Source organism: Moorena sp. SIO3I6 (assembly GCF_010672095.1).
Genome location: NZ_JAAHHU010000031.1, coordinates 1 through 56,717, shown reverse-complemented (window position 1 = coordinate 56,717; position 56,717 = coordinate 1). Strand labels below are relative to the sequence as shown.

Annotated in this window: 62 protein-coding genes, 1 other RNA gene and 1 pseudogene (1 of these 64 running past the window's edge); 25 read left to right on the top strand and 39 right to left on the bottom strand. The window is 43.6% G+C overall.

Going from position 1 to position 56,717, the window contains the following annotated elements:
• From F6K49_RS11770 to F6K49_RS11760, 3 genes are all read left to right on the top strand, one after another.
• Window positions 1-18: the 3' portion of a DUF3368 domain-containing protein gene (locus tag F6K49_RS11770; RefSeq protein WP_364303473.1), read on the top strand. 135 nt of this gene lie to the left of the window's left edge; only the last 18 of its 153 coding nucleotides appear in the window; its start codon lies beyond the left edge, outside the window; the stop codon is at window positions 16-18.
• A gap of 128 nt (window positions 19-146) precedes the next feature.
• Window positions 147-566, top strand: coding sequence for a DUF29 family protein (locus F6K49_RS11765; protein ID WP_293025406.1), 420 nt, complete (start codon window positions 147-149; stop codon window positions 564-566).
• Between the two features lie 47 nt (window positions 567-613).
• Complete coding sequence (locus tag F6K49_RS11760) at window positions 614-805, top strand: hypothetical protein (RefSeq protein WP_293025392.1); 192 nt, start codon at window positions 614-616, stop codon at window positions 803-805.
• On the opposite strand, the gene F6K49_RS11755 is transcribed toward F6K49_RS11760, so the two are convergent.
• Window positions 724-2,319 (bottom strand): NAD(P)H-hydrate dehydratase, encoded by a 1,596-nt coding sequence (locus F6K49_RS11755; protein ID WP_293096767.1) that lies wholly within the window; start codon window positions 2,317-2,319, stop codon window positions 724-726. The genes F6K49_RS11760 and F6K49_RS11755 overlap by 82 nt on opposite strands.
• A gap of 138 nt (window positions 2,320-2,457) precedes the next feature.
• Between F6K49_RS11755 and F6K49_RS11750 the strand changes: the two genes are divergently transcribed.
• Window positions 2,458-2,619: a hypothetical protein gene (locus F6K49_RS11750; RefSeq protein WP_293080998.1), complete on the top strand. Its 162-nt coding sequence runs from the start codon at window positions 2,458-2,460 to the stop codon at window positions 2,617-2,619.
• Between the two features lie 4 nt (window positions 2,620-2,623).
• Here the strand turns inward: F6K49_RS11750 and F6K49_RS11745 are convergent, their stop codons facing one another.
• Window positions 2,624-3,193: a hypothetical protein gene (locus tag F6K49_RS11745; protein ID WP_293081001.1), complete on the bottom strand. Its 570-nt coding sequence runs from the start codon at window positions 3,191-3,193 to the stop codon at window positions 2,624-2,626.
• Between the two features lie 25 nt (window positions 3,194-3,218).
• Between F6K49_RS11745 and F6K49_RS11740 the strand changes: the two genes are divergently transcribed.
• The 3 genes from F6K49_RS11740 (at window position 3,219) to F6K49_RS11730 (ending at window position 5,190) form a co-directional block, all read left to right on the top strand.
• Complete coding sequence (locus tag F6K49_RS11740; protein WP_293081003.1) at window positions 3,219-3,569, top strand: hypothetical protein; 351 nt, start codon at window positions 3,219-3,221, stop codon at window positions 3,567-3,569.
• 50 nt (window positions 3,570-3,619) lie between these two features.
• Window positions 3,620-4,882 carry an ABC transporter substrate-binding protein gene (locus tag F6K49_RS11735; protein ID WP_293096737.1) on the top strand — a complete coding sequence of 421 codons (1,263 nt, stop codon included), beginning with the start codon at window positions 3,620-3,622 and terminating at the stop codon, window positions 4,880-4,882.
• Window positions 4,883-4,950: 68 nt separating this feature from the next.
• Window positions 4,951-5,190: a hypothetical protein gene (locus tag F6K49_RS11730; RefSeq protein WP_293069820.1), complete on the top strand. Its 240-nt coding sequence runs from the start codon at window positions 4,951-4,953 to the stop codon at window positions 5,188-5,190.
• On the opposite strand, the gene psbV2 is transcribed toward F6K49_RS11730, so the two are convergent.
• The 9 genes from psbV2 to leuB all read right to left on the bottom strand — a co-directional run bounded on the left by psbV2 (window position 5,182) and on the right by leuB (window position 11,416).
• The gene (gene psbV2 / locus F6K49_RS11725; RefSeq protein WP_293025397.1) at window positions 5,182-5,766 is read right to left on the bottom strand and encodes a photosystem II cytochrome PsbV2; all 585 of its coding nucleotides are present in this window, start codon (window positions 5,764-5,766) and stop codon (window positions 5,182-5,184) included. The genes F6K49_RS11730 and psbV2 overlap by 9 nt on opposite strands.
• Window positions 5,767-5,986: 220 nt before the next feature.
• Window positions 5,987-6,475, bottom strand: coding sequence for a photosystem II cytochrome c-550 (gene psbV, locus F6K49_RS11720; RefSeq protein ID WP_293025398.1), 489 nt, complete (start codon window positions 6,473-6,475; stop codon window positions 5,987-5,989).
• A 147-nt stretch (window positions 6,476-6,622) separates the two neighbouring features.
• Window positions 6,623-6,805, bottom strand: coding sequence for a translation initiation factor IF-2 (locus F6K49_RS11715; RefSeq protein WP_070395846.1), 183 nt, complete (start codon window positions 6,803-6,805; stop codon window positions 6,623-6,625).
• Between the two features lie 155 nt (window positions 6,806-6,960).
• A complete protein-coding gene (locus tag F6K49_RS11710; RefSeq protein WP_293069818.1) occupies window positions 6,961-7,209 on the bottom strand; it encodes a hypothetical protein in 249 nt (82 codons plus the stop codon).
• Window positions 7,210-7,221: 12 nt separating this feature from the next.
• Window positions 7,222-8,154 carry an acetyl-CoA carboxylase, carboxyltransferase subunit beta gene (gene accD / locus F6K49_RS11705; RefSeq protein WP_293025400.1) on the bottom strand — a complete coding sequence of 311 codons (933 nt, stop codon included), beginning with the start codon at window positions 8,152-8,154 and terminating at the stop codon, window positions 7,222-7,224.
• A gap of 53 nt (window positions 8,155-8,207) precedes the next feature.
• A complete protein-coding gene (locus F6K49_RS11700) occupies window positions 8,208-8,429 on the bottom strand; it encodes a hypothetical protein (RefSeq protein ID WP_293025401.1) in 222 nt (73 codons plus the stop codon).
• A 551-nt stretch (window positions 8,430-8,980) separates the two neighbouring features.
• Entirely contained in the window at window positions 8,981-9,814 is an 834-nt protein-coding gene (locus F6K49_RS11695) for an A24 family peptidase (RefSeq protein WP_293069847.1), read from the bottom strand.
• Window positions 9,815-9,889: 75 nt separating this feature from the next.
• A complete protein-coding gene (locus F6K49_RS11690) occupies window positions 9,890-10,153 on the bottom strand; it encodes a hypothetical protein (protein ID WP_364303462.1) in 264 nt (87 codons plus the stop codon).
• Between the two features lie 174 nt (window positions 10,154-10,327).
• Window positions 10,328-11,416, bottom strand: a complete 1,089-nt coding sequence (gene leuB / locus F6K49_RS11685) for a 3-isopropylmalate dehydrogenase (protein ID WP_293081018.1) — start codon at window positions 11,414-11,416, stop codon at window positions 10,328-10,330.
• 497 nt (window positions 11,417-11,913) lie between these two features.
• On the opposite strand from leuB, the gene F6K49_RS11680 reads away from it, so the two are divergent.
• The 5 genes from F6K49_RS11680 to ffs all read left to right on the top strand — a co-directional run bounded on the left by F6K49_RS11680 (window position 11,914) and on the right by ffs (window position 18,623).
• The gene (locus F6K49_RS11680) at window positions 11,914-12,864 is read left to right on the top strand and encodes an ABC transporter ATP-binding protein (protein WP_293081021.1); all 951 of its coding nucleotides are present in this window, start codon (window positions 11,914-11,916) and stop codon (window positions 12,862-12,864) included.
• Between the two features lie 52 nt (window positions 12,865-12,916).
• Window positions 12,917-14,551, top strand: a complete 1,635-nt coding sequence (locus F6K49_RS11675) for an ABC transporter permease (RefSeq protein ID WP_293081024.1) — start codon at window positions 12,917-12,919, stop codon at window positions 14,549-14,551.
• Between the two features lie 723 nt (window positions 14,552-15,274).
• Complete coding sequence (gene ilvB / locus F6K49_RS11670; protein ID WP_293096731.1) at window positions 15,275-17,134, top strand: biosynthetic-type acetolactate synthase large subunit; 1,860 nt, start codon at window positions 15,275-15,277, stop codon at window positions 17,132-17,134.
• Window positions 17,135-18,018: 884 nt separating this feature from the next.
• A complete protein-coding gene (locus F6K49_RS11665; RefSeq protein WP_075903342.1) occupies window positions 18,019-18,471 on the top strand; it encodes a hypothetical protein in 453 nt (150 codons plus the stop codon).
• 55 nt (window positions 18,472-18,526) lie between these two features.
• An RNA gene (ffs, locus tag F6K49_RS11660) (signal recognition particle sRNA small type) lies at window positions 18,527-18,623 on the top strand.
• A 231-nt stretch (window positions 18,624-18,854) separates the two neighbouring features.
• Here the strand turns inward: ffs and F6K49_RS11655 are convergent.
• Window positions 18,855-19,526, bottom strand: coding sequence for a hypothetical protein (locus tag F6K49_RS11655; RefSeq protein WP_198954190.1), 672 nt, complete (start codon window positions 19,524-19,526; stop codon window positions 18,855-18,857).
• Window positions 19,527-19,736: 210 nt separating this feature from the next.
• Here F6K49_RS11655 and F6K49_RS11650 point away from each other — a divergent pair, with 210 nt between their 5' ends.
• Window positions 19,737-19,865, top strand: a complete 129-nt coding sequence (locus tag F6K49_RS11650) for a hypothetical protein (RefSeq protein WP_293046609.1) — start codon at window positions 19,737-19,739, stop codon at window positions 19,863-19,865.
• A 314-nt stretch (window positions 19,866-20,179) separates the two neighbouring features.
• Window positions 20,180-21,421, top strand: coding sequence for a transposase (locus F6K49_RS11645; RefSeq protein WP_293019297.1), 1,242 nt, complete (start codon window positions 20,180-20,182; stop codon window positions 21,419-21,421).
• On the opposite strand, the gene F6K49_RS11640 is transcribed toward F6K49_RS11645, so the two are convergent.
• Together F6K49_RS11640 and F6K49_RS11635 are read right to left on the bottom strand one after the other, a co-directional pair.
• Window positions 21,403-21,765 (bottom strand): hypothetical protein, encoded by a 363-nt coding sequence (locus tag F6K49_RS11640; protein WP_293019295.1) that lies wholly within the window; start codon window positions 21,763-21,765, stop codon window positions 21,403-21,405. The genes F6K49_RS11645 and F6K49_RS11640 overlap by 19 nt on opposite strands.
• A 115-nt stretch (window positions 21,766-21,880) precedes the next feature.
• Window positions 21,881-23,362, bottom strand: coding sequence for a protein kinase (locus tag F6K49_RS11635; RefSeq protein ID WP_293019293.1), 1,482 nt, complete (start codon window positions 23,360-23,362; stop codon window positions 21,881-21,883).
• A gap of 298 nt (window positions 23,363-23,660) precedes the next feature.
• On the opposite strand from F6K49_RS11635, the gene F6K49_RS11630 reads away from it, so the two are divergent.
• Complete coding sequence (locus F6K49_RS11630) at window positions 23,661-24,536, top strand: shikimate dehydrogenase (RefSeq protein WP_293019307.1); 876 nt, start codon at window positions 23,661-23,663, stop codon at window positions 24,534-24,536.
• On the opposite strand, the gene F6K49_RS11625 is transcribed toward F6K49_RS11630, so the two are convergent.
• From F6K49_RS11625 to F6K49_RS11610, 4 genes and pseudogenes are all read right to left on the bottom strand, one after another.
• Window positions 24,537-26,075: a class I SAM-dependent methyltransferase gene (locus F6K49_RS11625; RefSeq protein ID WP_293096728.1), complete on the bottom strand. Its 1,539-nt coding sequence runs from the start codon at window positions 26,073-26,075 to the stop codon at window positions 24,537-24,539.
• A gap of 436 nt (window positions 26,076-26,511) precedes the next feature.
• Window positions 26,512-28,590, bottom strand: coding sequence for an S-layer family protein (locus F6K49_RS11620; RefSeq protein WP_293019289.1), 2,079 nt, complete (start codon window positions 28,588-28,590; stop codon window positions 26,512-26,514).
• An 87-nt stretch (window positions 28,591-28,677) separates the two neighbouring features.
• Window positions 28,678-29,739, bottom strand: a pseudogene (locus F6K49_RS11615) (ISKra4 family transposase).
• 40 nt (window positions 29,740-29,779) lie between these two features.
• Window positions 29,780-31,741: a filamentous hemagglutinin N-terminal domain-containing protein gene (locus F6K49_RS11610; protein WP_293019287.1), complete on the bottom strand. Its 1,962-nt coding sequence runs from the start codon at window positions 31,739-31,741 to the stop codon at window positions 29,780-29,782.
• A gap of 569 nt (window positions 31,742-32,310) precedes the next feature.
• Here F6K49_RS11610 and aroC point away from each other — a divergent pair.
• Together aroC and F6K49_RS11600 are read left to right on the top strand one after the other, a co-directional pair.
• On the top strand, window positions 32,311-33,405 hold the full coding sequence (aroC, locus tag F6K49_RS11605) for a chorismate synthase (RefSeq protein WP_293019285.1): 1,095 nt from the start codon (window positions 32,311-32,313) through the stop codon (window positions 33,403-33,405).
• Between the two features lie 7 nt (window positions 33,406-33,412).
• Window positions 33,413-34,264: an MBL fold metallo-hydrolase gene (locus tag F6K49_RS11600; RefSeq protein ID WP_293096725.1), complete on the top strand. Its 852-nt coding sequence runs from the start codon at window positions 33,413-33,415 to the stop codon at window positions 34,262-34,264.
• Here the strand turns inward: F6K49_RS11600 and F6K49_RS11595 are convergent.
• The 6 genes from F6K49_RS11595 to F6K49_RS11570 form a co-directional block, all read right to left on the bottom strand.
• Window positions 34,251-34,397 carry a hypothetical protein gene (locus tag F6K49_RS11595; RefSeq protein ID WP_293069794.1) on the bottom strand — a complete coding sequence of 49 codons (147 nt, stop codon included), beginning with the start codon at window positions 34,395-34,397 and terminating at the stop codon, window positions 34,251-34,253. The two genes, F6K49_RS11600 and F6K49_RS11595, sit on opposite strands and share 14 nt — an antisense overlap.
• Before the next feature lie 104 nt (window positions 34,398-34,501).
• Entirely contained in the window at window positions 34,502-34,819 is a 318-nt protein-coding gene (locus F6K49_RS11590) for a hypothetical protein (RefSeq protein WP_293019280.1), read from the bottom strand.
• Between the two features lie 138 nt (window positions 34,820-34,957).
• On the bottom strand, window positions 34,958-35,914 hold the full coding sequence (locus F6K49_RS11585) for a DMT family transporter (RefSeq protein ID WP_293019279.1): 957 nt from the start codon (window positions 35,912-35,914) through the stop codon (window positions 34,958-34,960).
• Window positions 35,915-36,360: 446 nt separating this feature from the next.
• Window positions 36,361-37,044: a DUF3865 domain-containing protein gene (locus F6K49_RS11580; protein ID WP_293096721.1), complete on the bottom strand. Its 684-nt coding sequence runs from the start codon at window positions 37,042-37,044 to the stop codon at window positions 36,361-36,363.
• 185 nt (window positions 37,045-37,229) lie between these two features.
• Entirely contained in the window at window positions 37,230-38,186 is a 957-nt protein-coding gene (locus F6K49_RS11575) for a phosphodiester glycosidase family protein (RefSeq protein ID WP_293019277.1), read from the bottom strand.
• 264 nt (window positions 38,187-38,450) lie between these two features.
• Window positions 38,451-39,371 (bottom strand): phosphodiester glycosidase family protein, encoded by a 921-nt coding sequence (locus tag F6K49_RS11570; protein ID WP_293096718.1) that lies wholly within the window; start codon window positions 39,369-39,371, stop codon window positions 38,451-38,453.
• 146 nt (window positions 39,372-39,517) lie between these two features.
• On the opposite strand from F6K49_RS11570, the gene F6K49_RS11565 reads away from it, so the two are divergent.
• The gene (locus tag F6K49_RS11565; RefSeq protein WP_293019306.1) at window positions 39,518-41,623 is read left to right on the top strand and encodes a TIGR00300 family protein; all 2,106 of its coding nucleotides are present in this window, start codon (window positions 39,518-39,520) and stop codon (window positions 41,621-41,623) included.
• Window positions 41,624-41,721: 98 nt separating this feature from the next.
• Here the strand turns inward: F6K49_RS11565 and F6K49_RS11560 are convergent, their stop codons facing one another.
• Window positions 41,722-41,958: a hypothetical protein gene (locus F6K49_RS11560; RefSeq protein WP_293019275.1), complete on the bottom strand. Its 237-nt coding sequence runs from the start codon at window positions 41,956-41,958 to the stop codon at window positions 41,722-41,724.
• A 517-nt stretch (window positions 41,959-42,475) separates the two neighbouring features.
• Window positions 42,476-42,679, bottom strand: coding sequence for an NblA/ycf18 family protein (locus F6K49_RS11555; protein ID WP_075903326.1), 204 nt, complete (start codon window positions 42,677-42,679; stop codon window positions 42,476-42,478).
• 552 nt (window positions 42,680-43,231) lie between these two features.
• Here F6K49_RS11555 and F6K49_RS11550 point away from each other — a divergent pair.
• Window positions 43,232-43,417, top strand: coding sequence for a DUF433 domain-containing protein (locus tag F6K49_RS11550; protein ID WP_293019273.1), 186 nt, complete (start codon window positions 43,232-43,234; stop codon window positions 43,415-43,417).
• A gap of 278 nt (window positions 43,418-43,695) precedes the next feature.
• On the opposite strand, the gene F6K49_RS11545 is transcribed toward F6K49_RS11550, so the two are convergent.
• Together F6K49_RS11545 and F6K49_RS11540 are read right to left on the bottom strand one after the other, a co-directional pair.
• Complete coding sequence (locus tag F6K49_RS11545; protein ID WP_293019272.1) at window positions 43,696-44,454, bottom strand: methyltransferase domain-containing protein; 759 nt, start codon at window positions 44,452-44,454, stop codon at window positions 43,696-43,698.
• 394 nt (window positions 44,455-44,848) lie between these two features.
• A complete protein-coding gene (locus tag F6K49_RS11540; protein ID WP_293019271.1) occupies window positions 44,849-46,624 on the bottom strand; it encodes an N-acetylmuramoyl-L-alanine amidase in 1,776 nt (591 codons plus the stop codon).
• A gap of 229 nt (window positions 46,625-46,853) precedes the next feature.
• Here F6K49_RS11540 and F6K49_RS11535 point away from each other — a divergent pair, with 229 nt between their 5' ends.
• The 3 genes from F6K49_RS11535 (at window position 46,854) to F6K49_RS11530 (ending at window position 49,005) form a co-directional block, all read left to right on the top strand.
• Window positions 46,854-47,000: a hypothetical protein gene (locus F6K49_RS11535; RefSeq protein ID WP_293019270.1), complete on the top strand. Its 147-nt coding sequence runs from the start codon at window positions 46,854-46,856 to the stop codon at window positions 46,998-47,000.
• 81 nt (window positions 47,001-47,081) lie between these two features.
• Window positions 47,082-47,216, top strand: a complete 135-nt coding sequence (locus tag F6K49_RS53320; protein ID WP_364305972.1) for a sodium-dependent bicarbonate transport family permease — start codon at window positions 47,082-47,084, stop codon at window positions 47,214-47,216.
• 46 nt (window positions 47,217-47,262) lie between these two features.
• Window positions 47,263-49,005: a SulP family inorganic anion transporter gene (locus F6K49_RS11530; RefSeq protein WP_293019269.1), complete on the top strand. Its 1,743-nt coding sequence runs from the start codon at window positions 47,263-47,265 to the stop codon at window positions 49,003-49,005.
• A 148-nt stretch (window positions 49,006-49,153) separates the two neighbouring features.
• Here the strand turns inward: F6K49_RS11530 and F6K49_RS11525 are convergent, their stop codons facing one another.
• Both F6K49_RS11525 and F6K49_RS11520 read right to left on the bottom strand, forming a co-directional pair.
• Window positions 49,154-49,699 (bottom strand): pyridoxamine 5'-phosphate oxidase family protein, encoded by a 546-nt coding sequence (locus F6K49_RS11525; protein WP_293019268.1) that lies wholly within the window; start codon window positions 49,697-49,699, stop codon window positions 49,154-49,156.
• A gap of 24 nt (window positions 49,700-49,723) precedes the next feature.
• Window positions 49,724-49,870: a hypothetical protein gene (locus F6K49_RS11520; protein ID WP_293019267.1), complete on the bottom strand. Its 147-nt coding sequence runs from the start codon at window positions 49,868-49,870 to the stop codon at window positions 49,724-49,726.
• 351 nt (window positions 49,871-50,221) lie between these two features.
• On the opposite strand from F6K49_RS11520, the gene F6K49_RS11515 reads away from it, so the two are divergent.
• Window positions 50,222-51,445, top strand: a complete 1,224-nt coding sequence (locus F6K49_RS11515; RefSeq protein ID WP_293019266.1) for a chromate transporter — start codon at window positions 50,222-50,224, stop codon at window positions 51,443-51,445.
• On the opposite strand, the gene F6K49_RS11510 is transcribed toward F6K49_RS11515, so the two are convergent.
• The 8 genes from F6K49_RS11510 to F6K49_RS11475 form a co-directional block, all read right to left on the bottom strand.
• Window positions 51,419-51,616, bottom strand: coding sequence for a hypothetical protein (locus F6K49_RS11510; protein WP_293019265.1), 198 nt, complete (start codon window positions 51,614-51,616; stop codon window positions 51,419-51,421). The genes F6K49_RS11515 and F6K49_RS11510 overlap by 27 nt on opposite strands.
• An 89-nt stretch (window positions 51,617-51,705) precedes the next feature.
• On the bottom strand, window positions 51,706-52,314 hold the full coding sequence (locus F6K49_RS11505) for a hypothetical protein (protein WP_293019263.1): 609 nt from the start codon (window positions 52,312-52,314) through the stop codon (window positions 51,706-51,708).
• Window positions 52,315-52,368: 54 nt separating this feature from the next.
• Window positions 52,369-52,833, bottom strand: coding sequence for a DUF4365 domain-containing protein (locus F6K49_RS11500; protein ID WP_293019261.1), 465 nt, complete (start codon window positions 52,831-52,833; stop codon window positions 52,369-52,371).
• On the bottom strand, window positions 52,833-53,330 hold the full coding sequence (locus F6K49_RS11495; protein ID WP_293019259.1) for a DUF4365 domain-containing protein: 498 nt from the start codon (window positions 53,328-53,330) through the stop codon (window positions 52,833-52,835). The genes F6K49_RS11500 and F6K49_RS11495 overlap by 1 nt, the downstream gene beginning before the upstream one ends.
• Window positions 53,331-53,573: 243 nt before the next feature.
• Entirely contained in the window at window positions 53,574-53,705 is a 132-nt protein-coding gene (locus F6K49_RS11490) for a hypothetical protein (protein WP_293019258.1), read from the bottom strand.
• A complete protein-coding gene (locus tag F6K49_RS11485; protein WP_293019256.1) occupies window positions 53,698-53,841 on the bottom strand; it encodes a hypothetical protein in 144 nt (47 codons plus the stop codon). Before F6K49_RS11485 ends, F6K49_RS11490 begins: the two co-directional genes overlap by 8 nt.
• Window positions 53,842-54,067: 226 nt before the next feature.
• Entirely contained in the window at window positions 54,068-54,241 is a 174-nt protein-coding gene (locus F6K49_RS11480) for a hypothetical protein (RefSeq protein WP_293019254.1), read from the bottom strand.
• A 37-nt stretch (window positions 54,242-54,278) separates the two neighbouring features.
• Window positions 54,279-54,695 (bottom strand): helix-turn-helix domain-containing protein, encoded by a 417-nt coding sequence (locus tag F6K49_RS11475; protein WP_293019253.1) that lies wholly within the window; start codon window positions 54,693-54,695, stop codon window positions 54,279-54,281.
• 467 nt (window positions 54,696-55,162) lie between these two features.
• On the opposite strand from F6K49_RS11475, the gene F6K49_RS11470 reads away from it, so the two are divergent.
• Window positions 55,163-55,582, top strand: a complete 420-nt coding sequence (locus tag F6K49_RS11470; RefSeq protein ID WP_293019251.1) for a DUF29 domain-containing protein — start codon at window positions 55,163-55,165, stop codon at window positions 55,580-55,582.
• A gap of 142 nt (window positions 55,583-55,724) precedes the next feature.
• Window positions 55,725-55,922, top strand: a complete 198-nt coding sequence (locus F6K49_RS11465; RefSeq protein WP_293019249.1) for a hypothetical protein — start codon at window positions 55,725-55,727, stop codon at window positions 55,920-55,922.
• Here the strand turns inward: F6K49_RS11465 and F6K49_RS11460 are convergent.
• A complete protein-coding gene (locus F6K49_RS11460) occupies window positions 55,865-56,488 on the bottom strand; it encodes a glutathione S-transferase family protein (RefSeq protein ID WP_293019248.1) in 624 nt (207 codons plus the stop codon). The two genes, F6K49_RS11465 and F6K49_RS11460, sit on opposite strands and share 58 nt — an antisense overlap.
• Between the last annotated feature and the right edge of the window lie 229 nt (window positions 56,489-56,717).

Genomic DNA, 56,717 nt, shown 5'->3' with positions numbered 1-56,717 from the left:
GAAGTGCTCGAAGAATAGCTGCTTAATTAAAAAAGTCGGCTCTTATAGAGTAGTTATGATAAATTAATAGCTATAATTTTTTCATAGTACCGACTCCCGATTCCCGACTCCCGATTCCCGATTCCCTAATGCCATCAACCCAGAATATGGAAGAATTAACCTTATTACGTCAACTCATTGAAGAAAGAAACTATCATAAAGCCTTAGAAATTGTTGATGAACTAGAAGAAATGTCAAGGGAGGATAAACTAAATAAAATTTATAGCTATGCAGTCATATTATTATTACATTTAATCAAACAAGAAGTAGAAAAACGCACTACCCGCTCTTGGGAATTTTCTATTTATAATGCCAGCAAAAATATTAAACGAGTGAACAAACGGCGAAAATCAGGGGGATATTATGCCAATCAAGAGGAATTATTAGAAATTTTAACCGATGCCTTTGAGACAGCCCTCAAAAAAGCAGCATTAGAAGCCTTAGAAGGCAGATATACAGATAGTGAACTCAAAGAAAAGATTGACGAAGATAAAATTAAAGAGAAAGCTCTAGGTTTAATTTGTTAACAAGAGGGAGTAGGGAGTAGGGAGCAGGGAGCAGGGAGTGTGGGGAGATGGGGAGATGGGGAGATGGGGAGATGGGGAGTCAGATTAGTTTTCCCTCTTGCCTCTTGCCTCTTGCCTCTTGCCTCTTGCCTGTTCCCTATTCCCTGTTCCCTATTCCCTACTCCCTATTCCCTCTCACCACTGTCATCAAAAACTCCGCCAAGGTTACCCCATCGACCCCCAACTCACTCCGCTCCTGAGCCGCTAAAATTCCTGCTTGGGCATGCCACCAGGCTGCCGTTGCCACTATTGCCTCCAAAGGATGCTCAGACAGAACTGGCTGAGCCAATAAGCCTCCCACTAATCCCGTGAGGACATCGCCACTCCCCCCTCGGGCTAGAGCTGGTGTACTTTCAGGAATCAGCCAAACCGAGCCCATAGGATTTGCGATCGCACTCCTGGCTCCTTTTAACAACACCACAGACCGACTCAGTTGGGATGCCTTCCGCACCGCCTTGACTCGATCCGGTAACAGTTCTGCCGAATCAGGAAATAAACGTCGGAACTCTCCAACATGAGGCGTTAACACGGTCTGGCCTAGACGCTTCAACAAAGTGGGAATAGTGATCAGTTCCGCCAGGATATTTAAACTATCCGCATCCAAAACCATTGGGCATTGGGCAGCTAAAACCCCTTGCACTATATCCTTAGCATCCTTTGTTAAACCAGGACCACATGCGATCGCATTATAAGTCTGATTTGAAGCCTGATAGCTACCAGAGGGTTGGTGTAACTTCTCTAAGACTAACTCAGGCAAAAATGCAATAGCACCCGCCGTCGTTTCTGGGCAACCAATTACCACTGCTTCTGGCAAGTGACTCACCACTAGCAATTTGATAGACTCCGGTACTGCCATTGAAAGCATCCCCACCCCACTAGCACGAGCCCCTAATCCCGCCAGAATTGCTGCCCCTGAATACTGTCTAGAGCCACAAATCAGCAACAGATGACCCTGTTGGTACTTATGAGTTACCTTAGGGCGAGGTAAGGGTAAAAAATGTTTCGCAACAGTTTTTGTCACTCTGAGCAAATCTGGTGGTTCACCTAAAATTGACCAAATATCCTTGAGGGGAATACCAAAATCAATTAACTCAGCTTCACCAATATAATCCAACCCTTGGTCTTGGAGAAACCCCAACTTCCACAACCCTAAGCACAATGTCCGGGTAGCCCGAACCGCGATGCCCAAAACTTCCCCAGTATCAGTATGTAATCCCGAAGGTAAATCAATACTCACCACCGGTTGTGACCATTGATTCAACAGCTCAACCGCCTCAGCGATACTACCAGAAAGCGATCGCGTCAGTCCAAATCCGAACAAACCATCAATAATCAGGTCACACTCATACAGCGGTTCAATCTCGTCATAAAAAGGAATCCCCAAGCTAAGCGCATACCGAGCATGGTAGTCAGTCAATTCCTTCAGTTTCGACAAAGGACGGTAAATGTGGATCTCATACCCCTGTAAATGAAGTTCACGAGCAACAACTAACCCATCACCCCCATTATGACCAGGACCAACTAACACACCCACTCGCCTCTTCTCAGCACAGGGATAAAGACTTTGAATAGAGCGAGTAATCAATCCTGCCACCTTTTCCATCAAAGCTGCTACAGGCATCCCCGCCTCAAAGATGCGCCCTTCAATCTCACGCATCTGCTCAGCAGTTACCACCACTTGCTCAATTACTTCTCGCCGATTCTGAGACTCCATCAATTCTTAATTATTAAGTGTCCGACAAAAGTAAAATTAACTCTTGAAATAGGGAACAGGGAACAGGGAACAGGGAACAGGGAAAACAGAGAGGTACTTTTAGGAATTTTACACAAGTCAATACAGCGAGATTTATTCTTGTCCAGCTACTTAACTGTTAATTTTTTCACCTTAACCCTTCAACCGCGTCACCTTAACCCTTCAACCTTCAAGCAACTCACCTTCAAGCAACTCACCTTCAAGCAACTCACCTTCAACCCACTAACCTTCAACCTTCAACCCACTAACCTTCAACCCTGAGCTCCTACCGACCAAAATACACCCGTGCATCCCAACCAGCAGAGCGCAAACGATTACTCCAACGTTCTGCATCACCCCGCTTTTTAAACGGACCAACAGCAACATGTTTACCTCTTGGGGCATCTCGTTGGCTGACTAAATCCTGGGCAATCCCAATTTTAACCAATTCCGTGACCATCTCTGGTAACCTCTGAGCATTTCCAGGAATAGCCACAAAATAGCTCCTACCCCTGGATTCTCCTGAATCCCCTGGATTAGAACCAGAACTGACAGCACCACGGTTCGCCAAATCTAATCCTGTTTCTGGATACACCAAACGGGAGCCATAGGTGATTGAGCCATCAGATGAGAAAGTTGCTATGTTGCTCATATTTGTAGCACCATTATCAAATACTTGTTGTGCAATTGTTGTGATGCGGGCTGGAATTCCCAAAGCTTCCAAAGCCTGGAGACGAGACTGAGCATTGTAGCGATCCATAAATGTACCTGCTTGAATCACCCCCTCTCCCTCGCGCACAAACGCTTGTGCTTCAATTGCTTGTACTTGGGATAACAACCAATCACTATCACCCACCACATCAACCCGATAGAGATTAGCGATGGGTATTGATCTATTAGTTCTTGATGGATTAGTTATTGATCTATTAGTGTCGTTGACGTTTAACTCAGGTGGTAATGGTGTATTTGGTGTATTGCTTGGCCGATTGGGTGAGGCGGTTGGCAAAATTAAAGGGGAAGTATTAACCGATGGTAGAGAAGATGGCCTCATAGTTGGTAGAGGTTCCCCAAAAAATCTCGGTTCTGGTGAAGTTTGGGCACTAGCTGGCGTAAGGTCCCCCATAACTGTTTGCCCAGTCAGTAGTAACAGTAGCCAACCAGTTACCTTAATCAGTGTTTTAGGATTTCTGAATTGGTTAGACACTCTGATCATAATTGGTATTGCCCTCTAGTAGAATGAGTAGGTTAAATTAATTTAAATTTACCCGTCAACCCTCAACAAATGAATAAAATCCTGTCAAAATGGGTAATCTTACCGCTGATAATTCTCTGCATTATAGCCTGTCAAAGCAGTAACCTAGATGGAGTAACCACCGTTACTCTCGGTGGTTGGCAAAGCAGCCCTACTGAAAAACAATTACTAGAGAAGGTACTAAAGGAATTTGAAGCTAAACATCCCAAGGTAAAGGTTAAGCTTGAAGTCATCACTGGTCAGTACATGGATGTAATCAAAACCCGATTAATTGGTGATGCAGCTCCAGATGTCTTTTATTTAGATGCCTATGAAGCCCCATTACTAATGAGTCATGATGTTTTGGAGCCTTTGGATGACTACATTAAGCGCACTGATAATTTTGAGGTAGGTGACTTTGAACCCTCTCTGTTTAAAGCATTCCAATATAATGGAATAATCTACGGATTGCCTAAAGATTTTTCCACCCTTGCCCTTTTTTACAATAAGCAATTATTCAAACAAGCTAATTTAACTCAACCACCCCAAACTTGGGAAGAATTACGGGATTATTCCCAAAAACTAACCTTTGATAAGAATCGCGATGGTAGGAATGAACGCTATGGTTTGGGAATTAATCAGGAACTGGCTCGTCTCTATTTTTTAATTAAAGCCTTTGGAGCTAACTTAGTTGACAAAAACGGCTACGCTACCTTTGCCACTCCTGAAAGTTTTAAAAGTCTTAAAACTGTCATTGACCTATACCGAAACTACCAGTATGCTGCCTTACCCTCAGACGTTGGGGCTAGTTCTGGTAGCGAAATGTTTGGTCAAGGTAAAACCGCAATGGTAATGGAAGGTAGCTGGGCTATTCCTTATCTCAAAGATACATTTCCTAAAATTAAATTTGCCACTGCTGAAGTTCCCTCCTTAGGTAGTAAAAAAGGAACAATGGCTTATACCGTTGCTTATGTGATGAATAAACAAGCTAAACATAAAGAAGCAGCTTGGGAACTCATTTCCTATCTTACCGGCAAAGAAGGAATGAAAGCTTGGGGAAAAGCCGGACTAGTACTACCTTCTCGGGTCTCTGTGTTATCGGAACTAGGCTATAAAAAAGATCCCCTCTATGCTCCTTTTATTAAAGGAGCCGCCTATGCAACCATTTGGCAGGCTGGGGAAACCTTGCCAACCATTCAAACCCATTTCGATAATCAATTTCTGAGTACCTTACTGGGTGATCAATCCTTAGAAAGTGCTATGAAGAAAGCCCAAGAAGCAGCTAATGAAGAAATTCGAGCAGGTGATTATTAACTAAGTTTTAGGGAGTCGGGAGTCGGGAGGGTGGGGCGGGGGCGCGGGAGGTGTGGGGAGATGGGGAGATGGGGAGATGGGGAGATGGGGAGATGGGGAGATGGGGAGATGGGGAGATGGGGAGATGGGGAGTTAAATCAGCAATTAGTGTAGTAATTTTTATCTCTGTTTCTTCCTATTTACCATTCGCTGTTCCCTATTCGCTGTTCCCTGTTCCCGATTCCCGATTCCCGATTCCCGATTCCCGATTCCCTGTTCCCTATTCCCTATTCCCTATTCCCTATTCCCTATTTCCTAACTTAAAATAAATCCTCAGTGCCCCATCCTGGTCCTTTCTGTGCGGCTCTGATCACAAATGCCGCTATTTTCTCGATTTCCTCCTGTGGTATCCAACTCTCTTCGACTTCGCGGCACGAGAAGCTTTCCTCGGTACCATCATAGGTCATCGGTTGCCTCATAAAAGCAATGAAACCATTGAGATTATCCCGAGGTGGTGTTGCCTTAGCTAGCCTCTCCAGAGATAGAGACACAGTGGGATCAATGAGATTAGCTCCTCCCACATGACACCTCTGGCAATTTTCGGAAAATAAGTTTTGACCAACAGACAAGTCTTCGCCGTCAAACTGCTTAGTCTCTCCCTTGACATCTACAGCAATCGCTACAGGTTCTGCTACGTCTAGGTAGCGCCTGACGTAGTCGTTAACTGGAACCTGGGCTGGTGAACTAACCGTGCATGTCTCTAGGAAGAACACCAGAACAACTAGCAGCAAATAACGGATTGATACGAATAGACCTCTTGCCAAACTAGTTTTTTGATACTTTTCCCGTGAATTGTTGTCCACTGTTCCCAACTTCTCAAAGAAGTCTAATAATCTACGGAGCATTGAGTATTTAAAGTGATATGTACTGATTGAGCAACAGGGCAGCGGCTTCTTCTATTAGCGAATCAGGTCTAGTTAAAGAAGCTAGGGTTATTGATTTTGGTTAACCCCTAACTCCTAACCCCTAACCCCTAACTGCCAAAAGAAGAAGCCTCTGCCCTTGCTGCTTAAATAAGCATAAAGCCTTTCGCTTCGTGCTTTCTAACCTCTGTACAAACAACAATTAGTTACAGACTTTACCACAACCCCACGTATCAGGTCTCTGGTTGATCTCATAGAGAATATAACCAGCCATATTACGGAGGTCATCTTGGGAGACGTTCCTCATATAGACAAAAAGATCAGCACTCTTAGTGCTTGGATGAAATTCATAAATCTCTGTTTCCCCGTCGTAGGTGGTAGGATTGTTCATATAGTCTATGATACCATCCAGGTTATCACGGGGTGGTGTTGCCAATTCTAAGTCCTCAGCACCAAGAGTAACGTTAGGGTCAGTTTTAGTGTAACCCCCTTTGTGACATTGAGAACATACAGTGTTAAACAGGCGTAAGCCTTTAACAATCTCTTTGTTACTCATCACCACCGTGTCACCTGCTTCATTGGAAGGTACGGTGCGGAGCTCTTTAGACAGGTCAAGGGCTGCTGAACTGCCCACTGCAATTTGAAAGGCAAAGAATAGGGTTGCCGTGATCAGCAAGATAAATCGCTTCATTTTTGATTCTCCTCTAAACTAAAAATGTGGCTCATATGGGATTAGTTTTTCAAAACAGCATTAACTGATTCCCTGCACATTCTCTCGCTGAGGGGGATCTGAGTCAACCAATCACGGCTATCGAACTCAGGTATTACCGATTACCAATTAGCCATTACCCTTTGTTTGAGACAAAATCTTTAATATAACAGCCTTGGCATCTTCTAGAGGCAGATGGGTGTCTTGATTTTTGTAAGCAATGCCCAACTGCTGGCATAGATCGAATACCTCTTCTACCCGAAGGTCATACTCGGCAGCAATTTCCACAATTGATAGGTCTGCAAAGCCCATAATAATTAAACCTGATAATAACTAAGGAACAGGGGTAAGAGTGTGGGGAGAGGGGGGAGTCTGGGAAGTGTGGGAGGTTTGGGGGAAAAAGGCAAGAGGCAAGAGGAACCCACCCCTAACCCCTCCCAGGAGGGGAAGGCAAGAGGAACCCACCCCTAACCCCTCCCAGGAGGGGAAGGCAATAGGCATGCTAGCAATAGAGAAGATGATGAAACCAAAGGATTATTTCGTGGTGTTATCAGAAAGCAGCATTCGGTTTTGTAATCTATCGGGAGCACCTTGTCAGCCCCGTAGAAACCAAGCCAGTCGCTTCCCATCTCCCCATCTCCCCATCTCCCCATCTCCCCACACTTCCCCTCCTGGGAGGGGTTAGGGGTGGGTCCCACACTTCCCACCCTCCCCACACTCCCTAATCCCTACTCCCTACTCCCTACTCCCTGCTCCCTAATCCCTACTGCTTTTGGCAGGGAAACCGCTACCGGTATAGTAGCCTGGGGTTGATGGAGGCGAATCAGCTGGGCTAGGGTTTTTTTCAACTGGGTGCGAGGTACAATGGCATCAACGAAGCCGTGGTCTAGCAGATATTCAGAGGTCTGGAAATTATCCGGTAGCTTTTCTCTGAGGGTCTGCTCAATCACTCGTCGTCCAGCAAATCCAATTAATGCCTTCGGTTCCGCTATGATAATATCCCCTAACATGGCAAAACTGGCAGTCACCCCACCGGTGGTAGGATGAGTAAGAACTGGAATGTAGAGTAGTCTGGCTTGACGATGGCGTTCCAAGGCACCAGAGATTTTGGCCATTTGCATCAGGCTTAACATCCCTTCCTGCATTCTGGCTCCACCAGATGCACAAACAATTACAACCGGTAGCTGTCGCTTGGTTGCTTCTTCTATCAAACGAGTCAGTTTTTCCCCAACTACCGAACCCATACTACCGCCCATGAACCGGAAGTCCATTACTCCCAAAGCAATGGGCAAATTCTCTAGTTGACCGGTGCCAGTTTGTACGGCATCTGTGAGCTTAGTTTTTTCTTGGCTGTCTCGCAAACGATCACTATAGGATTTGCGATCGCAAAACTTCAGGGGATCCGTCGGATGTAGGTGTTCATCCAGTGATATCCAGGTCTGATGGTCAATCAGCTGGCGGATCCGCTCGTCACTAGGGACTCGCATGTGATGGCCACATTCACTGCAAACCATTTGATTAGCTTGCAGGTCTCTGGCGTAGGATAGAACTCCGCAAGCTTCACACTTTTTCCATAGCCCATCAGCAATCTCCCGTTCTTGAGGTTGTTTAGGGGTTGGTTCAATTTTTCGTCTATTTGCAAACCAATCGAATAGAGACATAAAAATTATTAAGTTAACGTACTATCTAAATTTTTTTAGCTATAGTCTGATTTTTATGATTGTCCTGCCTGCTCTTCTTCTGGGGAACTCAACAAGAGTAAGGCTGTCCATTGATCTGGTGAGCGAACTTGTAAAGCCGCAGGACTACCTGCACCTAAATAAGACATGATCCCAATATCAATAATCCGACTTGGAATATCATGAGCGGCTAGCACCTGCTGCATCAGCTCGGCTTCCCAGCGAAGATTGGTAGTTCTGATTGTTATCCAAGACACAGGCTAATATAGCAAAGGGAACAGGGAACAGCGGATCTGGGAACTTCGGATCAATAATTATCAGAATTCCTACACGGATTGCTATACCAATAGGATTCCAAAGATTTTTCAGAGCCGTTCAATTTCATCTATCTATATAGCATTTATCAAGTGGGTGAGGGACTTTCGTCTTAGGTTTTAGGGAGTCAGGAGTCGGGAGTGGCGTTGATTAAAATTTAATTTACCTCATATAATTTACCTCATAATAATTATAAGTAACGCTATATAGTTCTATTTATATTTGTAGGTTATGCTTTATAATTGATAGTTAGTTATAGTTAAGATTAAGATAGTCAATTAACTGTTATAGGTTTACTGTTATAGGTTTACTGTTATAGGTTTACTGTTATATAGTGTTTCTCATAGCAATGAGGTACAAAGGATTTTTTCCCACTTCCGTTCCCCCCTTATTAAGGGGGGTTAGGGGGGATCCCTTTTCTGACTTCCCTACTCCCTACTCCCTACTCCCTAAAACCTAAAACCTAGATGGAGCATTCTTCAACCGATAATGTTTAGCTAAATGGGAAAAATAGTTCTAGGTAAGTGGACACTATTAATTTACCCCAAAGTAGGGTCAATCCTGCTCCCAAGGCTAGAAAAGGACCAAATGGCATTGGCTGTTTGCGATTCATCCAACCCAGGGCAATGGCTGCGCCACCAGCAAACGCCCCTACACCACAAGCGATGAAACTAGCCAAGAGCAAATACTTCCACCCTAACCAAGCTCCCATCATCGCCGCTAGTTTAGCATCTCCTCCCCCCATAGCAGATTGACCAAAGGCAATCGAACCCCCAAAGGCAATCAGGTCAAACAACCAAATCCCTAAGACTGCACCTACCACCCCAGTCATTAATTGAGGAATTATTGCTATGGGTTGAGACCCCTGCAAAAAACCAGTAGTTCCTTGAAATACTAAACCAGCCACTAATCCAGACTGAGTTAGGGCATTCGGTAGGGTCATAGTATCGATATCAATCAGAGCCAGAGTCAACAACCAGCTCAAAAACGCCCAATACCCTAGGGTTTGCCAACCCCAACCATACATCCAGAAAACTAGTAAAAACAGTAAACCGGTTATGGCCTCTACTAGGGGATAGCGGCTGGAAATCTTGGTATTACAGTGACGGCAACGTCCTTTTAAGCACAGCCAGCCCATTACTGGAACATTCTCTCGCTTTCCCAGCTTATGTAGACAATGGGGACAGCGGGAGGGGGGCCAAAGGATGGATAAACCAGCAGGTAGTCTGTAAACGACTACATTGAGAAAACTGCCAATAGATGCACCGATAGCGAAAACTATTGCGAAAGCTATTAACGTTGTCAAGGCAGCGGATACTCCCACCATATCCTGTGTCACTTCCTAATTGCTATTGCTCTATACCATAGAAGTAAGACCAATGACCGATTTCCTTAATATTTATTAATAAAAGTCTCCTTCTAGTTGACTCAAAGGCACAAAGCATTCAGTTGGTAGAAGGATAGGTCTCTGACTAAAGATTAACTTTCCTCTGAGGGTATATCTGTCAATGGCTACACCAGATGGCTGTTCATCTTGGTATGGATGAACTTCGTAGTAAACCCGGTAGATATGCTTAGCTGCTCTCAAAACCGTAGGGTCTATCAGCTTCGGTAGCTCAATCCGAGTTTGGTAGTTTTCTTGTCTTTGCTGTGATGTATACACCACACTTTTTACCCTATTATTTCAGTTTGACTTTAATGCAATCACGCCCTCACGGCAAGGGGGTATTTCGACAAGAGGGCACTGATTAACCAGGTGAAACCAAGAGATTTTCCTGAGTTATTATAAGTAACCGCAGGTTTACACGATAAAATCAATTGATAATATCAAGGGATAACATCAAGATTGCTCTAAGCACTCAATTAGGGAATCTCCCATAGCACGACAACCTAAGAGATTCATGCCTTCTGAGATGATATCTCCTGTGCGATCGCCTTTATCTAAAACCTTGACAACTGCTTGTTCAATGCAATCTGCTGCTTCCGGCTGGTCTAAGCCATAACGTAACATCATCGCAGCACTGAGTACCATAGCTAGGGGATTCGCTTTATCTTGACCTGCAATATCTGGAGCCGAGCCATGAACCGGTTCAAAGACTCCAGGGTTAGATTCGCTTAAACTAGCAGAGGGTAACATGCCAATACTACCGGTAAGCATAGCAGCAGCATCGGATAAAATATCCCCAAACATATTACCGGTAACAATGGTATCAAATTGTTTCGGAGCTCTGACCAATTGCATAGCAGCATTATCCACGTATAGGTGAGACAGTTCCACATCCGGATATTCCGCTGCTAGGGTTGTAATGCGATCGCGCCACAACTGGGAGACATCCAACACATTAGCTTTATCCACTGAACAAAGTTTACCACCGCGTTTTTTAGCCGTTTCAAACCCTACTCTAGCAATGCGGTCAATTTCGGCTTCGGTGTAAGCCATAGTATTGACTCCCCGTTTCTCGCCAGTTTCCTGAGAAAAAATCCCTTTAGGTTGTCCAAAGTAGATGCCACCAGTCAGTTCTCTAACCACCATAATATCTACCCCTTCAACCACGTTTCGTTTCAAGGTCGAGGCATCAATCAGTTGGGGGAATATTGTCGCTGGTCGCAGATTCGCAAACAACCCTAACCCTGCTCTTAATCCCAACAATCCGGTTTCTGGTCGTTGGTGGCGCGGCAGATTATCCCACTTGTAACCCCCAATGGCAGCGAGTAAAACTGCATCACTATTGCGACATAGTTCTAGCGTATCAGTAGGTAAGGGTTCATTAGTAGCATCAATAGCTACGCCACCAATTAGGGCTTCAGTAAATTTAAAATTAATATCGAATCGCTTGCCAACAACGTTCAACACATCTACAGCTACTGCCATGATTTCTGGGCCAATCCCGTCACCAGGTAGCAGGGTAATGCGGTAGGAATAAGTCATAGTTAGTTTGGTCGATGCTCAAGTATGAGGTGTCGTGGGTATAAGTTATAGCGTTCGATACTATAGCATCTGGCCGGTATCTCAGGGTAATTTTTTGTTCAGCAGAGCTGGCAAGGGATAGGTTAAGGGATGTCACCGATGTAACTGATAGACTCAGACCTCGCAACAAGGTAACAGTCCGGAACGAATCCCTAAGCTAGCGATAACTGATAAAAATCAATAATTAAAATAATTCTACCCAAGCTCAACCGCCCTAGGTCAACCCATAGATCAACAAGAAAGCGCTAGGCTGGAGAAAAAACCAACATCAGGTGCGACCCGTAGCGAATTTAATTCTTAATGGGTTAAGCGAAACTATGAATTTCCCTTTGTGGTGCGACCCCGCCCTTTTTGAAAGCGCTAGGTAACGCCCACCAAGAGGAGGCTTTGGTCTTGTCCTTTATTGGCTTAGAAAGACCTTACTCTTAGGCAATTTAAACAGGTAAAACCAGACTCTGATGGTAAAAGAACTGGCTATTGATACCCGTGGACTAACGAAGCAATTCGACCGCCATGTGGCTGTGCATGAGGTAGATTTGCAAGTGGAAAGCGGCGAAGTTTACGGCTTAATTGGACCGAATGGTGCTGGGAAAACCACCCTGATCCGGATGTTAGCTGCAGCGGAAGAACCTACCACTGGTGAGATTTACATCAATGGTCAGCGTTTGCTAAGAGATCAAAGCAATCCTAGGCTAAAACAGCGTTTAGGCTATCTACCTGATGATTTTCCCCTCTATGAAGATTTGACGGTTTGGGACTACCTAGACTACTTCGCACGTCTATATAAATTACGAGGCTCAAAACGCCGACAACGCTTATACGATGTTCTGGAACTGATTGAATTGACCAACAAGCGTAATAGTTTGATTTCTACCCTCTCCCGGGGGATGAAACAGCGCCTGAGCCTGGCTCGCACTATCATTCATGAACCGATTTTACTGCTGCTGGATGAGCCAGTCTCTGGTCTTGACCCCATTGCTAGAATGAAGTTTCGGGAAATTATTAAGGTTCTCCAAGAAGCGGGGATGACGATTCTGATTTCCTCCCATGTCTTGAGTGATTTAGCCCAACTGTGTAGTTCAGTAGGCATCATGGAATTAGGGTATTTGGTAGAAAGCGCACCCCTAGATGAGTTTTACCAGCGTCTTGGTCGCCAGCAAATTCTGTTGTCAAGCCTAGGTCAGCTGGATGTACTTAAAGGGGAATTGAAAAATAATCCCCTTGTAGAAGACTGGGAGATATTACCAGAACCAGGTCGGATGCGGATTCATTTTTCAGGAGGTCAAGAGGATTGTGCACAGCTATTGCGATCGCTGGTTAATGCTGGGATTCCCTTGACAGAATTCCAGTGCTCTCAAGAAGACTTAGAAACAATTTTCCTTAAATTAGGTCATCAGCAAGCATCATAGCTCGATCATAGCTGCCTCATCACATGGCGAGTAAAAGGAGACTAATAGCGATATGGCACTTAATAATTTAGTTAACCAACTTGGGGAATTGAATCCCCAGGTGTTTCGAGAACTCAAAGGCCGTTTCAAACAGCGGAATGTCCTGATTACAGTGGCAATATCCTTGATTGGTCAGTTGGTGATGCTGATCGATTTGGGACTTGAGCTACCATATAGCTTGGGAGCTGAGATTAACTGGCCTCTATGGTGGCAAAATGTATTTGTCTGCCTGAGTCTTATCGGGATATTCAGTTTGTTGGTGGTTGGCACCTATATGCTAATCAGTGACCTCTCCAAAGAAGAAAGTCGTGGCACCCTGAACTTTCTGCGCCTGACACCTCAGTCAAGCCGGAGCATCCTAGGTGGCAAACTACTGGGGGTACCAGCATTGCTTTATCTAGCAATTGGTTTCGCCTTACCATTGCATTTTTGGGCAGCTATTGCCGGTAAAATCCCTTTGATTGAGCTTATAGGATTTTACATCGTTCTTGGTACCAGTTGCCTATTTTGCTATAGTATGGCGCTACTATTTGGTTTAGTTGGCAAATCTCTAGGAGGTTTCCAAGCTTGGTTAGGTGCAGGAGCTGTACTCACTTCCTTGTGGATCACGACCATGGTGATTGATAACGCTGGTGTCAGCCATTACCCAGCTGACTGGCTGACTTTGTTTAATCCCACCATTGTCTTACCGTACCTGATTGATTCTAATTCCTTTGATCCGAATAGTTTTTATCCTGTTGAGCGTAGTTTCCAAGATTTGCGCTGGTTTGGTATCCAGATCGGTGCCAGTTTCTGGACTATGGCTGGTTTTATTGTCCTCAACTACAGTGTTGGGACCTACTGGCTTGGGCAAGGGCTAAATCGTTGCTTCCATAACCCTAAAGCTACCGTGATTAACAAGCAACAGAGTTACTGGCTGACCGCTAGCTTGCAAGCAGCGATTTTAGGATTTGCCCTCAACCCTCAAGTCAAAAACTGGCGTGGTTATACCCATGGCTTGGAGGAGAATTCAGAGATGCTGCTGCTGTTCAACGTGGTGCTGTTTTTAGCTCTGATTGCTGCCTTGAGTCCCCATCGACAAACCTTACAAGATTGGGCTCGTTACCGACATCAGGATCGGACTTTCCGCAAAAAAGGAGGGCTGATAGCTGACTTAATCTGGGGTGACAAAAGTCCGGCTGTGGTGGCAGTGGCAATAAATTGTGCGATCGCATCTGCGATGTTACTGACGTGGATATTACTTTGGCCTGCCAATGATTACAAGATAACTGCCCTGTTCACACTGTTGCTCAATAGCAGTCTGATCATGATTTACGCCACAGTTGCTCAGTTGATGCTGTTGATGAAAACACAGAAGCGAGCCGCTGGTGCAGTAATAGCGGTAGGAGGATTGATTCTCTTACCACCCATCCTGTTTGCGATTGGGTCGATGACTACCTATGAGACTCCTGCTGTATGGCTATTTTCGGTATTTCATTGGGGTATTTTGCCCTATGCTAATGGAAGTGTTTTCTTGGCCATCATTGGTCAGTCCCTAGCCCTAGCGTTATTGAACCTACAGCTAGGACGACAATTGCGACAAGCAGGAGAATCCACAACTAAAGCGTTGCTGTCTGGAAAAACCCAATTACCTGTCACTGCTGATTAAGTTTTTTAGTCTACCTAAGGGTTGTTTCGACCCTTAGGTCGCGCGTCGAGCAACTTTCCTACCCTAATCAAGGACTGGATTATCAAAGGGTTTTTTATCCTAATTATCGCGAAACATTTGAACATAAAATCTAGCTTGGAGTGTTTAGCGTTATCCCAATGCTTCGCTCCTATTTTTTTAGTGTTTAAAATGTCATAGTTGAGCTAGTTTAACCTAAAATATATTACCAGTGAAAAAAATATTGTAATTTATATAAATTAATTTTCAGTGTATTTAAATACTAATCAAATAGTATTACTATTCCCGATTCCCGATTCCCAATTCCCTCAAATATAAATTTGAAACTTGATGCCAGTTGGAATTATTTAGCACTAAAAAAAAATAATACCATAAATTATAAATTTTTCCTAAAGCATAACTACTTATAGTTAACCCTCGTATATAGTAAAAAGTTGATTTATTTATCTTAGGCTTCTAGCTGATAAATAGACCCAGAGTGCTCAAAGGAAAAATCCTGCCAAGTTGTCTGGACAGTTCCATATATTAAGAGTAAACTGAAATACAAAACCCGTACTGTAGTAAAATTAACAGTTATTCTAAAATTCTGCTCAGCTATTATCAGCAATCTAACACCCTTAACAGCATAGGTGTTCTTGACCTTGGCGAATTTAATTGGCCACAGGTCGCACCTAAGGAACCGATCTACCACTAGAGGTGATAAGCGTGCAATCCCAAGTAATCTCAACAACCCCAGCCTCATCAACTACCCCCACTCGCCGCACAGGAGCATTTGCTCTAATCGATAGTCTCCACCGTCACGGTGTGACCCATATCTTCGGCTATCCCGGTGGTGCAATTCTACCTATATATGACGAACTATACCACTGGGAAGATGCTGGTAAAATACAGCACATCCTAGTCCGACACGAGCAAGGAGCATCCCACGCTGCTGATGGTTATGCCCGTGCTACTGGCAAAGTCGGTGTCTGTTTTGCTACATCTGGTCCGGGAGCCACTAACCTAGTTACCGGTATAGCTACTGCTCACATGGACTCAATTCCCCTAATTTGTGTAACCGGTCAAGTCGCCCGTGCTGCTATTGGTTCTGATGCCTTCCAGGAAACCGATATCTTTGGGATTACCTTGCCGGTTGTCAAACACTCTTATGTGGTGCGTAACCCTGCTGATATGGCGCAGATTGTTGCCGAAGCCTTCCATATCGCTAGCACCGGACGTCCTGGGCCAGTCCTGATTGACGTACCCAAAGACGTGGGTTTAGAGGAATGTGACTATGTACCGGTGGAAGCTAATCAACTCAAGTTGGTGGGCTATCGTCCAACACTAAAGGGCAATCCCCGCCAAATTAACCAAGCCCTAAATTTAATTCGGCAAGCACGACGACCCCTGCTTTACGTTGGTGGCGGAACCATTGCTGCTGGTGCCCATGATGAACTGCGCCAACTGGCAGAAATCTTCCAAATTCCGGTAACTACCACGTTGATGGGCAAGGGAGCATTTGACGAATCCCATCCCCTATCGCTAAAAATGCTGGGGATGCATGGCACTGCCTATGCTAACTTTGCTGTTAGTGAGTGTGACTTACTGATTGCTGTAGGGGCGCGATTTGATGACCGGGTGACCGGGAAACTGGATCAGTTTGCCTCTCACGCTCAAGTCATTCACATCGACATTGATCCCGCTGAGGTCGGTAAAAACCGCTATCCCCAAGTGCCAATAGTAGGGGATGTGCGCCGGGTTTTGCAAGATATGTTGCGCCGTTACCAGGAAATGAATATCTCAGCAGAACCTAATCAAACCCAGGAGTGGCTAGCACGGATTAACCGTTGGCGTCAGGAATATCCCTTGCAGGTACCTCAATACCCCGATAGTCTATCTCCCCAAGAAGTGATTGTAGAGGTAGGGCGTCAAGCACCAAAGGCTTACTACACCACGGATGTCGGTCAACATCAGATGTGGGCAGCGCAATTTCTTAATAATGGACCGCGCCAGTGGATTTCCAGTGGGGGATTGGGCACTATGGGCTATGGAATGCCAGCAGCCATGGGAGTCCAGGTAGCATTCCGAGATCAGCAAGTGATTTGTATTGCCGGTGATGCCAGTATTCAGATGAATATCCAGGAACTGGGTACCCTGGCTCAATATGGCATCAATGTTAAGACCGTGATTATTAACAACGGTTGGCAGGGAATGGTACGCCAGTGGCAACAAGCGTTCTATGGGCAGCGTTATTCCTCTTCAAATATGGAAGTCGGGATGCCGGATTTTGTGCAACTGGCTCAGGCTTACGGGGTTAAGGGCATGATAGTTACCAGTCGGGATCAACTACAGGATGCGATCGCACAAATGCTAGCCTACGATGGTCCTGTGTTGTTAGATGTTCATGTAACCAAAGACGAGAATTGTTACCCAATGGTAGCCCCTGGTAAGAGTAATGCCCAAATGATTGGTTTACCGGAAAAACCAATACTCAAGAATGCTACGGAGCTAATCTATTGCAGTAACTGTGGTGCCAAGAATGTAGCAAGTAACAATTTTTGTCCTGAGTGCGGCACCAAGCTTTAATATTGTGTACCTAAGGATTTGACATTGCTGATTAATGGCATGATTTAGGGTAATGGGTAATAGATAATAGTAATGGATAATTGGTAATTCACTATTTGCTAACTACCCAAGTCTAATTCATATCATTCCTTAGTTCAGCAAAGCTTATCATTGCTCCTTTAAACTTACTTACTTCGCTCACCAGCGGAGTATTTTTTTTGGTAAGTATCGTCAGTTTAATAGTACTTATTCCTCAGCTATCAGCTAATGCGCTACAGATGGTGCTACTTGAGGTGCTATCAGCTATCAGCTTCTGGAATGGCTAATAGCTAATTTTTAATTACCTGCCAGATTGATAATCCTTGAGGGTAATCATACATAAGTTATACATTAGTATACGTTATCCCATACATTAGTCTCCGATAATCATAACATAAGCCACCTAGAGGAGCTAGTCAGTAATCAAGATTCTAGTGATATAGCAGAAGTCAGAAGTCAGAAGTCAGAAGTCAGAAGTCAAACTCTTGCGCTTACTTAGGTTTGAGACTTTTGTCATGTCCGCGCCTGCCCTGGCGACTGCTATAACTGTTAATAGTGAATCCTATTGACTACCCAAGAATCTGCTACTCGTTTGAAAATGCTGTGTGTGCGCCTCTACATTATTGGTGATTTTGGATTGGCACAACAAGCACTAATCAACCATGAGTGACACTAAGATTACTAGATTGTTATGCTAGAAGGCTTTTTAAGCCTGCAACATAAGATTGTTCGAGCCATCGGTAATCCTACTCCAATTATCAATTACCAAAAGGTAAGATTTATTGGTTGCAGGCATTGCTGAGAATTGGAATAACTAAAAATCACTCTTAAGTCAACATTAAATCAAACGCTTATTGCTATTATATATGATTAATACTAAGATAGTTCGGAATGGCCTAGCTCTCCTAGCTAGTAGCTTACTATTCACCCCCACTGCTGGTTTGGCTAGCTCTCCTCGTCAGGGGCAAGTTGAAAATAAATTAATCGCAGCAGCACAGTATTTAAGAGACCGCGATTATATGCCAACTCATCGACCGGTAGTAAATAGACTTTCCCGGAACCAAGTCGATGCATTTACCCTGGATCTAGAAGCTGGTAAATCTTATACCTTAGTAAGTTTTTGTGATGATGCTTGTCTCGATATTGACCTAGGTCTGTATGATAACAATGGCCAAACCGTTGACTATGATACTGACTATGGTCAATATCCGATTGTTCAAGTTACCCCTCGCGGCAGTGGGAAATTTATGGTTAAAGTCGGTATGCCCCACTGTGTAAGCTCTTCATGCTATTACGGGGTGGGGATATTCGCGAAATAGATCAAAACTGAGATCTTCCTTCCCATTTTGCCAAATTGATGCTATTATAATAAGTGGCTCGGATCGACGCGATCGCAACGCCCAAACCTTGTCAGGACCGGAAGGTAGCAGCAATACGGGATGCTTACGATAGGCGTGGACTCCGGGTCATCCTCGTAGCCACAACACATAGCCATAACACAATAGACATCCCTCCAGTTATCAGTAACTTCAGATATAGTTACTTCGGGCGGGCGGCGTAACTTCAGACAAGGGAAGAAGAATTGGCGGAAACAGTAGTGAAAGAAAACACTACTAAAAAGCGATATATCCCTGTTTACTACTGATCCGAAGTTTCCAGTGATGTGTTAGCTTCCCCCATCAATCATCACCCTATAGTTAGCCTAATTTGAGGTAAGCTCGATAATTTCAGTATCTGAAATCAATTCACCATTATGAACTAAATCCTGATGGTTGTTGGAATTTAAGGTAACCGTGATTTCATTTCTACCAGGTTCAAGCTTGCCAATATAATACCAATTGCCGTAAATCCTGGTAATTTTTTTGCCATTGATGAATAGATGGGCATGTCCTTCTCCTGGTTGATGGGCTTTGCTAGCATTCTTGGCAGAAAATTGGAAGTTAGAAACCTTTATTTCCAAATTCCATCCTGTCATCGGATCTGGATACACCACTATGTCAACATCTGGAACAGGTTGACCAGAAGGAATTTCCATTGTGCCATGATGATGACCCATATCTTCACCATGGTGACTACTGCTGCCGACTTTGTGATTATGGTGATTATGCTCCATGTCTTTACTATGGTGATTACCGGTTTCAGTTTTATCACCATGGACCTGAGCATGGGTCTGTTCAGAATCTAGATCTTCATGGCTAGCCATTCCACAACCACTACCTAGTAAGCTGATAGTTAGCAAACTGGCTGATGCTAATCTTAAAATAGTTCTAAGTGCTGAAAATAGTGCTAAGTGCTGAGGGCTGAGTGGGATTTCTTTGGGTCGGTAAGTGAATAAGGTCTTGCTCATCCGATCGACAGTTGTTGTTTTAACCATGGACTTTGCTAAATTGCCCATGGTAGTGTATATCATGTCATTTAAAATATCAAAAGACAAGCTGTAAAACCTGGTAATTAGTTAGCAAAGCATATGCGCTACGCGCACGGTGCGCGAACAGCAGTCAGCGTTCAGCGGTCAGATTAAAATAAACCCGGGAGAATTTAATATTGATAGATTAATGATAAGTGAAAGTATTGATAAAAGTCCTTGGCCTATGGCTACGCTACACCGAAAGGCTTTGTGGAACAGGCTTCTATTGTGACACAGACTTCTATTTGTGGCACAGGCTTTGACACTCTGACAGAACGAATGCTTAGCTCTTTATTCAAAAGCTAATAGCTATCAGCTAATAGCTGATAGCTTACAAAGAATCAACGATGCTGAAAGCCCCGTGTCTTTAGACCGGGTCAGAAGTTACCGTAAGAAGAGTGGATCCTTTATAGTTGGCAGGCTATGCAGATAAGGATTAAAACTTATTGATTAAGGCGACCCTCTGATAAGGTTTAGTCTCCGGGATGAAAGCGAAATGGTGGCTTTAGCCGCAGTGAAGAGAATATCTGAGAATAATCAAAATTTTGTAGCCGGGTATGGTAGTATAAAACAGTAACAAAAAAGGTCGATATCCGTTCGCGGAGCTTGACCTTAGGTCAATGATCATAATTGAGTTCAAAGCCTACGGCAAAAAGCACCAATACCAAGCCATAGATGAGGCTATTAGAACGGTTAGATTTATCCGCAATAGCTGCATAAGGCTATGGATGGACAACAAACAAACTGGAAAGTATGACCTTAGCAAATACTGCAAGGTCTTGGCTAGAGAATTCCCATTTGCTAATGAACTGAACTCTACTGCCCGTCAAGCTGCTGCGGAGAGGGCATGGTCATCAATCGTCCGTTTCTACGACAATTGCAAGAAAAAAATACCTGGAAAAAAAGGCTTTCCTAAGTTCCAGAAGAACTGTCGTTCAGTTGAGTACAAACAGTCCGGTTGGAAGTTTTCCCCTGATAAAAAGTCGATTACGTTTAGTGACAAGAAGGGAATTGGAAAGCTCAAGCTCAAAGGTACTTGGGACTTGTGGCGATTCGACAAAAAACAAATCAAAAGGGTTCGGATAGTTCGACGAGCTGACGGGTACTACCTCCAGTTCTGTGTTTCAGTTGATGTCAACGAAAAATTAAAGCCAACTGGAAAAACCGTAGGACTGGATGTAGGACTGAAGGATTTCTATACGGATTCCGACGGCAATACACAACCCAACCCTCGGTTTTATAGAACGGGTGAAAAGCGTTTAAAGTTTTATCAACGTCGGGTTTCCCGAAAAAAGAAAGGCTCTGCTAACCGTCGAAAAGCCATTAACAAACTAGGTAGAGAACACCTTAGAATAAGTAGGCAACGTGAAGAACACGCCAAGAGACTGGCGCGTTGCGTAATCCAATCTAACGATTTGGTGGCCTACGAAGATTTAAGGGTAAGGAATTTAGTTAAAAACCACTGTCTCGCCAAGTCTATTAATGATGCAGGTTGGTATCAGTTTAGGAAATGGATGGAGCATTTTGGAACTAAGTTTGGCCGGGTAACTGTTGCAGTCAACCCAGCCTATACAAGCCAAAACTGCTCTGAGTGTGGCGAGGTCGTGAAAAAGTCTCTATCAACTAGGACTCACGCCTGTAAGTGTGGCTGTCAGTTAGACCGTGATCACAATGCTGCCATCAACATACTGGAAAAAGCCTTGAGTACTGTGGGGCACACAGGAACTTGGATTTTAAATCCGAACGCTTGCGGAGAATCGACCTCTACTTTTCCTGACTCCGGTCTGGTTGAGCAAGTTGGCTCGTTGAAGCAAGAATCCCCGCGTCTAATGACCGGGGAGTGTCACCAACCTACTTCTTGAGCTACTCCATACAATTCCTCTAAATGTCGGCAAAATTCACTGTAGGTTCCAATTTGCCGTGCGTCTAATCCAGTTAAATCTAAATTTTCTTCAGTACTTTTCTGTTGGAGGTCTACTCCTTCCTGCTTGTTACGCATATTTAATCGGTAAGCATTTTGGTCTGGATAAATTTCAAAAATTATCTCGATCGCGTCTTCATAGGTGTCTAAGGAAAGGGTTAGATCGAAGGGCTTTCCAGGTAAAATCAAGCTGATGCTGTCATAGCCTGTTGCTTCTTCTGTGTAAAAAACTTGTGATTCTGACATGGCGACAATTATTTGAGTCCAGGCAGGAAAGCTAGTCATTTTTATTCTCCTTTAGATAGTGATGGTAGGTAGTAATAGCAATGCCCTGGGTTTAACCTGAAACTAGCATGCAACGCAATAAACACACGGATGCTACTGTTGAGCAATCGGTGATTCACCACGGCACTAGGGAGGTTATCCCAATAAAGAATACTAAAAATAACAACAATAGTAGGGTAACTATCATACCAATAATGACGAAGGATGTGATTGCCCAACCCCGTTGATGGCGCTTAAAGGTTTTGATACTCTTCCAACGGCGACTTTTCCATGCCCACTCATTGCCCTTGATGCCCAAAATAATCCCCATCACTGGCCAAGCAAGAAATCCAGTCACTAAGGATAGATCGGTCCAGGCAATCAGTCCAATCCAAACTTGATTGGTGACACACCACAAACCTGGTAGACAAAAGGCACCCCAGTTCCAGCCTTGAATCTCTGCTGGCACTGGAACAGATTCGTCAAACACTTGCTTGCAACCGGAATTATTGATGGGAGTAGGTGGTGGGTAGGATTTAGACTGGGGAGTTACAGCCACAGTACCCTTGATTTCTGTTTCTCTAACCTTAGAATCATCAGAATCATCGGTTTGGATTAGGTCTAGAACCTGTTCAGCAGATTGGAATCGCTCAGAGGGTTGGGATGCCAGCAAACGAGATAGGATAGTATTAAAATCTGGAGATAAAGTTACTTCTTCTTCAGTTCGCCAGCTAAGGGTATAAGGGTCAACCAGTTCCTGGGGCTGTTTACCAGTCATTAGTACTAGTGCTGTTACTCCCAAAGCATACAGGTCACTATGGGGAGCAGCAATCCCTAAGCGTAGCTGTTCATCAGGTGCATAGCCAACTTTACCTAAGCAAGTCCCACCAGCGTAGATGGCGGAGTTTTGCCCACTGGTTACGGGGGTATTGACTTCTAGGGCAATTTGTTTGACACCACCCAAGTCAATTAATACTGGTAGTCCATCGGAAGCACGACGGATAATATTGTCCGGAGCAATATCTCGGTGAATTATGCCTAATTGGTGTAGGTAGCTTAAGACCGGGAGCAATTGCTGAAACAGTTGGAGAATTTCGGTTTCGCTGAACCGTTCCCCTTTGCTTACTCGTTCTTCGAGTAAGGTTTGATAGGTTTTTCCTTCAATGTAGTCTTGGACGAGAAACAACCGTTTGCCATCCCGAAAAAATTCCCAGAATCTCGGAATTTGGGGGGATGAAAGCTTGTGCAGCATGGTTGCTTCCCGTTGAAATAGTTCTTCGGCTTTTTCAATGGGTTGGGTGCCCTGGTTTCTTGGAGTCAGCTCTTTTAGGGTTACTAGTTCATTAAAGCGTCCAGTGTCTTTGGCGAGGTAGGTTTTGCCAAATCCCCCTTGTCCTAAGGTGCGCTGAATTATGTAGCGATCGCGTAATCGGCTTCCAGTCTCTAATTTATTGTCTAGATTACTATTGTCTAGATTACTATTGTCTAGATTACTATTGTCTAGATTAGTGTCTAAGAGACTGCTACTGGGAGGGAGTAGAGAGGCACCACAACGAGAGCAAAAACTTGCCCGACTGGGATTGATTTGCTCACATTTCATACAAATGATTGAATTCATGGCTCCACTCTTTTGAATACCAGTTGGGTTCATGCCGTTGCTGCCTAGTTAATTAGTATTATAATTGGCACTAGAATTGGCTCGATATGATCTATTTTAGCCACCATCAGAAAAATGATAGTTCATTCAAATGTGATGCTTGGGGTAAGTATTGTGGACGGTTGATGGTGAATTGTAAACGAATTGTCAACCGAAGGCAGCAATCTTAATCAAAAATAGTTAATAAGAAATATTAAGGTCGCAATTATTAACTATTTCAGGCTTAAAATTATAAAGTTATGTGCGTAGAACGTGGGTGATGGTGCAAATAACAGGAACAACAAAGTTACTGGGTGTGATTGGTGATCCAGTGGAACATTCTTTATCACCACTGATGCATAACCGAGCGATCGCATCTTTGGATCTCGATTATGTCTACCTACCTTTACCGGTAAAATCAGCAGATTTGAAAAATGCGATCGCTGGTTTTGAGGCGATTGGTCTAGTGGGCTTCAGTATCACCATTCCCCACAAGCAGACTATCATCCCCTTGTTGTCGGAAATTTCAACAGTGGCTCAAGGGGTGGGAGCAGTGAATACTGTTTATCGCACCGATATCGGTTGGATTGGTACGAATACCGATATCGAAGGATTTATCACCCCGTTGCAAGGGTATAACCGGGATTGGAGTCAAACTACTGTAGTCATTTTGGGGTGTGGTGGTGCAGCACGAGCCGTAGTAGTAGGTTGTGCCGAACTCGGTTGTACTGAGATTCATGTGCTTGGCCGCAATCAGGACAAGTTAGGTCAATTTAAGCAAAGCTGGATTAATTCTGACCTTGCTATTACTATTCATACTCATCCTTGGCAACAACTACCGGAACTCCTGGCTCAAGCCAATTTGTTAGTTAATGCTACTCCTGTGGGAATGTATCCCAAGGTCGAGCAGTCTCCTGTGGATCAGGTAACCATGGCTAGGTTGCCAGAAAATGCGATCGCTTATGACTTGATTTATACTCCTAATCCCACTCAGTTTTTACGACAAGCCAAGGAACAGGGCGCGTACGCTATTGATGGATTGGAAATGCTGGTGCAACAGGGAGCAGCAGCTTTCAAAATTTGGTTAGGACAAACTCCACCAGTGGATATTATGCGTCACGCTCTGCAGGAGAAATTGGGATTATTGAAAAGTTAGTTACTTTTTGCGAAAATGCAGAATTCCCCAACTGAGGTAACCGTTCTTGCCAGCATCAATCCAATGATTAAGACCTACTTTCATGGCGTCAATGTAATCCTTGCCACTATCGGCAACGGCTTGCTGATAATTGGCATCTACCGTTTCTAGGACTCGCCGATAATGGTTCACCAGTTGCGCCGTTAGATCAATCACCTGGATTTCTTCTAAACCTGTAACCTTAGCAGCCTTGCGATAGAACTCAATAGAACCAAGGGAGTCGAGGTGAATGCGGTCTAAAACCGGTTGCAGCAATCCTTCGGGACAGTCATCACTCTGCATGGGATCAGTGAAGATGAATTCACCTCCCGGTTTCATCACCCGCTGAACCTCTTTAATCAACTGAATCCGGTTACCACTGTGCAAAATTGCATCCTGAGACCACACCACATCAAACTGTTCATCCTCGTAGGGAATGTCTTCAAAACTACCCTCGATTACTTCAATCAAAGACCCAAGTCCCTGTTCTTGGTTCATTTGAGAATTCCGTTGATTCTGAACTTTGCTTACATTCAAACAAGTGACATGACAACCGAAGGTTTTAGCCAAATAACGGGCTGCTCCACCATAGCCCGAGCCAATATCGAGAACGGAGCTATTTTCATTCAAGTTCAGTAATGAGGCGACCCGTTCAACCGTGCGGCGACTGGCATCAAAAACAGGTTCATCTTCCCGTTCATAGATACCAACATGAATATCTTCTCCGCCCCAAACAGTGGCATAGAATTGATCAGCACTATCACTGTTGTAATAAGTTCGAGCGGTATCAACGGTTGTGGAATAGTTCACTTGGTTTTGTCCTTTCACCTTCTTTTTGTATTCTTTTTCGGCAACATGAACAAAGAAATCTTGTTCATCATTATGATAGCTTTCTTGGAAATACCCATAAGTTTTAATTCCTTGAAACCCTACTTCTTGCATTAAATTTATGGTGTAATCCTTCCGCAGGGGAAACCTATTAAGATGGTAAACCGATTGATCGGGGAATTCATATTTAAATCTAGCTAAACCTTCATCCAAATATTCAGGTTCGGCTTTAACATCTTCACCACAATAGTAGTAAATATGTTTTGAATAAAAGCCATGATCTAAAATGCTGTCATAATTCCGTTGATCTAGAATTAAAATGCCATCATAGCGAAGTGCAGCATAGAATTCTGCCAAAGCTTTACGGCGATCGCCCTCACTAAACAGATGAGTAAAGGAATTTACTAGACAAATTACAGCATCAAATTTACTATGAATATCGCGATTTAACCACCGCCAATCCGCTTGCACTGTTCGCAGAATTAAACCATGACGACGGCCATTTTCAAATGCTTTGGCGAGCATTTGCTGACTCCCATCTGCACTCACCACTTCAAATCCTGCTTTTAACAGACGAATGGAGTGAAATCCAGTTCCTGTTGCTACATCTAGGACTTTTTTGACACCGTGTTGTTTTAATATATCGATGAAAAAACTACCTTCACTTTTGGCACGGGTTTCCCAGCTAATCAACTCGTCCCATTTTTCTACAAAGCTTTGGATGTATTCTGCTTGATATTGAGATGTTTGTCGAACAGCAGTTGGATTTTCGCCGTAATCCTGTTGCTCCTTGTCAACTATAGATGTTTAATTTTTGCGGTTATTTTTCATCTTGCTGTTCTGTGTAACTAAATTTTTGGATATTTTCAATCAAAAGCCCATTAAGCACTGATCGCAGAATTAATTACCTATTCGCAATCTCTGTAACCTTGACATTGTCAGGTTTTTTTTTAATCTGTAATTAATTTTGTGCACTTGCTTATTCCTTAATATTGATTGATCAAAAATCTTGAAGTTGACCAAATTATTAAATTTGCCATTGGAGGCCGGATGCTGACTGCGTGACACATCTGTGTGAAAACTAGGCTGATCAGATTCTACACTGTAATCACCTTACCCTAAAAACAGCTTAATTTAAATCCCGACAAGACAAATAGTGATACCAAGGCTTGGGTGGGCTAGTGGTATCGGTAGGGAAAGAGGTCAGAATGATCGTACCATCGGGACCTGTCATCCAGCCTTGAGCTTCCACAATTCGTTTTGGCTTAGAATTCTTTTCGGTCGATGGCGCTAAGGTCTGATTGTTATCAAGATTGTGATCAATTTCACTAAGGGTTTGATCATCAAGAGTCACCCAATCAGCAATGATGGTTTGACCAATAATCGGGTCGAAGGGACTAGCCGGAATGCCACCGCGTCCAGTAACAATAAATTCACCAAGTTCATCGACTGAGATTTTTCCACTTCTCGGACAGCTAGCAACAATCAGTGATGATGGGTCAGTTAAATTGATCGGTAGTTGATCTAATCCCCGAGGGGGTTCAGGATTGCCCCTGTTAATGGTCACTATTCCTTGTGTACCAGACTGAGAACTGGCATCGATATCATTAGTGCGATTTCCCTCCATTGCTTTACGCTCCTCAATCAGACGGACATCTTCGGCATTAATGGTGATCTCACCGCCTTGACCCTGGTCAGCTTTGGCAATGATATCGCTACCATTACCACTTGAGGGAAAGGCAATTAAGAGGTTGGTATCAATATCAATGTTGCCACCTGTAGCTTCATCTAAAGCCTCTGCGGAGATTAGGCTTTCGTTAAGCATCACGATTGATTCTGATACGTCTAGTGTGATATTCGCTCCTGATTGCCCCTCGGCAGTTTTAGCTTCTAGTCTTCCGTAGTTGAGCAGCAGGGAATTAGCTTTAATGTCCAGATTTCCTGCTACCCCGTTGTCACTGGTTACGGTTATTTTCCCTCCATCTTCAACTTTCAGGGAATCAGTATCAATTGTGATTGTACCGGCTTGACTAGTAGCTTTCTCTTCTCCAGCGCTGGCAATGACTCCATTATCAACAGTTAGTGTATTGGTAGTTAATATAATATCTCCACCTCTGCCATTGCCGTTCGTGCTAGCACCTAGCGTCGCACCATCAGTCACTGAAATGGAGTTACCGTTAATTATAATGTCACCACCGTTGCCCTCTTTTGACTTAGGATCCACACCAGTCAAGATCCGACTAGGTTTGTCATTAATGCCCACTCCGTCTATTGAAACCTGATCACGAACTGTAATGATCACATCCCCACCATTACCCTTGCCTTGAGGACCAGCTGCTAACCTGCCACCTTCAGTAATGGCCAATGAACCTTCTGTAACTGTGATCCTGATATCGCCACCATTGCCTTCCCCCTGGGATTTAATATCACTAACTATGCCACTATTTCCTTCACTCAGCTCCTTGATTCCGTCAAATAAAACGCGATCGCGAGCTATGATTTCCACATCACCCCCGTTTCCCTTGCCACTGGTTTCGGAAACTATCTTACCACCGTTAGTAAACGAAACTGACCTAGCTTTAATCAATACCTTGCCACCGTCGCCCACTGCTTGAGGTCTAACTCGAGTGAATATAATAGTTGAAAATTTCTTCTCTTCTCCATTTACTTTATTCTTAGCAGTGCCATCAATGATAACTTCATTCTCAGCAATAATTGATATGTTGCCACCATTTCCTATGTCATATATTTCAGCACTTATTTGACCGCCATTGGTCACAAAAACTGACTTGGCCTCTATGGTAATGTCGCCACCTTTACCTTCAGCTTGTGGTTTGTTACTAGAATTTCTATTCGGACCGACTCGAGACCGCAGACCGCTGGCTATTATCTCATTACTTGCTATCCCGTCAATCGTAACTGTATCGCGAGCTGTTATAGTTATATTACCGGCATTTCCTTTTCCCTTTGTGTCAGCTACGAATCTAGCACCATTGCTGACAGTCACTGATTCAGCATCAATCAATATATCTCCTGCGTTGCCGATTGCGTCAGGATCAGCTTGGGTCACAATCGAATCTCTGTTCTTATCAACGATAACTTGATCCTCAGCAATAATTGTTACACCACCACTATTTCCCTGTCCTGTGATCCTCGACTCCAAGAAAGCATCATTCATAAACAAAGAGCCTGTGGTAATCGGGTGCATCTCACTTTTGCAATTAGGTAAAAATTCGAGCGAAAATTCCCACACTTCCCACACTTCCCACCGAGTACATGGGATGTTTTGTAAGACTCAAGTTGAGAATTGTCCGTTAAGGTAAGCGCACCGATGCTTGAGTACTTGAGGGACGTTGCTTTCCTCCCACTGAGCCCCTGAGATTTTGATGCGCCGACCAACCTGTTTTACCGTCGATTCGATCGATCCTGACCCTATGGAAATGCCTTCGGCTTGGTAATAGCCGTAGTTAACAATACGGTGCCGATGCTTGTTGAGGTAGATAATAAAGTTCTTGACACGTTCATGTTGCCAGTCTTTGAACTGTTCAATCGCGCCATCGACATCCCCAAACCACAAACAAGCTTCCACTGCATCTAGGCGCTGCTGTGACCCACCTACCTTGCCCAGATTCTCTATTAAGTGATACCAGTCTAGAATCTCACATCGCTGTGAAGTAGTTCCAATCTCCGCAAAGATATTCCAGATGCCGTCATGACCATCACCCAAGCAGATCAGTGGCGTGCCTAGGGGCTGTTGGTTGACCCAACTGACCAAACTTACGTTCTCGCAAAAGAATGCACCTAGACTGTGCTCATGCAAATTCACCGCTTTGTAATCACGCCACTGGCAAGGCTCACCTTTGGCAGTGCGTAACCGAACTTTGCCGCCATCTACACTCATTTCTTCAACAGTCTGGTCGAGGTCGGGCAACTCAAAGTCTTGGCGATGTACCAGGCGTTGCTGAGTGCTGTGGGAAACCGACATTCCTGTCAACACCTTGATATCTTCAGCGCTATTGTTGTAGGAGGCGTTGGCACTCAGCAACAGACAGCACTTCTCCAAATACGGACTCCACCTTGTGTAGGGTTTGACCTTTAGCACATGAGCTTGTTTCTCGCTTAAACTCAATTCCCCAAGGATGCTTTTGAGGGTACGTTTTCGTCCGGCACGGGTGCCGCTGCTGGTTTGGATAAAAAATTTCCTATCTCTGGACTGACATGCTCAAGAATATGACCACGAACCGCCTCTTCTATCCCGGACAACGTTTGAAGCTGCTCAGGGTCGGTTTCTACGCACACGTAAAGCAGCAATTGCTTGGGCGTGAGCTTTGATTTGGGCATGTTTGTCAGCATCCAGCACGCAGCACTCTTGTGATCATAGGTCAACCAATTAAAGCTTACCTGTGATTGGTCAAAACCGAACTTAAGTATTTATGCTTAATACAAAATCGGGATGCACTCGTGGTAATCGAAATACCACCACTATCACCGATAGCGTTTTGTTCTATGTTGTTGAAAATGCCAGTAGCCTCACCATTTTCCGAATTTCCTTCAAAGGTGACTGTGTCATCAGCAACAATGGTCACTTTACCGGCATCAGCTTCACCAAAGGTACTGGTTTCGATCTGAGCACCGTCAGTGGCAAAGAGGGAGCCAGTATCGATCTTGATATCCCCACCTTTTTCTTTGCCAAAGGTGTTGCTAATAATAAAACTTCCGTCAAGGGATAGTTCATCGTTTGTAACCACAGTAATATCCCCTGCTTTACCAGAAGCGGAAGAGGCATCAATGCGTTCGCGTAGCGTCGGCGAAGCCGAATCGCTTATTTCAATCCTGCCTCGATAATCAATAATCACCTCACCAGCATTTCCTGAAAACCTCTGGTTAGTCTTATCTACCTTACCGTTATCGTTGGCTATGGTGCCATCACCAGTTAGAAGTGAACTAATTTTAAGGGTTTCACTCACTAAGGATGGGTTAGGTTGATACTGATTCGTTAACAATACCCGTCCATTGGGAGCATTAATCGAGATCTTGCCAATTTCGATATCCGCACTAGTCGCAGCCGTCCCAAGGTTAGATCCTAAGTTACTACTATCGGTATTTCCTGGAAAACCCCCCAGTAATGTCCAATCTATACCAGCACGGATATCTAGGGTAGGTTTGTTACTGCCATCAATCACTACAGACCTTCGAGCTTGATCCGACAAGGTCACATTAGCCAGACTAGCCAAGAACGGATTGGAGTTATTAGGACTAATGGCATTATCCGCTGTATCGGTAGAGTTAATCTCAACATCACCAAGCCTGACACTCCCTCCTGCCAAAATATGTAGTGACGCTCCGGTATAGTTTCCTAAACTGACATCCCCATTAGTCAGAATAATGGGATCATGGGTACTGACTAAATTTCCCGGTAACCCATCCAACTGTTCGATGCTGATATTTCCGCCAGCGGTATAGTGAGCATCCCCGGTTACCGGATTATGCGATTGGCCTTGGCCTTTGGGCCACGCTGCGCGAATGGCCACGCTACGCGAACGCAACCATAAATCACTACCAGCAAATAAACCACTATCGGTATGGTTATGGGCAGCAATATCAATTGACTGATTCCCCTGAATTAGCAGTAAGCCACCAGAGTACGCTCTAAAGGGTTGCGCTACACTATCCCTAATCGTGACTGTATCTTCTCCAAACAGAGTCAAATTCCTACCAGCATTCAGTTGACCCTGTAAATCCAAGTTGCCAGCGGCTAGGGTTAAATCTTGTCCTACGGCTAAATTCCCAGCATTTGTAATTCTGGTCCTCGGGTCATATTTGCCATACTGCAATCCTGGGGTGATATTAATCGTTAACAGTGGCGGGGCTTCTGGTGATGTGGCACTAAACTCCTGCCCATCACCAAATACCAAACTATTGGCAGTAGACGCTACAAAGGAACCAGCTACATCTAATCTGGCCTTGTGTCCAAACACAATACCATTGGGATTGAGCAAAAACAGATTTGCTGCACCATCTACTCCCAAAGTACCTAGAATATTCGATAGATTACTGCCGGTTACTCGTGTTAATATCCTCTGAATTCCCGAGGAATTAGCAAAATAAACCCGTTGTAGTTCTCCTACATTAAATTCCGCAAAACTATGGAACAAATTCTCCCCACGAGTTGCTCCCCCTTCAATTAAATCTGCCAGCGCCCCCTTGACCTGTACATTAGGAGTTACCCTTGAGGCTTCATTTCCCAAGCTGCCATCGGGAGTAATGTCAGCTAAAACTGGAGCATAAAAACCCCAAGCAAAACATCCGGTTAGGCAAATTATCCTTAATTCTAAACATGCACCAACAGCCCTAAGCATTTTAACCAATAAAATCCTGTTATTGGGAAAGTCTATAACAGATTTTACCTGATTAAAATCAAAACAAATATTTACTTAAATAATCTTAATAATTAGTAAAAAATCACGGAAATGATTAGAAAAATTATTAGTAAAATCATTAGGGAAATTATTAGGTTGGAATCCAACAGGACTTAAGCTGCCAACCGGTTTTACGAAGTAATAAGATAATTAAGTGTATAAGCATTCAGCCGTCAGTGGTCAGTGGTCAGTGGTCAGCTGATAGCGTTTATCATAGCTATGAGGTACACATTATTTTTTACCTCTTCCCACTTCTAAATTAATTGCTCCCTGCTCCCTGCTCCCTGCTCCCTGCTCCCTGCTCCGAAGTCCCTAAAACCCAGATATTTGTACCTCATGGGTATAAGACTTGCTAGAGTTTATTTAAAAACACCTAAAGTAGGGTGGCACAGTCTTCGACGCATCGGACCTAAGCCATAAGCACCTCAAGTAGCCTGTGCATAAGCTGATAGCTGATAGCTGATAGCTTAAGTAAGTACTACCATTAGAGGACTAATAGAGCACTAACTATGGGCAATACCTTTGGACATCTGTTTCGAATCACTACATTTGGAGAATCCCACGGGGGTGGGGTTGGGGTAGTCATTGATGGCTGTCCACCGCGATTGGAAATTTCTGCGGCAGAAATTCAGGTAGAACTAGACCGCAGGCGTCCAGGTCAGAGTAAGATTACTACTCCTCGTAAAGAAACTGATACCTGTGAAATTGTTTCGGGACTATTTGAGGGCAAAACCCTGGGCACACCAATTATGATTATGGTGCGCAATAAAGACACTAGGCCCCAAGACTATAGCGAGATGCAAAAGACCTATCGGCCTTCCCATGCTGATGCTACCTATGATGCTAAGTATGGCATTCGGAACTGGCAGGGAGGAGGACGTTCTTCAGCCCGGGAAACTATCGGGCGAGTGGCAGCGGGTGCGATCGCAAAAAAAATTCTCCAGCAAGCTGCTGGTGTAGAAATCATTGGCTACGTCAAGCGTATCAAAACCTTAGAAGGTATCGTAGACTCCAACACCGTTACTCAAGACCAGGTAGAAAGTAATATTGTTCGTTGCCCTGATTCAGAATGTGCTGAACGGATGATTGAACTGATTGAAGAAACTGGACGTAGCGGTGATTCCGTTGGGGGTGTAGTAGAATGTGTGGCTCGCCATATACCCAAAGGCTTGGGAGAGCCAGTCTTTGATAAGCTAGAAGCGGATTTAGCCAAAGGGGTGATGTCCCTACCAGCTAGTAAAGGTTTCGAGATTGGCTCTGGCTTTGGGGGCACTCTACTTACCGGCAGTGAGCATAATGATGAATTTTACACAGACGAAACCGGTGCAGTGCGCACTGTTACAAATCGCTCCGGTGGCATTCAAGGTGGCATTAGTAATGGCGAGACTATTATTATTAGAGTAGCGTTTAAACCCACTGCTACCATCCGCAAAGAACAACGTACTGTCACCACTACTGGTGAAGAAACCATTCTAGCTGCTAAAGGACGTCACGACCCTTGTGTTTTACCCAGGGCCGTACCTATGGTAGAAGCAATGGTTGCTTTGGTATTGTGCGATCACCTGTTGCGTCATCAGGGTCAGTGCGGTACTTTGAAGCATTAACTTACCAATGAAGATAAGCACTTCCTCCGAGTTTTCGGTTAAATTTTGGGGAGTCCGAGGCAGTATACCTAGCCCTGGACAGGACACAATTCAATATGGCGGCAATACGTCTTGTGTAGAGATGCAAGTGGCTGGGTTACGCCTGATTTTCGATGGTGGTACTGGCTTGCGGTTGCTGGGAAAAAGCCTTAAGCAGCAGTTACCCATTGAAGCTTATTGGTTTTTTACTCACTACCACTGGGATCATATTCAAGGCGTGCCATTTTTCATTCCAGTCTTTGTGGAAGGGAACATTTTACATATTTATGGCGCAGCTCCCCCCGGGGAGTGCATGGAGAAACACTTCAAGGAGCGGGTCTTACACTTGAATGCTCCAGTTCCTACTAACAAAGTCAAGGCAGATTTGAAGTTCTATGACTTAGAAGCAGGTCATAACACTATCACCATAAAAGATATTACCATAGAAACTGCTCCTTTAAATCATCCTAATGGTGCTATTGGCTATCGCGTAACCTGGCAAGGGCATTCCGTGTGCTACTGCACCGATACAGAACATTTTCCCGACCGCCTTGATCAAAATGTGGTGTATCTAGCCCGTGATGCTGATATGTTAATCTACGATGCTATGTATACCGATGAAGAATACCACAACCCCAAATCTCCCAAAGTAAGTTGGGGACATTCCACCTGGCAGGAAGGGGTGAAGCTCGCAGAAGCTGCTGGTGTTAAGAAACTGGCTATCTTCCACCACGAACCCAATCACTGTGATGATTTTCTCGACAACCTAGCAGTGGAAGTCAAAGAAGTGTTTGATCGCGCGTTTATAGTCAAAGAAGGGATGATTGTTAGGGTAAAGTAATGGTGAAGGGTGTAGGTTGAAGGTTGAAGGTTGAAGGTTGAAGGTTGAAGGTTGAAGGTTGAAGGTTGAAGGTTTTTCGCCTTTGGCCTTCGGTGAAGGGTAGGTTGTTTCGGTAGCGTGGCCGAAAAGCCAAGGTTGAGTGTTGATAATATGTTTATAGTCAACATTATTATTGATGATTAGACCTCTCCCCACCTAAATTCTTAACCCTTCACCCTGCGTCGATACCCTGTGATCTCAATCCAAGTCCAGACTTTCCAACTCCGACTGGAAGTCTGCTACAAAGGCTTCAGTATCATCCAGTTTCATATCGTTCAAAGCTTCCCACTCTGCATCGGTATAGTTGGCATCGCTCCCAATGACATCCATGGTCCAAGAGTAAATGTTGCTAGGATCTTCGAGAAGTTCTACAGCAAATTCACGGGCACTTTTGCTGATACTCGGATCTGCCTTAGCTGCTAAACAAAGGTTTAACAGTTTACCCAAAGATGTATCTGGGGTTACTGACAGTAATAAAGTCATGGTGTCTTCCAGGAGCTTTTTTTTGTCTACCATGCTTGAGTACTCGTGACAGTTAATTTCCGAGTAAAATATTATAGTAATTTGGTGGAAAGTTGTTGATCATAATAAACATTTTTTTTGTTTTATTTATGCTATCTTAACTCTCTGTCAATTTTCACTGTTGAACCTTCACTAAGTAGGTGATTTGTATTCACTAGATAGTGCCAAATAGATGCCACCCAAAACAACTCCAAAAGCAATCCAGTTAAAAAGACTCAATTGTTCGTAGAAGAGTATCCAGGCACCGATAGCTGCTAGGACCGGTTCTAATAACAAAAAAACAGCAACAAATCCTGAGGAAAAGTGATCGAGGCTATATACCAGCAGCCATTGACCCAAGATCTGACAGACTAAAGCAAAGCAAAGAATAGCACTCCATCCCTGCCAGGAATAGGGAAACAGGTTATCTCCACTCAGTAGGGCGATAGGTAGGCTAAACACGGTAGCGATCGCAGAACTCCAAAACAAGATGGTGGTTGCTTTAAGCCTGGTTTGGAGTCTTTCGAGAATCAATAGATAGACAGCAAAAGTGATTGAAGCCAGTATGGCAGCAATATCCCCCTCTACTTTGCCAGTGGTGATTTGCCAGTCTTCTAGTCCAATTGCGATCGCTCCTGCCATGGCGAGGCTCATTCCCATCAGGAATTTGCTTTCAAAGCCTCTTTTCCATACCAGCCATCCCCCTAAAATGGTAAACACTGGCGTGAGATTAGCCAGTAGAGTTGCGTTGGCGACGCTGGTTTGAGTTAATGACCAAGCCCAGATGATGATGTCAGCAGAGAAAAAAATCCCGACTCCTAGCAATCCGCCCCACACCCAACCTGAGTCAGGCAAATAATCTTGTGTTATCGGTTTATCAAGAGAAATTCGGCAGCGTAACCCTTGGAGTCCTTTCCACAGACCCAAGAGTGTGGTACTAATCCAGAAGCGATTAAATGCTGTAGCGCTCGCAGAGATTTCACGCTCACTGAATCGGATGAAGATTGGTGTTGAAGATAGAAATATTAAAGCGAAAAATAAAGCAGCGATCGCCATGATCATTAGGGTTTGGGAAAACTGCTCTTCTGTTGACTCGAACTGATCTGTCATGTAGTTATATTATGTCCATTAAATTACCCATAATTAATAGTGTCTTTGCTAGTGGGTAGTGGGTAGTGGGTAGTGGGTGATAGCTTCTAAGGAAGCTAACTACTGTAAGGAAACGCCACTGTTTCCGGGTACATCTCAATGCCTAAAATTAGGCAAAAATTATAATCAAAAGAGATAACTTCTTTTTCTGGGGTTATTTATTTATCTGCGATGATTAACGCCTGCACCAAATACCTTATTAGCTATAGTTTAAATCCATAACAGTTTATGTAGCAGAGAATAATCACCTATTCTCTGCTTTATCCATAACTTAACTCTCGTTTTTAGGCTCTACCTAGAAGTGTCTGATCGGAGGCTTTGCCTGATAACGATGGAAACGACTTGCGAGTGGAATTCCCTATTTTAAAATAGGACAATCAGTCGATCATATTGAATTAATTGATTAATTAATTGTTAGCTATAACTGCCTGTTTTAGATTATTCCACCAGGTATCCATTGCTGCTATAGAATCAGAGAAACCCTCATGGATTTCACTTAAGTTTAAACTATGTTGTTCGTAGTGGTTAATAAAGGTACCCAGACCATCTTTATGTTCCTGTTCTACTCCATTGAGATGAAGATCGAAGAAGTATGTCAATTTTTCTGAGGGTTGACAGTTCTCCTGAGACGTTGAGTACAAATCGGTTAGATTGCGAACTAGCTCTAACTCTGGAATAGCACCTGCCTCAGTTGCATAAAAAACACCACAGATTTTACTCGCAGAGCCTGACTTACAAAGGTCAAGCATAGTTTCCAGGAAACCCTTAGTTTCTACTGAGAGCACATACTCATCCACCTTAAATTGGAATGACTCTCGAAGCCCATCGGTATAGATAGCAAAATGGGACTCTTCACCAGAAGCTCCACTTTCTTCATCAGAGTTTCGCTGTAATTCCACAGATATGGCAGGAGCAGATTGAGAATTATCAGAAGCTACAGACAGGAGCATAGGATTGTGCCGGGAAAATCCACTATGCTCTTTGATATAGTATTCTAACCTTTCGGGAGGACACTCAGGTAAAGTTAAGTTAGTCCGTATCCTTTGAAAAAGTGACTGAACTTCTTGATCAAGTAAATCTGTATTAAGCATTACTGTAATTTAATCCGATTGCCTTGATTAGAATACCACAAGCAATTGACTATATACCAATTCTAAGTTATTCAAAAAATCTGTAAATATTAAAATCATTGCTGGGCAATGGTTATGGGGATTCGGCTAAGCCGAGGCTATCACGTTCGCTTCGGCCACTACATTTCACGAATCATTTAGCACTGCTATAGAGCAACTATCATTAACAAAAGATATAGTAGTTGTAAATTGGGTGAGATACTTTCGTCCTGGATTAATGGGAGGTTGTTCAACACATCTATCGGTAAAGCATAGATGCCCAAATGGTTAGCAATTGCCCGTTGGCGCGTAGGAATACGGGTCTGAATCGGTGAATTTAATACTCTTAGCTTATTTGTATTATTTGCTACTACCAGAGTGGTGGAACCACCCCCATCCAAATTGATGGCGCTATCGGCTCCTAATTCTTGAATAATACTAGTTAATTCAGCCAAAGTAACCCCTTCACTGTAAAAGCGCTGGCGACCATCAACAATAATTAACCACAAAGTTTTGCCTGATTTATCAATAGCCACAGCAGTGCGGGGATACAATAGTTTTTCATCTGTACTATCTCCCAATACTGCTGGCTTCCCTTCCTTTAGTAAAATTTCTCTACCCGCCAATCCCTCAGATGTGCCTAGAGGGCAACGGTTTTGATAGATTTGAACTTGGAGAAGCTTTGAAATACACAGCACTGAATAATTTTTTGATTTTGGAGGAGCATAGGATTTTCCATCAGAGATAACTTGCCCTTCTACTTTGACCGGATCACCAGATTTAGGATAGGAGTTAGGTGGATACTCCCGAAAAGGATAAAAGAAACTACCGTTGATAGCTAATTGTAAGTTAAACTCCCGCACAAATTCCGAAGTAGTCCGGGCAGCAAATTCGTTTTTATTGATGGTATTTCCTGGTGTTACTAATAGTTTAATTCCTGGTGCGGTTAGGTCTATGGTAACAGTATGTACTATGAGCGGACGGGGTGATTTGCGAGCATCTCTTTGATAAAAAATGCCTGGTAAAAGTTGTTGCTGCTTGTCGGTGGGAAGCGGACGCTTGAGCAGCAATCCGCAATAGATCAAAAGTGGCACGCTCACAATACTGATGCTGGTGATAACCATAATTCGCTTAAGTCTAGTTATATTTAATTTTTTCATGCTCTAAGCTATACCAAAGGGAACAGGGAACAGGGAACAGGGAACAAAAATTATCACAATTCATTTAGGATTGGTATATTGTGCATTTAAACTGTATTATATTAATGGGGTTTATTAACTACTATATTTTGGTATAAAATAGCTATAAAAATCATCAATTAATGGTGATATTTTTTTCCCTACTCCCTACTCCCTACTCCCTACTCCCTACTCCCTATTCCCTATTCCCTACTCCCTATTCTCTACCGGTAAAGCATAGATACCCAGATGGTTAGCAACTGGACGTTGGCGCGTAGGAATACGAGTCTGAATCGGTGAATTTAATACCCGTAACTTAGTCTTATTTGCTATTACGAGAGTGCTGGAACCACCCCCATCCAAATTGATGGCGCTATCGGCTCCTAATTCTTGAATAATAGTAGTCAACTCAGCCAAACTAACTCCTTCGCTGTAAAATTGCTGGCGACCATCAACAATAATTAACCACAAAGTTTTGCCTGATTTATCAATAGCTACAGCAGTGCGGGGAGAGAATAGGTTCTCACCTCCACGACCTCCCAATACTGCTGGCTTTCCTTCTTTTAGTAAAATTTCTCTACCGGCTAGTCCCTCCGATGTGCCTGGAGGACAACGGCTTTGATAAATTTGAGCATAAATTTCAGCTTGGAGAAACTTTGAAATACAAAGCACTGAAGAAGTAGATTTTGGAGGCGCATAGGATTTCCCATCAGAGATAACTTGGCCTTGTACTTTGACCGGATCACCACTGTTAGGATAGGAATTCGGTGGATACTGCCGAAAAGGATAAAAGAAACTACCATTAATAGCTAATTGTAACTTAAACTCCCGCACAAATTCCGAGGTAGTCCGGGCAGCAAATTCGTTTTTATCGACTTTATTTCCTGGTGTTACTAACAGTTTAATTCCTGGTGCGCTTAGGTCTATGGTAACAGTATGTACCATCAGCGGACGGGGGGATTTCCGAGCATCTCTTTGATATACGATGCCTTGGAACAGTTGTTGCTGCTTGTCGGTGGGAAGCGGACGCTTGACCAGCAATCCGCCATAGATCAACAGTGGCACGCTCACAATACTGATGCTGGTGGTAAGCAGAATTCGCTTCAGTCTAGTTATAAATATTTTTTTCATGGTATAATAATAAGTTTATGGATAAAATCTTTAAGATTAATCCACCAACTTAACTTACCCCCCTGTCAATGGCAAATTGTCGTGACATTGGTGTGATTGCTGACTTACCTTGGTCGTGTAGGTATCTACCAGATCAGAAATCGACTATGACAGAATCAATTCGCTTCCTCATGTGTCCCCCTGACCACTACGATGTGGATTATGTGATTAATCCCTGGATGGAGGGAAATATTCACAAGTCATCGAGGGATCGCGCTGTAGAACAGTGGCAAAAACTGCACTATGTCATCAAAGAGCATGCCCTAGTCGATTTAGTTTCTCCTCAATCCGGTTGGCCAGATATGGTATTTGCAGCCAATGCCGGATTAGTCTTGGGCAAGAATGTAGTGCTTAGCCGCTTCCTCCACAAAGAGCGCCAGGGAGAAGAACCTTATTTCAAGCAATGGTTTAATGACAATGGCTACACTGTCTATGAACTTCCTCAAGACTTACCCTTTGAAGGAGCTGGGGATGCTCTGCTAGACCGGGAAGGGCGTTGGCTGTGGGCTGGCTATGGCTTCCGCTCAGAACTTGATTCCCATCCATACCTTGCTAAATGGCTAGATATTGAAGTTGTGTCCCTGCGCCTAATGGATCAACGTTTCTATCACTTGGACACTTGCTTCTGTCCCCTGAGTGGTGGCTATTTACTCTACTATCCCCCAGCATTTGATGCCTATTCCAACCGCTTAATCGAAATGCGGGTAGCACCGGAAAAACGAATCGCCATAGAGGAAGCTGATGCAGTGAACTTTGCTTGCAATGCGGTCAATATTGATCAACTTGTAGTGATGAACAAAGTTAGCGATCGCTTGAAAGATCGGCTCGGTCAAGCTGGGTTTGAGGTGATTGAAACCCCCTTGACGGAATTTCTCAAAGCTGGTGGTGCTGCTAAATGCCTAACCTTACGGGTAACTGAACCAGTCCGCAGTGAAATCCATGGCAATCAACCGGTTGAAAGTCGCATTATTCGTTTGGAAGGTCATTTGCTTGATTCTGGTATCATCAGCCGTGCCTTGGATTTAATTGTAGGAGGTGGGGGTAGCTTCCAGGTACTTAACTTCGACCTAGGAACACAGCGGCAAAGCACCTCTAATGCTGAACTGAAAGTCTCTGCACCAGATCATGAGGTGATGGCAGAGATTATGACTAAGCTGATTGATCTAGGAGCTGTCACTCCTGCCCAAGAGGTGTGTGATGCTAACTTGGAACCTGTTACTCAAGCAGGGGTTGCTCCTGATGACTTTTATGTTACTACCATTTATCCGACGGAAGTACGGGTAAATTGTGAGTGGGTGAAGGTACAACATCAACGCATGGATGGTGCGATCGCAATAACTGAAACCCCAGACGGTGTAATCGCTCGTTGTAAAGTGCTGCGGGATTTGGAAGTTGGAGAGCAGGTGATCGTGGGAGTAGAAGGAATCCGCACGGTGCGCAAAACTCAATCCCGTGAACAACGCAATCAGCAAGAATTTAGTTTTATGGCATCTGGGGTCTCTAGTGAGCGCCGGGTAGAATTAGTAGTCGAACAAATTGCTTGGGAGCTGCGCCAAATTCGGGACCAAGGGGGCAGAGTTGTAGTGACAGCAGGACCTGTGGTAATTCACACTGGCGGTAGTGAACATTTATCCAGTTTGATTCGACTTGGGTATGTTCAGGCGCTGTTAGGGGGAAATGCGATCGCAGTTCATGACATCGAGCAATCCCTGATGGGAACCTCTTTGGGTGTGGATATGAAACGAGGAGTAGTTGTCCATGGTGGACACCGACACCATCTCAAGGTAATCAATACTATCCGTCGCTGCGGTAGTATTGCCCAAGCTGTAGAACAGGGTGTATTAACTAAAGGGGTGATGTATGAATGCGTCCGCAATAACGTACCATTTGTCCTAGCTGGTTCCATCCGAGATGATGGTCCTCTGCCAGATACCCAGATGGATTTGATTAAAGCACAGCAAGACTATGCCAAGTTATTGGAAGGGACAGATATGATCTTGATGCTGTCTACTATGCTCCATTCTATTGGCGTCGGCAATATGACTCCAGCCGGAGTGAAGATGGTCTGTGTGGATATTAACCCCGCCGTAGTGACAAAATTAAGCGATCGCGGTTCAGTAGAATCGGTTGGTGTTGTTACTGATGTCGGTTTATTCCTTAGCTTGTTAGTGCAACAGTTAGATAAGTTAACCAGTCCTTATCTAGTCAAGTAATTAGTTTAACTGTTGAAGAATTAAGAATTAAGAATTAAGAATTAAGAATTCTACATTCTACATTCTACATTCTTAATTCTTCATTTATTACTAAATTATTAACTTGCTTTATAATCCATATTTTCATTGTCACTAGGAACCAAAACCCAGTCTGAGAGTCTTAGTTTCTGATAGGTTGCCCAGCCTTTAGAACCGCCAGGTACTGGATAATCTGGGACAGCATATTGGGGAAAAGCTGTGTACGGACGCCAAGCCTCATAAGGGGAAGTCCGCAAGTGCAACATTTTTGGTTCATTGCTACCAAAGCTCGATAACCAGCACATTTGTTTTACCATGGGATACTCCTTGATTGTGAATTAAAGCTAGAGAGCCTTGGTTAACTGACCATTTGAACAGTAAGTAGGTGAGAAATAACCCTGAATTGCTGATTTACTGAATTCATAGATAATTTAGCAATTCAGTCATGTTAAATGTATCTCTAGCTACCTACTTGATGCACTTAATAATGTTATTATGTCTCAGTCGCCTTGACTCTAACTGCTGTGTTTATTGTTTCTTCAGTAATTTAGCTGTGGATTCCGGATAATTGGGTTAAGCTAATCAGAATTTAATTGGCAAATTTACCGTATGAGGCAAAAGTAAGCATTTAGCGGTCAGCGGTCAGCGGTCAGCGGTCAGCGGTCAGCCGTCAGCTATCATGCTTAACATAAACCCAGGGTAGCTGCGCCGATTCGCAATAAATTAAACGAATGTTTACCTATGCAAGCTGATAGCTGATAGCTGATAGCTGATAGCACCTCAAGTAGCGTGCGCATAGCGCATAAGCTTACTTTCATCCCTTGCTCCCTGAGCTTACTCACTCCAAGGTGGAGGATTTCCGATTAAACTGTGCTTAACGAAATTCCTGAAATGAATTTCACGAATTGACATCTGTCTATAGAGCTCGCACAGAAGATTCTTTGCTTGTTCAAGGTCGAGATTTTGAATTTGCGTCTCAAAAACTTTAAGATTGAACTCCTGTTCTAGGGAAAATTCTATTGGTTGATGTTTTTCCATGATGATCTGACTCCTATAAATTTCCAGAAATTAGGGATTGGTTAGACCCCTCAACTCACGTTAATTACGAGTGGGTAACTTGACGCCTTAATTACTTATCACCTTGAGTTGGGATTTTTCTGCAAGGATTACTGTAAATAGGCTTTATACTAGTTATGATGGCAAAGTTTACGAGACTTTACAGTACCCTTGCGGGTACTTTGTATCCCACCCACACCTATCCTTAAGTATCACATCGGTAAAGCAACCAGAAAACGCGATTGACCGTAGGTCACGCTTTAGGCTTTGCCTACGCTGCGCGAACGCGAACGCGCTTCAGGGGATATCGAGAGAAGCCTGAGCACTGTCTTGATGCAAAGCGCGAGTGGGGGAAACCCCCTTTGGCCGACTGCATCCCTAAACCTCCAAGTAACGTAAGTAAAAATACTTAGCGGTAATCGATACTTTCAGAATAATTGGCAGACAAGAGCAGAATGCCTCAGTATTGATCTCAGTTTTTTGTTTCAGTTGTTTCAGTTATATGATCTCAATACATATATTCAAGGTAAATTGATGCCAGTTATAGAAGCTAAGACTTATATAGAATATCGGGACAATGGTTACTGGATTGCAGGCACACGAATTTCTCTAGACTCCGTTGTATATACTTTCCGCAACGGATTATCACCAGAAAGTATTGTTCAATCCTTCCCACTGTCAACCTTGAACAGGTTTACGGAGCGATCGCGTTCTACTTAGCTAATCGTGAGCAGATTGATACTTACCTCGCTTTGGAAGAGGAAGAGTTTGATGCCATGCCTCAACCATTACAAATCTCTGATCCGTCTTTGTATAACAAACTTATCTCACGATTATCCAAAAAACAGAGGCTGGGAGCATGAGCGTCTGGGTCTTTTAGTTTTTCCGTAAGCATATGCGCTACGCGCACGCTGCGCGAACAGCAGTCAGCGGTCAGCCGTGAGCCAAGGCCAATGGCCTTGGCCATTGGCTGATAGCAGCTGAATGATTACTGATAGTTAGGTTTTGTTAAAAAAACTATCAGTAAACTGTCGCAACCCGAAATACCATTTAACGACCGGGTCCTTTAAGTAAGGTTGTAGAAGTCTCATCTTCGTAGATTCTTCGTAGTATGCACTCGATGCAGCAGATTCAGAGGCAAGCAAACGGTCAATTACTTCTAGTATTTCTGGGGCTTGAGAATGCTCTGCCTGGAGATAATCGATAATATTGTAACGATACCAAGGAGCTACATTAGGTATTTGTCTAAGTTTCTCGCGAATACGATCCGCGACGACAAAATTATGCTTAGTGAATAAACGGTGCCAGTAATCTCTGGAATGAAGATTGATATGTCCATGGCCGCTCTGACTAGGAACTGCTGCTGAAAATACCACGATTGGCGCAACACTAGTCATCCAGCTGATTAGTATTGGAGATGTTTCAGGTTCTAGGTGTTCAGCAACTTCCAGAGAAATAGCAAGATCGAAATTCTGGTTGGAGAAACGATTAGCAATGGCTACTTCGTCATTTAGATCAAGTTTGTGAAATTCAATAGATGATTCTGAGAAATCAGGTTCCGAATAACCATCTACAGCTGTTACCTCTACACCCAATCTGGCCAGCTCTCTAGTAAGATGCCCAGGACCACACCCAAATTCTGCCACACGTTTTGGTTGATAAGTTTTAACGATTGTTGACGCTATAGCTTGATAATTGGTATCGAATATTTCACTAGTAAAATATTCTGAATTGTAATCAAATGCAGCCTGAGTCATAGAATTTATTTCAAAGTTATACGTGAGGTGAAACCGAGACATATCTTACATCAAACAAGTGATACTAGATAGCTCTGAAAATGGTTTTGAATTTACAGGCACTCAGTTGAGAAATTAAACAAGTTAGGGTAGCCCATATATCTATCAAGCAAATTGGCGAAGTTTATTTTACCATCAAAGCCAAAAGTCTTGAGTCCAGTAATAAAAGTTTACATTGTTATCCTATCGTTGTTGTCAACGGATGCAGTCGGCCAAAGGAGGTTTCCCTGATGAGCAACTACCAGTGCGGTCTTGGGGGTTTCCACGCCAGTCGCTCATCTGACTCCCCATCTCCCCATCTCCCCATCTCCCCTCTGTTTCCCTATTCCCTGTTACCTATTCAACAAAGCTTGCATTACTCCACAGTAGCTATCCATTCAGTAATCCCATCTGCGATCGCATTAGCCAATTGCCTTTGTTCTCGGGGATTGCTAATCCATTCAAACTCTACCGGATTAATCATAAATCCCAATTCCAATAGCACCGAAGGAGCTTTGTGAGGACGGGTTAGGGCGAGATTATTCCAAAATACTCCGTAGGATGGACGCCGGAGCTTTTGGACTAAATAATTATGCAAAAACACTGATAAATCGTGGGCTTGGGTATGATACCAAAACATTCCGATCCCAGCAGTATTAATAGCATCACCATAATCTGGTAGCGCATTGTAATGGATAGAAAGGGCAATCGTTGGTTCTAGTTCGTGAATCATATCCATCCGGTCTCGTAATGACACATCCTTGTCAGTTTCCCGTGTCATATATACCGTTGCTCCCCGTTGTACCAATTCCTTTTGCAACAGTTTCGAGACTACTAAATTAACATCCTTTTCTGGATACCCATTCGGTCCACTCGCTCCTGTTTCGGCTCCCCCATGTCCGGGATCGAGCAGTATCTTAATTCCTGCTAACCGCTGAGTCGATAGACCCAGTATTCCTCTACTGCTCAAGTTTGGTGGATGTCTCAAAGACAGAATGAGAGTAGTGCCTTCATACCTCAAGTCATACCCCCACTGCTGCTCAGATTTGAGTCTAAAATTATACTGCACCCGGTCTGGAGTCACTTGGTACCAGTCTAGGCGCTTAATCACTGGGTCATCATTTAGGAAAATTGTATCCGTTTGAGCGGTTAGATTATGTAGCGTTAGGGTAAAGGTTTTATCGGACTGCTGCACACTCACTGGTACTGGTATCTCTAGGGGAAAGAGAATTTCTGTTGCTCCAGGTACCTGTCGGGAGGTGATACTGCGAATAATAGACTTCGGCGGAGTTGCACCAGAAATTACCTTGGTTTCCTTCTGGCGAATCCAAGCACCATAATCAAGACGTAACCAGTCTCCTTGTTTACCAGTAACTGCTGCTCTAGTTCCCTTTGGTAAAGGCGTTAAGCGAGAATAGTTAGTACTCGGTCCAGTGCGGGCAACCCCAGCCTCTTCTATTACCTCTATTACCTCTAAGCGGTTAGGAGATAAAATTTCCACTGTACCTGTACCCCGCTGACTGACTCTCTCGCCATTGAGATTTAGTTGAAACACAGGGTTGCCAAAATTACCAGCTTGTGAAATTTCGGCACATCCCTGGTAGTTATTAATAGCTGCACGAGGTGTAGGTTGGTTTTGACCAGTCAATACGGCAAAATTAGACGGAAGTTGGACATCTTGGGATTGAGGGAGTAAGGAAATCCGTTGATTGCCCAGGGTCACAGAAACCCTAGCACGAGGGGATGCGATCGCACCAAAACAAATCTGTTCTCCAGGTAATCTAGCAATATCTGCTGCTGGGGTCAGGGAATCTTTGGCAAATCCCAAACCTTGTGGTAACTGTGGTTCAGTAGACAGCCGGGTTACGGTAACTTGAATTTCCTGGTTTAGATAGCGCAAGGTAAACCGATTTTCTCCCAGCTGCAAAGGGAAACTAGGAGCAAAATTCCCACTTTGGCTACGGGGGATAGGTTTACCATTGACCAACACCTCTGAAGTAGGGGCTGCAGTACCAATCAAGAAAATTTTCTCTGCAGTAGTTTTATGCTCACGGGGGGGATAGGCCAGGAAAAGGGGTTGCTCAGCCGAAACAGGTAAAACAGGTAATGTAATCACAGAAGCTAGTATTGCCCAACTCAGGATTTTTTGCATGCTTTCTCGTCAACAGCAGGATAGGTTACCAGTCAATAGCCCAATCTTACCAGCACTATCGCAATCTGATTTAGCCTGAGCTCGATATCAGCAACTATTGTCCCATTGAGTCGTGTCTAGCTAATCGTAGGGTGGGCAGTGCGTACCAAAGCACTTTGCAAGCTTCATTATCTGTCTGATGCACTGCCCACCCTACATGAACTGTCTAATCTCTAGTCTCTAATCTCTAGTGAGAGTAATTGATTTTCCCGGAATTTTTAACCAGAATTTGCGAAATAATCCACCAATCCTTCTGTGTACTCCCACTAACCTTGCTCAATTATTCTTTGGGGAGATGATAGTCAATGGTGCTAGGCATCCCTGGATTGAATGGTAAACTTTACCCATTAACCAAGAATTTCAACAGTTTCACCTCCAACAGTGTAAAATTCTAGTGTAAAATTCTAAGGCATCTTATATAGCAATTCTTACTGCGATACACTTAAGTGTTGCCCAGGTAAATTCCGGTTTCTATATTTGGATGGCTCTAACCCTAACATTTTCCTATAGCATTATTGTAGGAATTCCAAGTTATATGGAAAGAATCAATTAGATGTGGGCCTAGAGCAAGTATTATTCTTTCACTAAATTACCCACTCATGCAATTTGTGAATGGTTTACATTTCCGTAATTTGCGCGGTGATGTCTTTGGTGGTCTGACTGCTGCAATTGTTGCACTACCATTAGCCCTAGCCTTTGGAGTATCCTCCGGTGCTGGGGCAATTCATGGTCTTTACGGCGCTATTTTTGTTGGTCTGTTTGCCGCTCTGTTTGGCGGTACTCCCTCTCAGATTTCTGGTCCCACTGGCCCGATGACCGTAGTGATGACAACGGTGTTTACGGCGCTAGTTGCTAAAAACCCAGAGAATGGTCTAGCGATGGCATTTACTGTTGTCATGCTAGGGGGGATATTTCAAATCTTATTTGGGGTGTTGCGGCTGGGTAAATACATTACCTTAATGCCCTACACAGTTATATCTGGCTTTATGTCAGGGATTGGTGTGATCATTCTGTTGTTACAGATTGGTCCATTTTTCGGGCATCCTAGTTCTGGGAATGTGGTGGAATCTGTCAGCAATTTTCCTACCTTTGTCGCTAATCCCCATTTTGCCGCTACCGGTCTAGCAATCCTGACTCTGGTGATTATGTTTGGATCACCTAGGAAGCTGAGTCGATTAATTCCATCCCCCTTGCTAGCACTGATAGTCTGTACGTTGATATCGGTTGTCTTTTTCCCAGACCTGCCAGACAGCGAGCTCAGACGGATTGGAGACATCCCCACAGGCTTACCCAAGCTATATTTGCCAGTCTTTAAGTTCAGCCAAATCAAAGACATGCTTGGCTATGGTCTAATGTTAGCCACCTTGGGAGCTATCGACTCTCTGTTAACGTCCATGGTTGCTGATAATATTACCCGTACCCAGCACGACTCTGACCGGGAATTAATTGGTCAGGGTATCGGTAATACGATTGCTGGCTTGTTTGGTGGGCTCCCTGGTGCTGGTGCTACCATGCGGACGGTAATCAATGTTAAGGCTGGTGGTCAAACCCCCCTTTCAGGCATGATTCATGCCCTAGTGCTGCTGGTGATTGTTGTGGGGGCGGGAAGCCTCACTGAAAGTATTCCCCATGCTGTCCTGGCGGGCATCTTGATTAAAGTAGGAATCGATATTATTGACTGGAGCTTCCTCAAACGAGCCCATCAAGTCTCCCTCAAGGCAGCAGCATTAATGTATTTAGTGTTATTCATGACTGTATTTGTTGACCTAATTACAGCCGTTGCCGTTGGGGTGTTCATTGCCAACCTGTTGACTGTCAAAAACCTCAGTGAGCTACAAATTAATCAAATCAAGGAAATTACTGCTCCTGATGATGGTGAAAAGAGTTTGAGCTATGAAGAAAAACAACTTCTGAAACAGGCTCGTGGTCGAATTTTCCTATTCCGTCTCGGCGGACCAATGAGCTTTGGTGCAGCCAAGGGTATCTCTCAGCGGATGGGGATGGTAGAAAAGTATGATGTCCTGATTTTAGATCTCAGCGATGTTCCCTTGTTGGGAGTGACCGCTTCTTTAGCGATAGAGACTATGGTTAAGGAGGCTCGTGACAAACGTCGTGATGTGTTTATCGTAGGTGCGACTGGTAGGGTTAATCAAAGGCTGGAAAAGTTGAAAATCCTGCAACTATTACCAGAAAGAAACCGAGTTAGCGATCGCATCGAGGCATTAGAGCAAGCAACTGCCTTGATTACGGGAGAGCAATCACATATCAATAGTGCTTTAGCCCAGGAAAATCCCATAGAGGTCAATAGCGCTGCCGCTAGTCTAGACCAAACTAAAAAATAAGTTGGTTTGGTTGTTTGTCAGAATGGTGAAGGCAGAATTAATAATGTAGAATGTAGAATGTAGAATGTAAAATTAATAATGTAGAATGCAGAATGTAGAATGTATAATTCTTAATTCTTAATTCTTAATTCTTAATTCACCATTCTGGTTAATCTTCTAAAAGATTAGTCGGTAACCCATCTATACTCTCAATATTTTTGGCTTGCCAATAGTCGTGAATTCCCTGTTTTCCCTTCTTATTCGCCCACTTGAGCAGAGTTTCCCTCTCTCCTTTTAAGTCATACAAAGGTACACCATAACCACAGGAGGTTTGGGCAGATTCTACATTTAATACAATAATCTGTCTTTCCCCTGGTAGGCTATTGAATAGGGAGTAGACTGTTTCCCATTCCTTATCCCTAGGTCGAATTACCTGACCATGACCATAAAGGCGGAGAATTAATGGCTTTTCAGTGAAGCTACAAAACATAATTGTCATTCTGCCATTTTCCAGCAAATGAGCAGATGTCTCGTTACCGCTACCGGTTAAATCTAGATAAGCCACTGTTTTACTATCAATACACCGAAAGGTGTTAATACCTTTGGGGGATAGGTTAATACGACCTTGATGGGGGGCTGTGGCTGTAAAAAATATTTTTTGCTCCTCAATAAACTCTCTTAAATCTTGATTGATTTCTGAGTAAAACTTAGCCATAGATTACACCAGATTACTCTAGGACTATTGTACCATAAAAATAACCAAAATAATAGCAAAGGAAGTAGGGAGTAGGGAGTAGGGAGTAGGGAGTCGGGAGTCGGGAGTAGGGAATAGGGAGTAGGGAGTAGGGAGTAGGGAGTAGGGAGTAGGGAGTAGGGAATAGGGCATCAAAAATTATTAAAATTCCTACACGAATTGCTCAATAACCAATACAATAACCTCAAAAAACACGTTCGCGTAGCGTGGCCTACGGCCAATCGCGTAGCGGCTCTGAAAGAGCATCGCAGTTATCTGATAGCTGATAGCTGTAAGATAACTGCTGAACTATCTATAATAAGTTATCTGCAAATAACTATAAATTAAATTTTATTACCCCGATTCCCGATTCCCGATTCCCGACTCCCGACTACCGACTCCCGACTCCCGATTCCCGATTCCCGACTCCCGACTCCCTATTCCCTATTCCCTGTTCCCTCTTCCCTTTGGTATATTAACCTTGACACCGTTGGAGTCAAACCAGTGTCTAACGAAATAGAAGATATTCAGCCTGACCAGCACAACAGTTCTGAAGCTCAACTCTCCCCACAAGAACAGGGGCAACGACTCAAAGAATTAGCGCTAGTCTTTTTTAAATTGGGGACAATTGCCTTTGGTGGCCCAGCTGCTCACATTGCCATGATGGATGATGAAGTAGTGAAGCGACGACAGTGGATGAGTCATGAGAATCTGCTGGATCTACTGGGCGTTACCAATCTTCTTCCAGGCCCTAACTCTACAGAATTAGCGATTCACATCGGTTATGAGCGAGCAGGATGGCGAGGACTGTTTGTTGCTGGTTCTTGTTTTATCTTGCCAGCAATGGTGATTGTCTGGATAATGGCAGCAATTTATGCCCGTTACCAGAGTGTGCCCCAGGTAGAGTGGCTCCTCTATGGTATCAAACCAGTTATCATCGCTATTGTTTTACAAGCGTTATGGAAGTTGGGGAAAAAAGCAGCAAAAGATATTCCCACTACAGTAGCAGGAGTTGCAGCTACTATCGCTTTCTTCTTAGGTACCCATGAAATTCTCTTACTGCTGTTGGTGGGAGCTGCGGTAATGCTAGTCAAAACCCTGTGGCGTAGAGGAAATAACATCACAGGTGCTTTACTTGTGCCTTTCTCTAGTCTTTTAGCCCAGACCGGTGTACCATCCGCCGCTTCTATATCTTCTGCTAGTGTCTTCCTATTCTTCCTAAAAATTGGCTCCGTTCTATATGGTAGTGGTTATGTGCTGCTGGCGTTTCTACAGCAAGATTTAGTAGAGCGCCACCAATGGCTTACTTCCCAACAACTGCTTGATGCGATCGCAATCGGTCAAGTCACTCCCGGTCCTGTGTTTACCACTGCTACCTTCATTGGCTATCTCCTGAATGGTAATGTTGGCGCAATCGCTGCCACCGTTGGAATCTTCTTGCCTGCCTTTGTGTTAGTCGGAATCCTCAATCCTTGGGTGCCCAAGCTACGCCAATCCCCCTGGGCAAGTGGATTCCTCGACGGTGTTAATGCCGCTTCCTTAGGACTGATGACAGGAGTAACTTATATTTTAGCACGTACTGCTTTAGTGGATTGGTTAACCGTTATGGTGGCAATAACTAGTGCGGTGCTGGTATTTCGCTTTAAGGTAAATTCCCTATGGTTAGTGTTAATCGGCGGAATTATAGGATTAGTTTCACAATTATCCCGGTTTTCGATTGGGTTTTAGGGAATCAAGAATCGGGAATCGGGAATCGGGAATCGGGAATCGGGAATCGGGAATCGGGAATCGGGAATCGGGAATCGGGAATCGGGAATCGGGAGAATGAGGTAGACGAATTTTTTCTATTTTCCCTGTTCCCTTTGCTAAAGTAGTATATTTTACCCTAATGAGGTACACAGAATTTTTACCTTCTTCCCTGTTACCTTTTACGTGTTACCTGCTCCCTGCTCCCTGCTCCCTGCTCCCTGCTCCCTTTCCTAATAGTATTAGGCTTCTCCTTTAACCATGTTCACTAGAATCCCAATAATTTTATTAATATCACTAATATAATAGCTATCATTATCTATATAAGCAACATTTTTTTCAAGCTTAACAAATCTCCATTCATCTCCTGTTGTTACTGCACCATATACACAGGATAACTCATGACTTGCTTCTTGATTAAAAAGTTGAGCAGCATGCATTTCCGCAATACATTGACCTAAGCCAGAAATAATATTTTCATTCTTAGCTTCAACTATGGTAATTACCGGTAACTCTAAATATAACTGCTCTTCTGAACCGCTAATGATATAATCGCAAAATCCAGTTAAGCCTTTTTCCTTATCTACATTAAAATCAATCCCTGAGAATAGACTAATTTTTTGATCATAGGATTTTTCTTTAACTTCCAGTAAAATATTAATAATGATGAGTTCTGATCTAGCTTTTTCCGTATTAATGGCTAACGCTAAAGGAACATTTCTTTTTAAGGTCTGTGCGAGATAATCACTGATTTTAATTTCTTCACTATTGGAAAATAGTGACTGATCCTCCACAGTCTGGATATTGAAGTCAAGCTTGACTTTCTTGAGAGTAAAGTCACTGTATGCCACGTAAGTCTCCTGATTTTGAGCCTAAGAATAAGGCGCTCGGGTGCATGGGTGTTGTTATGCGGCGGATTGGTGCTTTCGATTATACCAAGCATTTACGTCTGCGATTATCTGGCTAACCTGCTCCTGATCCAGGGAACGCCATTGATTGTTTTCAAGAGTATAAAGGCTCTGGTTGGATTCACTTGGATACTTCAACCATCGGTAATAGCCCCTGTCATCGTCCATAGTGAAAAACAATACACATACCGGGAAGGGCAAATCTTGAAAGTACTTCTTTTCTTGGTCAGACAAAACTAATGAAGCTTCTTGCTGTATGTCGTTGAAAGCTTTGTCTCGACCTTTGATGTGAACACCAAAAACCCTTCCTGTCGGTAATTTATCCTGTAGTATTGTTACCAACATATCTAGCCCATAATCAGCTTTCATCCTTTCCACAACTAGATCGTGGCTACGTGTCAAGTATACTATTGCCAGATGTTCAGCACGCTCACCAATGAAATAATCTAAATCTCGCTTCATTACTGCCTCCACTTCGGATCACAAAAGGCTGACCGGAATGCTGGGTAGGTGGGAGAAGTCCAGTAGGCTACCACCTCATCCCATAGTAGCGCTAATGCATCTGGATTGAGAGGATAGTCAGTACATAGACTTGAAAGTCCTGTTTGACATTCCCCATTAGCTGACACAATGTAACCTCGCTCTCTTGATTCATCGATACCAACAATATAGGTTGGAGCAGGGTAAGCAGCAAGACGCTTGATATCAGTGGCTGTAACTTGAACTTTTAGCCGATGCTCTTTTACAGTGTAACCCTCATATGTTGACTTAACTTGCACAAAGAAAAAAGGTATCAAAGACTCATCATGAAAGAGTTCTACATAAAAGTCTATAGTCCGCTTCTTTTCCCCAAGAAATCGTGGATGATCGAATAGGTAACCGCGCGTTGGATGCTTACGTGTTATGATAACTATAAAAATAGATTCGCCTCGTTGTCCAATAACTTCTCTTTTGTCCACTAATCGTTGGCATCAGAATACTTCCCTAAAAGTATAACTCCAGAGCGTTTCTAAATTAAATGTAAACCTAGGAGATATTTTTTTACTTCCAATAACACTTCGTACATAATAAACAAGGGATCTAGCAAGTCGCTATGAATTTGCTATACAACCTATTGCGATGAAAAACACTCACCATGCCAAGAAGACAGAATTGTTGATTAGCCGAAATTTCGATTGGTTTTCAGCTTAGTTATTCAGCTATCAGCCATTGGCGGTAGCTTCTTTCAATACAATTTGATACTCAGCTCTGAGTTCAGCACGATTGGTCTTAATGTAGGCCAGAGCAGCATTAATTTGTTCCTCGGTAAAGTTGAATCGTCGAGCATTACCCATTGGAGTTAGGTTGCTCCGATTCCAACAGTTGAGCGAGTTGATTAGCGGCTTGATGAGAGTTAAGGGGCGACCAAACTGGATAGGTAGCTCCTGGTTCTAAGGTAGGTTCCTCTTTCCTAGCTAGCTCTGCTACCAAGAACTTGGATAACTTTTAGTTTGTCTGCACGGTTTAAATCTCTCAAAGTAGGAAATAACTCCACTACTGTCATAGGAAATAGAGAAATGCTTAACTTGTTCAATTCTCTCACACTCCTTTAAATTGGAGCATACTTTTCTACAATTGATAGCGAGTAATTTGTTATGGTAGGGTTTAACGACTGACTTACAACAAACCTAATTTTTGAAGTCGAGAGCGAATTGCACTAAGTTGTCTTTGGAACTTGGTTGGGATTGACCTTGGCCAAAAGGCCACGCTTCCGCGCTTGTGCGATCGCATTAGTTGGTTGCTGCTGAGCAAAACGATTCGGCTTTGCCTTGTGATAGTCAAACTGGTACTCAGGTAGCATCTCATCATCAAAGTCTGGTGTTTTGTTCATAAATCCGATGCTGAAAGTCGTCCTTCAAGTAGCCAAATCAGCTGACCTTAAAATCAGAAATCGTCTCAATCCACACCCTAGCCCCACAATGTAAAGGATCATCTGGACGATACATCACCCGACAGGGGCCATTAACTTCTACCGTATGACCATAAATATTTTTAGAACCCCGTTTGACCGTTATCACAGGGTTGCGCTCCCCGCTCTTGAGATTTTGGCGAATTACCTTCTGATTAACGTGAATCACAGCCTTAGTGTACTCCGTGCGCTTTGACCAATTCCGCTTCGGTCCGCGAGTACCAGGGGTGACCACCGGCATACCGTCAAACAGAGGAATCACCCAAGTTCTACCCACCTTATAAGCCCCCTTCACTCTGCCCTTGCTCAGCAGGAAACGGACACGAGTGGCAGAAACACCTAGTAATTCAGCAGCTTGGGCGGTAGAAATCATCATGGCGGTAAAACCATTGCTTTAACGATACTGTTATTTTAACACAAGTTCTCAGAAGATGCAAGGGGTTAGAAAAACTATTGCATTCACACTATCTATTAGAGTGTGGTAAGGGTGTAAAACACTTAAAGCGTGGAAAGTGTGGTAGATATGGGGCGGTGGCGTGGCAGATGGGAAGATTGTTATTAAGGGTTATCATCCAGACATCAGATCAGTTCAGTGGTTAAAAAAAACTATTGCACTGACGCACTAATGGGTTATAGCAATCCCAAATTATCTGTACCTCATAGCTATGAGAAACGCTATAATAGTAAGTATTCAGCTGTCAGCTGTCAGCTTTGTGGCACAGGCCACAAGCGCTGTGACTTTACTCATAGCTATGAGAATTGCTATATAGTAATTTAGTTTAATGTACGGATACTTAAAAACCTCCGTGATTCTTACAAAAACTATAAAATAATGAACAAATAATGAGTAATAGTGACTTGTATAATCAGGATTTTGTTCTGTGGACTGATCTAACTTGTCAGCAACTTAAAACAAGAAACTTTGATGAGTTGGACATAGAGAATTTAATTGAGGAAATAGCCACCTTGGGGCGAACAGATAAACGAGAGATTCAGAGCCGACTTAAGGTTTTAATGGAACACTTGCTTAAAAGGCAGTACGTGAATTCAGAGCCTGATTATCGAGGTTGGGAAAAAACGATCAATGAGCAGAGAGAACAGATTAATCTTTTGTTGTCTGAATCTCCCAGTCTCAAGCCTTATCTTGAATCGGTCTTTTCCGATTGCTACAGATATCCACTCTTTGTGGTTAGCAAGGATTATCCATCTACTTGCTTCCCCCAGGATTGTCCTTTTACCTCTGATATTCTAGATCAAGATTAATCTTGTGGCATAACTACCACCAATTACTACTTTTGTCTATCGATATAGCGTTCCTCGCACTTATGAGGTACAGTATTCTTTCACCCCTTTGGGTAATTAAAAATTAAAAATTAAAACTTCAAAATAAAGAAAAGAAGAAACTTTGAATTGGAGCGTTCGCGTTTGGCCTACGGCCACGCTACGCGATCGCACCAAATACAACTACTCCCTACTCCCTATTCCCTGTTCCCTGTTCCCTATCTCCCGACTCCCGACTCCCGACTCCCGATTCCCGATTCCCAATTACCGATTACCAATAGTTTCTTTAAAAGCTGGACGTTCAGACAAACGCATCAGATAATCAGCAACAGCTGGATACTCTTTAAAATCAAAATTTACCAGTATTTTGGCATAAGCCAAATAAGACCCTACTGCAATATCCGCCACACTAAAGTTATCCCCTAACAAAAATGTTTTATCCGTTAATAGCTCATTTAGTGGCTTCAATAAACTGGGCGCTTCTTTCTCCCGTCTATCTTCCAAAAACAATCCTGGTCCTAAGGTAGCATTAGCAAACAACACCCACTGCACAATCTCTGATTGTTCTTCCAGAGAACTAGGGGTTTCTCCATACTTATTAGCTAAGTAAACCAAAATCGCTCCCGACTCCCAAAGTTTAAAGTCCCCATCCACAATTGCTGGCACTTTACCCATCGGATTAATCGACAGGTATTCCGGCTGTTTATGCTCTCCAGCTTTCATATCCAGCAAGATATACTCATAGGGCACTCCCAACTCCTCAAGATACCACTGCACAATCGCAGCTCGGCTCCGAAGACCACTATAAAGTTTTAGTTGTGGAGACGATTGACTGACTTGAAAATTTTCTTGACTACTGAATTCTGACTCTTGAGTAGGATAAGACATTGTTCTAGATCTAGATTCGTTTACCTTAGGAGTATTACAGCTGTTTTCAGATGAATCGACTTCACTACCTTTAGCTGCAAGCCCCCTAAATCCCCCAATTATGATACCGCTGGCGAAATTAATATTTGTTTAGACATAGGTCAACCGGTCGGCCCAAGAGCAGCAAAACGAGAACATCGGGTAGCTGCAAATGGAACTCCCTGCCACCAATTAACCAAACGCACAATAT

Coding starts and splice junctions, on each gene's coding strand:
- F6K49_RS11480 (WP_293019254.1), bottom strand. CDS start 54,241: ATGAACAAAACACCAGACTTTGATGATGAGATGCTACCTGAGTACCAG.
- leuB (WP_293081018.1), bottom strand. CDS start 11,416: ATGACTTATTCCTACCGCATTACCCTGCTACCTGGTGACGGGATTGGC.
- F6K49_RS11555 (WP_075903326.1), bottom strand. CDS start 42,679: ATGGAAAAACATCAACCAATAGAATTTTCCCTAGAACAGGAGTTCAAT.
- psbV2 (WP_293025397.1), bottom strand. CDS start 5,766: ATGCTCCGTAGATTATTAGACTTCTTTGAGAAGTTGGGAACAGTGGAC.
- F6K49_RS11560 (WP_293019275.1), bottom strand. CDS start 41,958: ATGGTAAAACAAATGTGCTGGTTATCGAGCTTTGGTAGCAATGAACCA.
- F6K49_RS11695 (WP_293069847.1), bottom strand. CDS start 9,814: ATGGTGGGAGTATCCGCTGCCTTGACAACGTTAATAGCTTTCGCAATA.
- F6K49_RS11610 (WP_293019287.1), bottom strand. CDS start 31,741: ATGCTTAGGGCTGTTGGTGCATGTTTAGAATTAAGGATAATTTGCCTA.
- F6K49_RS11735 (WP_293096737.1), top strand. CDS start 3,620: ATGAATAAAATCCTGTCAAAATGGGTAATCTTACCGCTGATAATTCTC.
- F6K49_RS11585 (WP_293019279.1), bottom strand. CDS start 35,914: ATGACAGATCAGTTCGAGTCAACAGAAGAGCAGTTTTCCCAAACCCTA.
- F6K49_RS11530 (WP_293019269.1), top strand. CDS start 47,263: ATGCAATTTGTGAATGGTTTACATTTCCGTAATTTGCGCGGTGATGTC.
- F6K49_RS11665 (WP_075903342.1), top strand. CDS start 18,019: ATGATTAATACTAAGATAGTTCGGAATGGCCTAGCTCTCCTAGCTAGT.
- F6K49_RS11580 (WP_293096721.1), bottom strand. CDS start 37,044: ATGCTTAATACAGATTTACTTGATCAAGAAGTTCAGTCACTTTTTCAA.
- accD (WP_293025400.1), bottom strand. CDS start 8,154: ATGTCTCTATTCGATTGGTTTGCAAATAGACGAAAAATTGAACCAACC.
- F6K49_RS11475 (WP_293019253.1), bottom strand. CDS start 54,695: ATGATGATTTCTACCGCCCAAGCTGCTGAATTACTAGGTGTTTCTGCC.
- F6K49_RS11740 (WP_293081003.1), top strand. CDS start 3,219: ATGGGTATTGATCTATTAGTTCTTGATGGATTAGTTATTGATCTATTA.
- F6K49_RS11570 (WP_293096718.1), bottom strand. CDS start 39,371: ATGAAAAAAATATTTATAACTAGACTGAAGCGAATTCTGCTTACCACC.
- psbV (WP_293025398.1), bottom strand. CDS start 6,475: ATGAAGCGATTTATCTTGCTGATCACGGCAACCCTATTCTTTGCCTTT.
- F6K49_RS11575 (WP_293019277.1), bottom strand. CDS start 38,186: ATGGTTATCACCAGCATCAGTATTGTGAGCGTGCCACTTTTGATCTAT.
- F6K49_RS11630 (WP_293019307.1), top strand. CDS start 23,661: ATGGTGCAAATAACAGGAACAACAAAGTTACTGGGTGTGATTGGTGAT.
- F6K49_RS11755 (WP_293096767.1), bottom strand. CDS start 2,319: ATGGAGTCTCAGAATCGGCGAGAAGTAATTGAGCAAGTGGTGGTAACT.
- F6K49_RS11675 (WP_293081024.1), top strand. CDS start 12,917: ATGGCACTTAATAATTTAGTTAACCAACTTGGGGAATTGAATCCCCAG.
- F6K49_RS11765 (WP_293025406.1), top strand. CDS start 147: ATGGAAGAATTAACCTTATTACGTCAACTCATTGAAGAAAGAAACTAT.
- F6K49_RS11460 (WP_293019248.1), bottom strand. CDS start 56,488: ATGTCTTATCCTACTCAAGAGTCAGAATTCAGTAGTCAAGAAAATTTT.
- F6K49_RS11655 (WP_198954190.1), bottom strand. CDS start 19,526: ATGGTTAAAACAACAACTGTCGATCGGATGAGCAAGACCTTATTCACT.
- F6K49_RS11645 (WP_293019297.1), top strand. CDS start 20,180: ATGATCATAATTGAGTTCAAAGCCTACGGCAAAAAGCACCAATACCAA.
- F6K49_RS11640 (WP_293019295.1), bottom strand. CDS start 21,765: ATGACTAGCTTTCCTGCCTGGACTCAAATAATTGTCGCCATGTCAGAA.
- aroC (WP_293019285.1), top strand. CDS start 32,311: ATGGGCAATACCTTTGGACATCTGTTTCGAATCACTACATTTGGAGAA.
- F6K49_RS11635 (WP_293019293.1), bottom strand. CDS start 23,362: ATGAATTCAATCATTTGTATGAAATGTGAGCAAATCAATCCCAGTCGG.
- F6K49_RS11525 (WP_293019268.1), bottom strand. CDS start 49,699: ATGGCTAAGTTTTACTCAGAAATCAATCAAGATTTAAGAGAGTTTATT.
- F6K49_RS11550 (WP_293019273.1), top strand. CDS start 43,232: ATGCCAGTTATAGAAGCTAAGACTTATATAGAATATCGGGACAATGGT.
- F6K49_RS11680 (WP_293081021.1), top strand. CDS start 11,914: ATGGTAAAAGAACTGGCTATTGATACCCGTGGACTAACGAAGCAATTC.
- F6K49_RS11470 (WP_293019251.1), top strand. CDS start 55,163: ATGAGTAATAGTGACTTGTATAATCAGGATTTTGTTCTGTGGACTGAT.
- F6K49_RS11600 (WP_293096725.1), top strand. CDS start 33,413: ATGAAGATAAGCACTTCCTCCGAGTTTTCGGTTAAATTTTGGGGAGTC.
- F6K49_RS11715 (WP_070395846.1), bottom strand. CDS start 6,805: ATGGGCTTTGCAGACCTATCAATTGTGGAAATTGCTGCCGAGTATGAC.
- F6K49_RS11545 (WP_293019272.1), bottom strand. CDS start 44,454: ATGACTCAGGCTGCATTTGATTACAATTCAGAATATTTTACTAGTGAA.
- F6K49_RS11540 (WP_293019271.1), bottom strand. CDS start 46,624: ATGCAAAAAATCCTGAGTTGGGCAATACTAGCTTCTGTGATTACATTA.
- F6K49_RS11760 (WP_293025392.1), top strand. CDS start 614: ATGGGGAGATGGGGAGATGGGGAGATGGGGAGTCAGATTAGTTTTCCC.
- F6K49_RS11520 (WP_293019267.1), bottom strand. CDS start 49,870: ATGCCCTATTCCCTACTCCCTACTCCCTACTCCCTACTCCCTACTCCC.
- F6K49_RS11730 (WP_293069820.1), top strand. CDS start 4,951: ATGGGGAGATGGGGAGATGGGGAGATGGGGAGATGGGGAGATGGGGAG.
- F6K49_RS11590 (WP_293019280.1), bottom strand. CDS start 34,819: ATGGTAGACAAAAAAAAGCTCCTGGAAGACACCATGACTTTATTACTG.
- F6K49_RS11500 (WP_293019261.1), bottom strand. CDS start 52,833: ATGAAGCGAGATTTAGATTATTTCATTGGTGAGCGTGCTGAACATCTG.
- F6K49_RS11565 (WP_293019306.1), top strand. CDS start 39,518: ATGACAGAATCAATTCGCTTCCTCATGTGTCCCCCTGACCACTACGAT.
- F6K49_RS11620 (WP_293019289.1), bottom strand. CDS start 28,590: ATGCACCCGATTACCACAGGCTCTTTGTTTATGAATGATGCTTTCTTG.
- F6K49_RS11490 (WP_293019258.1), bottom strand. CDS start 53,705: ATGGGTAATGCTCGACGATTCAACTTTACCGAGGAACAAATTAATGCT.